The sequence below is a fragment of the Pseudomonas sp. Root401 genome, assembly GCF_001425105.1.
GTDB lineage: Bacteria > Pseudomonadota > Gammaproteobacteria > Pseudomonadales > Pseudomonadaceae > Aquipseudomonas > Aquipseudomonas brassicacearum.
Map to the genome: position 1 here is coordinate 1 of NZ_LMDO01000021.1, position 57,671 is coordinate 57,671.

Genomic DNA, 57,671 nt, shown 5'->3' on the forward strand with positions numbered 1-57,671 from the left:
TACGTTCGCGTGAATAGTACGTCACAACCTGTCTCTTTCCGCCCTCGGTGTGCTTTTGGGGGTAAATCCGGAGAGGCGACAACTATCCTGACACCGGGGGTGGTTTAACGATGCAAAGGGCTATGGCTTCATTACCTGCGGCAAAGGAGGCGAGGAATTGTTCGTTCATTATTCGGCGATAGCTGGCGAGGGTTATAAGACGTTGAAACAGAAGCAGACCGTTTCGTTTGAAATCGAGCAAGGTGATAAAGGCATGCAGGCCATGAGAGTGACGCCGGAATAATCATCGGTTCGCTCAGGTCCTTTCCCTAAGTCGTCGCATGAAAACCCGCAAGACTATTTCCTTTTGGTCTGACTTACTGTCATTTCTGACAGTAGGCTCAAGTACGACGCTCAGCGATCATCATTGTTCCGATCAACAAGCGAGTACGTGAAATGCGCGGTTTAATATTTTGCTTATTTTCCGTCGCTGGACTCATGGGCGTTACCCATGCTGCGTATGCAACAAGCTGTCCCACTGTAGAAGAAATAGAGTTTCGTTTAATGCCAGAGACCACTCCTGGCCAACCGGTCTTCGAGGAATATACGGTGAAGGACTCCTCTGGAAAAGTTATCTGGCGGGGCGAGGCCGTGGGCCCTAACTTTTTACAACCCATGTACCAAATGACCTTAACAACGCCCCCCCCTATAACAAACACCTGCTTATATAGTTATCGGGAGGAGTATGTGGATGAGGGCCCCCCTCCTCAGCAGGCCTGGAGAAAAAAACAGCTGACACTCAATAAACAGCCTTGAGGGCAAGTCAAATAAAAAGGGCGACATCACTGTCGCCCTTTTTCCGTCTTGCCTACCGCTTTACGCCGCACTGAACAACTTGTGCGGGTCAATCACAAACTTCTTCGGCACGCCCGCATCGAACTCGCCGTAGCCTTTCGGCGCGTCGTCCAGGCTGATGACCTGCACGCCGACGATTTCAGCAATGTTGATACGGTCCCACATGATCGCCTGCATCAGTTGGCGGTTGTACTTCATCACCGGGGTCTGGCCGGTGTGGAAGCTGTGGGATTTAGCCCAGCCCAAGCCGAAGCGAATGCTCAGGCTGCCCATTTTCGCCGCCGCATCGACAGCGCCCGGGTCTTCGGTGACGTAGAGGCCTGGGATGCCGATTTTGCCAGCTACACGGACCACGCCCATCAGCGAGTTGAGTACGGTGGCCGGGGCTTCGTGCTTGACGCCGTCATGGCCGTGACCACGGGCTTCGAAGCCTACGCAGTCGACGGCGCAGTCCACCTCTGGCTCGCCCAACAGTGCAGCGATTTGTTCGTGCAACGGAGTGTCGGTGGACAGGTCGACGATTTCAAAGCCCTGGGCCTTGGCGTGGGCCAAGCGGATGGAGTTGACGTCGCCAATGATCACCACCGCCGCGCCCAGCAGGCGAGCGGAAGCGGCAGCGGCCAGGCCAACCGGGCCGGCACCGGCAATGTAGACGGTGCTGCCAGGGCCAACACCGGCGGTGACAGCGCCGTGGTAGCCGGTCGGCAGGATGTCGGACAGGCAGGTCAGGTCGCGGATTTTCTCCATGGCCTTGTCGCGGTCCGGCAGTTTCAGCAGGTTGAAGTCGGCGTACGGCACCAGCACGTATTCAGCCTGGCCGCCAGTCCAGTCGCCCATGTCCACGTAACCATAGGCACCGCCGGCACGGGCCGGGTTGACGGTCAGGCAGACGCCAGTGTGTTGCTCTTTGCAGGAACGGCAGCGCCCGCAAGCCACGTTGAACGGCACCGACACCAGATCACCGATTTTCAGGTTTTCGACGTCGCTGCCCTTTTCGATCACTTCACCGGTGATTTCGTGACCCAGGACCAGGCCGGTCTGGGCAGTGGTACGGCCGCGCACCATGTGTTGGTCGGAGCCGCAGATGTTGGTGGAGACCACGCGCAGGATGACACCGTGCTCAATCTTCCTGCCGCGCGGGTCCTGCATTTTTGGATAGTCGATTTTCTGTACTTCGACCTTGCCGTTGCCGAGATACACGACACCACGATTACCAGACATGCTTTCACCTCGCTGTTGTTTTTGTGGAACTGCGTTGCCCAGGCAGGCAGCGCGTTGATTGCTCGGGTTAGTGCTTGTGTCTTGTTTCTGTGTTGTTTGGGAGGGCCTCATCGCGAGCAGGCTCGCTCCCACATTGGATCTTTGTGTGCTCCCGTATTTTGTGGGAGCGAGCTTGCTCGCGATGTCGGTCTAAAGAACGACAGTGCGATTGGCGTTCAAGAACACCCTTCGTTCGATGTGATACCCCACGGCCCGGGCCAGGGTCAGCCCTTCGATGTCCCGGCCCTTGGCGATCAGGTCTTCGGGATAGTGGCTGTGGTCTACCACTTCCACGCCCTGGGCGATGATCGGACCTTCATCCAGGTCGTTGTTGATGTAGTGCGCCGTGGCGCCCACCAGTTTCACGCCTTTGTTGTAGGCCTGGTGATACGGCTTGGCGCCCTTGAAGCCCGGCAGCAGCGAGTGGTGGATGTTGATCGCCTTGCCGTCGAGCTTGCGGCACAACTCCGGCGACAGCACTTGCATGTAGCGCGCAAGGATCACCAGCTCGGCGCCGGTGTCTTCGATCACCTGCCACACCTGCCGCTCTTGGGAAGGCTTGTCGTTCGGGTCCAGGGGGAAATGGTAGTAGGGAATCTGGTGCCAGTCGGCCAGCGGCTTGAGGTCGGGGTGGTTGGAGACCACGGCCACCACGTCCATGGACAACTGGCCGATGCGCTGGCGGTAGAGCAAGTCGTTGAGGCAGTGATCGGCCTTGGAGACCATGATCACCACTTTGGGCCGGTAGTTGGGCGGCGTCAGTTCGAAAACCATGCCGAAGGCTTCGGCACGCTCGGCCAGGCCGGAACGGAAATTCTGCTCGTCAAAACCTTCCGGTTGGCGAAACTCCACGCGAATGAAGAAGCGCCCCGAGAGCCGGTCGTCGAAGGAGTGGTGCTCGGTGACGTAGCAGCCCTGCTCGAACAGAAAGCGGGTCACCGCGTCCACCGTGCCGAGCACGCTGGGGCAGTCGGCAGTCAAGATCCATGTGTCTGGGGCGCGGCTCATTCGTGATACTCCTCTGATCGTTCCCATGCTCTGCGTGGGAATGCCGCCATGGACGCTCTGCGTCCGCCTTTTGGGACGCCGAGCGTCCCGGGATGCATTCCCACGCAGAGCGTGGGAACGATCAAACTCAGGCCTGCACGCTCAAGCCATACTCAGCCGCGGCATCCTGCAACCACAGCCACCAGTAATCGGAGAAGCTGCGGCGGATCACCAGTTCCCAGGTGTCTTCGCCCGTGTGGCGGATCACCAGTTGCGACTTGGCGAACACCGTGCCCACGGCCTTGCCCACCGGGAAGTTGCTTGGGTGAACGTCGTAGCTGGTGGATTTCATCAGCACGTCGCGCACGTTCGGGCCGGACAGTTCGAGGATCTGCTGGCCGCCGCTGACGTTGACGATCTGGATGTGCAGGTCGCCCAGGGCTTCACGCAATTTCTGCTCGGCAGCGAATTCTTCGCCAGTGGGCACCACCAACAGCCATTCATCCGGGCCAAGCCATTGCAGGCTGGTTTCACCCTTGACGATGACGGTCAGCGCACCTGGCAATTCCAGGCCCAGGGCCTTGTGCACGCCGGCGGCGAACGCCGGGTCGTGACCGTCGCCACGAAGGGTCAGGTGGCCCAGGAGTTTTTTCTCGCGCACGGTCACACCGGCGTTCTTGCGGCCCTTGCCCACCAGGCTGGCGAGGTCGGCATGGTGCAGCGACGACTCGGCCTTGGCCCCGGTGGTTGGGCGTTGTTGGTACACGTTGACTGCGGTCATGTGGAGCACCTGTCTGAATGCTTGCTCGACCTGCCGGTGCGTGGCGCTGTGGGAGCAAGGCTTGCCCGCGATGAACGATAACTCGGTCTGATGGCTACCGTGTCGCCTGTATCGCGAGCAAGCTTTGCTCCCACACGCCCCTCACCACAGGGCTCAAGTGTTAAATGTTCTGCCGATCCCCCTTCGGATCGAAGAACACCGAAGAAACGATCTCTGCCTCGATCACGCTACCGTCGGCCAATGGCGCGAACACCCGCTCGCCCATCCGCTTGAGGCCGCCCCTGACCACACCCATGGCAAATGAATAACCCAGGGAGTTGTGGGCATAGCTGGAGGTCACATGGCCAACCATGGTCATCGGGATCGCCTGCTTGGTGTTGAACACCAGTTGCGCGCCTTCCGGCAGCCAGACATTCGGGTCGATCGGCTTGAGGCCCACCAGTTGCTTGCGGTCTTCACGCACGCAATCTTCGCGATTCATGCCGCGCCAGCCAATCCACGAGAACGGCTTGGTCCGCCCTACGCACCAGCCCATGTTCAGGTCATCCGGGGTCATCGAGCTGTCAGTGTCCTGACCGACGATGATGAAGCCCTTCTCGGCCCGCAATACGTGCATGGTCTCGGTGCCATACGGGGTCAGGTTGTACTTCTTGCCGGCCTCGATGATCTGCTCGAGCACGCCCATGGCGTAGTCGGCCTGCACGTTGATTTCGTACGACAGCTCACCGGTAAACGAGATCCGGAACACCCGCGCCGGCACGCCGCCCACCAGGCCTTCCTTCCAGGTCATGAACGGGAAAGCGTCCTTGTCCAGGTCGATGTCGGTGACGTCGCTCAGCAGCTTGCGGCTGTTGGGGCCCGACAGGGTCATCGTCGCCCAGTGGTCGGTGACCGAGGTGAAGTACACCTTCAGGTCCGGCCATTCGGTCTGGTGATAGATCTCCAGCCATTGCAGCACGCGCGCCGCGCCGCCCGTGGTGGTGGTCATCAGGAAGTGGTTGTCCGCCAGACAGGCTGTTACGCCGTCGTCGAAGACCATGCCGTCTTCCTTGCACATCAGGCCGTAGCGAGCCTTGCCCACGTCAAGCTTGGTCCAGGCGTTGGTGTAGACGCGGTTGAGGAACTCACGGGCGTCCGGGCCCTGGATGTCGATCTTGCCCAGGGTCGAGGCGTCCAGCAGGCCAACGCTGTCGCGCACGGCCTTGCATTCGCGCTTGACCGCGGCATGCAGGTCTTCACCGTTCTTCGGGAAGTACCAAGGGCGCTTCCACTGGCCGACGTCTTCGAACTCGGCGCCGTTCTTCACATGCCAGGCATGCAGCGCGGTGAAGCGCACCGGCTCGAAAATGTGCCCACAGTGCCGGCCAGCCACCGCGCCGAAGGTTACCGGCGTGTAGTTCGGACGGAACATGGTGGTGCCCATCTGCGGGATGCTCACGTTCAGCGAGCGGGCCGCGATGGCCAGGCCGTTGACGTTACCCAGCTTGCCCTGGTCGGTACCGAAGCCCAGTGCGGTGTAGCGCTTGACGTGTTCCACCGACTCGAAGCCTTCGCGGGTGGCGAGTTCGATGGCGGCGGCGGTGACGTCGTTCTGCAGGTCGACGAATTGCTTCGGCGCCCGTGCAGTGGATTTTTCGTGGGGCACCTGGAACAGCGCCAGGGTTGGCTCTTCGTGACGGCTCAGGGCTTTGGGCAACACGCCCTCCACGGCCTTGAAGCCGGCTTCGTTGGCCGCGCGCACGCCGCCTTCGAAACCGTCGGCCAAGCTATCGCCGAGGCTATAGACGCCGTTCACACCACCGACGCACACGCGCTTTTGCGGTGCTTCGCCCGGTACGAAACCGAGGATGTCTTCACGCCAGATCGGCTTGCCGCCCAGGTGCGAAGCCAGGTGAACCACCGGGCTGTAGCCGCCGGAACTGGCCACCAGGTCGCAGTCCAGCCATTCGCCGGGGCTGGTGACTTTGTGGGCACGGACGTCGATCGCTGCAACACGTGCCCCGGTGACGCGCTTGCTGCCACGGGCCTCGATCACGGCGCTGCCGGTGAGGATGCGAATGCCCTTGGCGCGGGCTTCTTCCACCAGCGCACCACGCGGGTTGCTGCGCGCATCGGCGACAGCCACCACTTGCAGGCCGGCGTCGAACCAGTCCAGGGCCACGCGATAGGCATGGTCGTTGTTGGTGCTCAGCACCAGTTTTTTGCCAGGAGCCACGCCGTAGCGACGCACGTAAGTGGACACCGCACCGGCCAGCATGTTGCCCGGCACGTCGTTGTTGCCGTAGACCAGCGGACGCTCGCAGGCACCGGTCGCCAGGACCACGCGCTTGGCGCGGACGCGGTTGATGCGCTGGCGGACCTGGCCGATGGGCGCGCGGTCACCGAGGTGGTCGGTGAGGCGCTCGTGGATGGTCAGGAAGTTATGGTCGTGGTAACCGTTCACCGTGGCGCGAGGCAGCAACACCACTTCTGGCATCGAGCGCAGTTCAGCCACCGCCGCAGCGACCCATTCGATCGCTGGCTTGCCGTCCAGGCTCTCGCGGGAGTCGAGCAGGCTGCCGCCGAACTCTTCCTGCTCATCGGCCAGGATAACGCGCGCACCGCTGCGGGCCGCGGCCAATGCGGCGGCCAGGCCAGCAGGGCCAGCACCGACGATCAGCACGTCGCAGTGACGGTTCATGTAGTCGTAGGTGTCCGGATCGTTCTCGGTCGGCGAGCGACCCAGCCCTGCAGCCTTGCGGATGTACTTCTCGTAGGTCATCCAGAACGATTGCGGGTACATGAAGGTTTTGTAGTAGAAGCCCGGCGGCATCAGCTTGCCGCCGACCTTGCCGAGAATGCCCATCATGTCGTTGTTCACGTTCGGCCAGCCGTTGGTGCTGGTGGCGACCAGCCCCTGGTACAGCGCCTGTTGCGTGGCGCGCACGTTAGGGATTTGCGTGGCTTCGGTGGCACCGATCTGCAGCACGGCGTTCGGCTCTTCGGCGCCGGCGGCGAAGATGCCGCGAGGACGCGAATACTTGAAGCTGCGGCCAATGATGTCGACACCGTTGGCCAGCAGTGCGGCGGCCAGGGAATCGCCCTCGAAGCCTTTGTAGGTCTGGCCGTTGAAGGTGAAGCTCAGCGCTTTGTTGCGGTCGATCCGTCCGCCGTTGGACAGGCGATTGATCTGGCTCATACCTTCTCTCCCAGAGCCTGTGCAGCCGCTTTCGGACTGTCAGCCTTGTCGGTGAACTGCGGCTTTTGGCCGATCTTGTAGGTTTCGAGAATCTCGTAGGTCACGGTGTCGCGGGTCACGTTGAAGTACTGGCGGCAACCGGCGACGTGGTCCCACAGTTCATGGTGCAACCCGCGCGGGTTATCACGGAAGAACATGTAGTCGCCCCACTGTTCGTCGGTGCAGGCGTTCGGATCCAGTGGACGCGGGATATGCGCCTGGCCGGATGCATGGAATTCCTCTTCGGAGCGCAGTTCGCCGCAGTGAGGACAGAAGATGTGCAACATGGGGATTTCTCCTGTTAGTGGGCAACCGCAGCAGCGCCGTGTTCATCGATCAACGCACCGTTGTGGAAACGGTCGATGGAGAAAGGTGCGGCCAAGGGGTGCATTTCACCCTTGGCCAGGCTCGCGGCAAATACGTTGCCCGAGCCAGGTGTCGCCTTGAAGCCGCCGGTGCCCCAACCGCAGTTGAAGAACATGTTCGGCACCGGGGTCTTGGAGATGATCGGGCAGGCGTCCGGCGTGGTGTCGACGATGCCGCCCCACTGACGGTTCATGCGCACCCGCGAGAGCACCGGGAACATTTCGACGATGGCCTGGATGGTGTGTTCGATCACCGGGTACGAACCACGCTGGCCGTAGCCGTTGTAGCCGTCGATACCGGCACCGATCACCAGGTCGCCCTTGTCGGACTGGCTGATGTAGCCGTGCACGGCGTTGGACATGATCACGCTGTCGATGATCGGCTTGATCGGCTCGGACACCAGCGCTTGCAGCGGGTGGGATTCGATCGGCAGGCGGAAGCCCGCAAGCTTGGCCATGTGTCCGGAGTTACCAGCGGTCACCACGCCGACGCGCTTGGCGCCGATGAAGCCCTTGTTGGTTTCCACGCCGATGCACACGCCGTTTTCCTTGCGGAAACCGATCACTTCGGTCTGCTGGATCAGGTCCACACCCAACGCGTCCGCCGCCCGGGCAAAGCCCCAGGCCACGGCATCGTGACGGGCCACGCCGCCGCGACGCTGGACGGTGGCGCCCATCACCGGGTAGCGGGTGTTTTTCGAGCAATCCAGGTACGGGATCTCGTCGGCCACTTGCTTGGCGTTGAGCAGCTCGCCGTCCACGCCGTTGAGGCGGTTGGCGCTGACGCGACGCTCGGAATCACGGATGTCCTGCAGGGTGTGGCACAGGTTGTAGACGCCACGCTGGGAGAACATCACGTTGTAGTTCAGGTCCTGGGACAGGCCTTCCCAGAGTTTCATCGCGTGTTCGTACAGGTGGGCCGATTCGTCCCACAGGTAGTTGGAGCGCACGATGGTGGTGTTGCGCGCGGTGTTGCCGCCGCCCAACCAGCCCTTCTCGACCACGGCCACGTTGGTGATGCCGTGTTCCTTGGCCAGGTAGTAGGCGGTCGCCAGGCCATGCCCGCCACCGCCGACGATGACCACGTCATAGACCTTTTTCGGGGTCGGCGTGCGCCACATCCGCTGCCAGTTTTCGTGATGGCTGAGAGAGTGTTTGAAGAGGCCGAAGCCCGAATAGCGTTGCATAGTCATTACTCCAAAACCGACTCAGCGATAAACCGGGAAGTCCGCGCACAGGGCCGCCACTTGCTGCGCCACATTGGCCTCGACATCGGCATCGCCGAGGTTGTCGAGAATGTCGCAGATCCAGCCGGCCAGCGTGACGCACTGGGTCACCTTGAAACCACGCGTGGTCACCGCCGGGGTGCCAATGCGCAAGCCCGAGGTCACGAACGGCGATTGCGGGTCGTTCGGTACGGCGTTCTTGTTGACGGTGATGTGGGCACGGCCCAGGGCAGCATCGGCGTCCTTGCCGGTCAGGCCCTGACGGATCAGGCTGACCAGGAACAGGTGGTTATCGGTGCCACCGGACACTACATCGTAGCCGCGCTTGATGAACACGCCAGCCATGGCCTGGGCGTTATCGATCACTTGCTGCTGGTAAGCCTTGAAGCCAGGTTCCGCCGCTTCCTTGAAGCACACCGCCTTGCCGGCGATCACGTGCATCAGCGGGCCGCCCTGGGCGCCCGGGAATACCGCGGCGTTGAGCTTTTTCTCGATCTCTTCGTTGGCCTTGGCCAGGATCAGGCCGCCACGTGGACCGCGCAGCGTCTTGTGGGTGGTGGTGGTGACCACGTCGGCGTAAGGCAGTGGATTAGGGTACAGACCGGCGGCGACCAGACCGGCAACGTGGGCCATGTCGACGAACAGCAGGGCACCGACCTTATCGGCGATCTGGCGGAAACGTGGGAAATCCAGGGTCTTGGAGTAAGCGGAGAAACCGGCAACGATCATCTTCGGCTTGTGCTCGACCGCCAGGCGCTCGACTTCGTCGTAGTCGATCAGGCCGGTGGTGGTGTCGATGCCGTATTGCACCGCGTTATAGAGCTTGCCCGAGGACGACACCTTGGCACCGTGGGTCAAGTGACCGCCGTGGGCCAGGCTCATGCCCAGGATGGTGTCGCCGGCCTGCAGCAGGGCCAGGTATACGGCGCTGTTGGCCGAAGAACCGGAGTGCGGCTGGACGTTGGCGTAATCGGCACCGAACAACTGCTTGGCGCGCTCGATGGCCAGGGCTTCGACTTTGTCGACGTGCTCGCAGCCACCGTAGTAGCGCTTGCCCGGATAGCCTTCGGCGTACTTGTTGGTCAGGCCGCTGCCCTGGGCCTCCATCACGCGCTTGCTGGTGTAGTTCTCTGACGCGATCAGTTCGATGTGATCTTCCTGGCGTTGTTCTTCGGCGTTCATCGCCGCCAGCAGTGCATCATCGTAGCCTTGGATTTGGTCTTGCTTGCTGAACATCGCGTCTCTCCCAGCGGCGGCGGTGCGCCTTTCGTCTCGGTGAGGCACGGACCGTTCGGTCGTGCCCTTTGGATGCGATGGTATGGCTGGCGCAGGCATGTCAAATGCCTATGGACGCCACGCAAAGGTGCGTTTACGACATGGGATCAAAGAGTCGGAGAACAAGGCCTGCGCGATAGCACTGTGGGAACTGAGATTTGTGGGAGCAAAGCTTGCTCGCGATCCAGGCACCTCGGTCCGCGGGAGACCGCGGCGTTTTCATCGCGGGCAAGCCTTGCTCCCACAGGCCTTGCTCCCACAGGTATTGTTCCCACAGCTTGGCTCCAAAAATGCTGCTCCCACAGGGCTATGCGGCGATCTGGCGAACCGCGAGCAACAGTAGGAAATGCGCGGGATAAAGGCCATACGCCCAGCGCCGCATCGCCGGTGGCTGAAAACGACCCGCCTGTCGCAAAAGCATCAGCCCAAGCCATGGCGCGATCAGGCAAGCCACCAGCCCCCACAACGCCACCCCATCCCCCAGCCATGCCGCGCCATACAACACCCGCCATTGATTGGCTGCCACGCAGACCAACCCCGGCAACAAGGCGAAATACCAGGGCCGACGAAACACCAGCAGCATCGCCAGCGGCAGCAGCACACCGAAGAACCCGAACATCAGTTGCGATGACAACAGCGCCGCCAACAACAACGCCACCGCGGCCAGACATCGCGCCTCCAGTGTCGGTACCCGCCAACTGCGCGCCACCAGCAGGCCCAGGACCAGGGTTGGCATCACATTCAGGGTGGCGGGGACGGGAATGAACAAGCGGTAGGGGATTTCGCTGACGGCGCTGAATAGCAGCAGCCAGCCCAGGTAGCGCCAGAGGGAGGTGCTGGCGTCGTTGCGCGACAGGTTCGCCGCCATCGCCAGGCAGAACCAGGGGAATGCCAACCGCCCCGGCACGTAGAGCCAATCGACGGTAAAACCGACATATCGCAGATGATCGAGGACCATCGACAAAAGAGCCAACCACTTGAGCAGGTCCAGGGCCCCGTCACGCCGGCTCACGTATAAAGCCGCGCGACGAGATTGATACTTTCCGACAGAAACATCCGGTGTGTTCCCCCGCTAATCTTGGGTAAAGTGCGCACCAACATAGATCACGGCGTTGCACACTCAAGCGCGCCGAACCATGATCGACCACGGCGCTGTGGACCCAAACACGCCGAACCATGGAACGCCCCACCCGGGCATTCCGCCAGGGATCTCTTTACCCAGGACTCTCTATTCAAGGAGCAAGGCCATGACCGACAAGAGTCAACAGTTTGCCAGCGACAACTATTCCGGTATTTGCCCCGAAGCCTGGGCGGCCATGGAAGAAGCCAACCAGGGTCACCAACGCGCCTACGGCGACGACGAGTGGACCCACCGCGCGGCGGACGATTTCCGGGCCTTGTTCGAAACCGACTGCGAAGTGTTCTTCGCGTTCAACGGCACGGCGGCCAACTCTTTGGCGTTGTCCTCACTGTGCCAGAGTTACCACAGTGTGATCTGCTCGGAAACCGCCCACGTCGAAACCGACGAATGCGGCGCACCGGAGTTCTTCTCCAATGGTTCCAAGCTGCTGGTGGCGCGCACTGAAAACGGCAAGCTGACCCCCGAGTCGATCCGTGAGATCGCCCTCAAGCGCCAGGACATCCACTACCCCAAGCCCCGGGTCGTGACCCTGACCCAGGCCACGGAAGTCGGCAGTGTCTACACCCCGGAAGAAATCCGCGCCATCAGCGTCACCTGCAAGGAACTGGGGCTGAACCTGCACATGGACGGCGCGCGTTTTTCCAACGCCTGCGCCTTCCTCGGCTGCTCCCCGGCCGACCTGACCTGGAAGGCCGGCGTGGACGTGTTGTGCTTCGGCGGCACGAAAAACGGCATGGCGGTGGGTGAAGCGATCCTGTTCTTCAACCATGACCTGGCCGAAGACTTCGACTATCGCTGCAAACAGGCCGGGCAACTGGCGTCGAAGATGCGCTTCCTCTCCGCGCCCTGGGTCGGCTTGCTGCAGAACCAGGCCTGGCTCAAGCACGCCCGCCACGCCAACCACTGCGCCCAATTGCTGGCGGAACTGGTCAGCGACATTCCCGGCGTGGAACTGATGTTCCCGGTCCAGGCCAACGGCGTATTCCTGCAACTCTCGGAACCGGCCATCGCCGCGCTGACCGCCAAGGGCTGGCGTTTCTACACGTTCATTGGCAAAGGCGGCGCACGCTTCATGTGCTCGTGGGATACCGAAGAAGCGCGAGTGCGGGAATTGGCGGCGGATATTCGGGAAGTGATGAGCGCCTGAGGCAACGACCGATATCTTGTAGGAGCTGTCGAGCGGAGCGAGGCTGCGATCTTTCCAAGCCAGATTGAATCTCAAGCGAAAGATCAAAAGATCGCAGCCTCGCTTTGCTCGACAGCTCCTACAGATGGGCAGATCAGAAATCGATCCGCACATCCCCCTTCGGCACGCTGCAGCACGACAGGATGTAGCCCTCGGCTTCGTCGTCCTCGGTGATCCCGCCGTTGTGATCCATTTCCACTTCCCCGCCCAGCTTCAGCACCTTGCAGGTGCCGCAGATGCCCATGCCGCAGGCCTTGGGGATCATCATGCCGAGCTTGGCAGCGGCGGCGTGTACGGTTTCTCCCGGTCCCACGCGGATGCTCTTGCCCGAGGAAGTGAACTCCACCAGGTGCAGGTCCGCCGCGTCGACTTCAGGGGCGTCGGCAGCCTGTTCGGCCTGTTCCACGGCGTCGGCGCGGGCTTCCGGTGGCGTAGCGCCGAAGGATTCCTCGTGATAACGCTTCATGTCGTAGCCGGCCGCTTCCAGCAGGCGCTTGACTGCGGTCATGTACGGGGTCGGGCCGCAACAGAACACCTCGCGATCGAGGAAGTCGGGCACCATCAATTCCAGCATCTTGTGGTTCAGATAACCGCGATAGCCGGCCCAGGGCTCGCCCAGGCCATGTTTTTCGCAGATCAGGTGCAAGCTGAAGTTGTCGATCCGCGACGCCATGTGTTCCAGCTCGCGGTGATAGATGATGTCCTTGGGCGAGCGGGCGCTGTGGATAAAGGTCATGTCGACATTGGCGTTGGTGTCGTAGAACCAGCGCGCCATGGACATGCACGGCGTGATCCCCACGCCACCGCTCAGGTACAGGACTTTCGGGCTAGGGAAATCGATGGCGTTGAACAATCCCACCGGCCCGTGCACCGCCAGCTCCTGGCCCTCGTGCAGGGTGTCGTGCAGCCAGTTGGAAACCTTGCCCCCCGGCACGCGCTTGATGGTCACCGAAAAACTGTAGGGCACCGACGGCGAGCTGGAGATGGTATAGGAGCGCATGATCGGCTGACCTTCGATTTCCAGCTCCAGGGTGACGAATTGCCCAGGCTTGAAAAAGAACATGATTGGCTGGTCGGCCATGAAGCAGAAGGTGCGCACATCCCAGGTTTCCTGGATGACTTTGACGCAACGTACGATATGTCGGCCATTGGCCCAGGTCTGGGTCGTGACCGGGTTCAGGAAGTTATTGGACATGCTGATCTCCACGGCCGACTGTCGGCCTTCATGATGGCGATTGTGCGCAGGCGCCTGGGTGACCATTTACCTATCTGCGACATTCACATACTTATCGCGACCAGCCCTTAACTACCGGGGCTTGCGCGTCGGGAACAGATTGGGCCATGTCGCCCATGGATAAGGTTCGGCCCCTGCGCGGCCCCACACTCGCCCCAACAGATAAACAAAGTTTTCTGCCTTGCGTAGCACAACCGATTAGCCATTTTCACCGGCTCCGCTTAGAGGGCCACGAGGATAAAACGATGGACACCACTACCCTGAGCCTGGGCGATCCGCTGGAACCCGCACGCAAGGCCACCGCGCAAATGTTGCAAGAGCGTGAGCGCACCTTTTCGCTGCCGCAGCCGTTCTACTCCGATGAGCGCCTGTTTGATATCGATATGCAGGAAATCTTCCAGAAAGAATGGTTGATCGCCGGCATGACCTGCGAAATCCCGGCCAAGGGCAACTACCTGACCCTGCAAGTCGGCAAGAACCCGATCATCGTGATTCGTGGTGCCGAGGGCGTGGTGCATGCGTTCCATAACGTCTGCCGCCACCGCGGTTCGCGGCTGTGCACCAGCGACAAGGGCAAGGTTGCCAAACTGGTCTGCCACTACCACCAGTGGACCTACGAGCTGGACGGTCGCCTGCTGTTCGCTGGCACCGAGATGGGCGCCGACTTCGACATGAAGCAGTACGGCCTCAAGCCTGTGAACGTGAAGACCGCGGGCGGCTACATCTTCATCAGCCTGGCCGAGAACCCGCCGGCCATCGATGACTTCCTGTCGACACTGAACCATTACATGGAACCGTACGACATGGAGAACACCAAGGTGGCGGTGCAAACCACCTTGATGGAAAAAGCCAACTGGAAACTGGTGCTGGAAAACAACCGTGAGTGCTACCACTGCGGCGGCGCGCACCCGGAACTGCTCAAGACCCTGCTGGAATGGGACGACGTCACCGACCCGCGGGCCGACCAGGCGTTCAAGGACCACGTGGCCGCCTCTGCCGCTGCCTGGGAAGCCGAGAAGATCCCTTACGCCCACGCCAGTTTCGGCCTGCGCAACCGCATCGTGCGCATGCCGCTGCTCAAGGGCACCGTGTCGATGACCATGGACGGCAAGCAAGGCTGCGCCAAGCTGATGGGCCGCATCAAGAACCCGGACCTGGGCTCGATGCGCATCCTGCACTTGCCGCACTCGTGGAACCACTGCATGGGCGACCACATCATCGTGTTCACCGTGTGGCCGATCAGCGCCCAGGAAACCATGGTCACCACCAAGTGGCTGGTGCACAAGGACGCGGTCGAAGGTGTGGACTACGACGTCGCGCGCATGCGCCAGGTCTGGGACGCCACCAACGACCAGGACCGTCGCCTGGCAGAAGAAAATCAGCGCGGCATCAACTCCACCGCCTACCAGCCAGGCCCGTACTCCAAGACCTATGAGTTCGGCGTGGTGAACTTCGTGGATTGGTACAGCGAGCGCATGCTCAACAACCTGGGGGCCGAACCGGCGCCGTACCTCAAAGGTGTTCCAGTCCAGGGCTAAACCCCAAAGCTTCGGTTGATGATCGTCCCCACGCTCTGCGTGGGGATGCAGCCCGGGACGCTCTGCGTCCCAAAAGCCGAACGCGGAGCGTCCGTAGAGGCATTCCCACGCGGAGCGTGGGAACGATCATCAGTGGGAAGACCACCGCACACTGCCATCCTCCCCATAAAACGTCTCGACAATCTCCTCCCCCTTCAGCCGCACCTTCACATACCCGTTCAACACTCGCTGCGGATACGCCTCGTCACCCGCCAACTGCGTTTCCGACCACAGCACCCGGGCATGCCCATTCAACTCGCTGGTCGTACCGTAGGGAATCGCCCCGTGCCCGGCGCAGCGCGCATGCAGCCCGCCTTGCGGCGCGTAGCAGATACCGTTGTGCAAATGCCCCCAATACCAGTAGTCCGGCTCGCGCCCCAGGGCATCGCATACCGGTTGGTAGAGGGCGGTCTTGTTGTGCCCGGAAATATCGAAGCCCTGGTGATGACTGAGCACCATGAGTTTCTTGCGCTTGGGCAGGGTCTTCATCCACTCGATCTGCTGGGTGTTGAGGGTGCCGTCCATGTACAGGTTCATGGCGTCCGAGGCGTAGGCGCTGTCGAGGCCAACCACCAGCCAGTCGTCGTTGTACAAGGCAAAGTAACTGGTGCCCTGCTGCACCGGGAAACGCTTGGACAGTTCCTTGAAATAGCCGTGGGCACCGCTGTACATCTCGTGGTTGGAATTGAGGGTAAACGCGCCATGCTTGCCCTGGGGCCAGCCGACCATGTCGACGTCTTCCTGGGAATGGGTGCCGGCGTAATACACGTCGCCCAGATGGATGGTGAAATCGGCCAGGGCCAGTTGCATCTGGTTGGCCACCGCCACCGCCGGGGCATGACTGTCGAACGGCCCGGTGCCCCAGTCGCCAGCGATGGCCAGCACCACGTCGCTGTCCATTTTCACCAGCGCCGGGTTGGTGGCGAACGGCGCGTGATGGCGCAGGTTCTCGATCCACTTGAGCAGCGCCTCGCTCCACAACAGGTCCAGCAGTTCCCATTTGCGGCAGCCGAGCAAGGTGCCGTCCTTGAGTACCCGGGTCGGTAGCTCGTCCTCGCTTTGCGGCAGCGGCGTGGCGTTGCCAATCTTCAGGATCGACAAGCCGTGGGCCAGCTCCCATGGCACGGCCGGTTCGTCGTCCGGCAGGTCGCCATGCTCGATGACGTGCCGGGCCTGGTCGTGGCCTCGCTGCAGCAGCTTGACGATGGCCTGGAACTCCTCGGGCTCAAGGTCGTTGACGAGTTTTTTCCAGGACATTTCCAGCCGCGTGACCAACCCGTGCAGGCGGACCTTGACCTTGTCGAACTCATGTTCCCAATGGTGCAGTAATGACATGTGAACGCTCCTTCGCAATGCCCTGGGCTACAGGGTCTTCATGAATTCGATCAGGGCCCGTTTGTCGACGTCCGACAGCTGCGTGCCATACAGGTGACCGCCGTTGTGATTGCCTTCCAGGCGGGTGTCGTATTTGAAATCCGCCGACGCCTTCATCTGCGCGCCGCTGGTGATGAAGCCGACCTTCTCCTGGTCGTAGATGTCGGAGCCGGTGTAGAACACCTGCGGACGCTGCTCTGGCGCTTGCAGCAAATCCCACAGGGTCGGCACCGAACCGTTGTGCAGGTACGGCGCGCGCAGCCAGATACCGTCGGTGGGCGTGTTGCTGTAGCTCTGGGTCTTGCGGTAGGCGCCAAAGTCGAACGGCGGTTTCTTAAAACCGTGGAACGCCGTCACCAGGCCGGAGGTGAAGGAATTCAGGCGATGGGGATCAGTGCCCAACTGGTCGATGTTGGTGGTGACCTGGCCGGTGTCGCTGCGACCAAAATCGTGACAACTGGCGCAGTTTTTCTCCCAGATCGGTTTGCCCTGGGCGACTTTCGCCTGGTCCAGGGCGAACGGCCACGCCGGCGCCTTGTGGCCCAGCAGCCAGTTCGTCACGCGATTGAAACTCGGCGGCAGCACCGATTGCGGCGTCGCGCCCACGGCCATGGCCGCTGCGTAATTGCGTTCGTGGATCTTGTTGTTATTGCCGTCCCAATGCAGGTACATGGACTCGCGCGGTTTCTGGTTCCAGACCTGCGGCAGATCCACGGTGCCGATGGTGGAGTCATCCGGGAAGCCGAACACCACCATTTTGGTCGGGTTGAAGGTGTCGGTCCGCCCTGGCCCCTGGGCCGGACGCAGCTTCTGCCAGGCGTAGGCCTGTTTCTGTTTGAGCAGCGCGCTCTTGGCCATGGGGATGATCAGGTAGCGGTTGTACAGCTTCTCGAAAAAGCCCAGTTGGAACTTGCCATTGATCGCCGCCATCACCGCATCGGGGGTGAATTTCGGGTCGCTGGCACACTCGTAGGCGAACCACTGGAAGGCCTGCAGCTGCAGGGTATTGGCCGGCGCGCTGGCGACCGGAATCGCTACGTCACTGGCATTGGCCCGGTAGGAGCCGGTGTGGCACAGGGCGCAGTTGGGCTCGACAGTGGGGTAACCCAGTTGCCGCTTGGCCATGCCGATGGGCAGGTCGTTGCCGTTTTCATAGAGAAAACCGAACACCTCGTAACCGCCCGGTTTGGGCAGCTTTTCCGGGCACATCTGCGGCAGCACGGCGAACAGGTAGTAGGGAATCCGCGCCTCGATGCCCAGGCCGATGGCGGCGTATTTGTAGTGGTCTTCGTCGGAGGCGAAGTCCGGTTGCGGCACTTCCCGGATCATCTGGTACCAGGTCTGGTAGCCGATAAAGCCCAGCACCAGCAGCACCACCAGCGCGCCGACCTTGAAACCGTGGCTCTGCCAGCGCCGCGCCCAACCGGCGCGCCATTCCCGCCAGCCGGCGCAAAGCAAGGCCAGCGGACGATTGGCCGCTGGACAGCCGAGGTACAGCAGCACGCCCAGGATCAGGAACATGCTCAGGTCGCCCATCAGCATCGGCACGAACAGCTGGCCCTGGTTGTTGGTGTTGATCAGGTAGATCCAGAACACCACCGCCACCAGCCGCGACAGCACGCACAACCACGAATGCACGACGAAACGCGGCGCGTTGAACCCCGAGGGCATGTAGAACAGGCTGATCCCCACCAGCAACATGCCGGCATTTTCCAGCCAGGGATCGGACAACACGGGCGGCAAGCCGAGCATGGACGTCAGCAACGCCGGCGCGAACAGCGCCGGGATCGCGAAGAACATGTTCATGACAATCCCGACCCAGATGATGCGTTGGAACCAGCGGATGTAAGTGTTCATGGCATTTCCCTTGATCGTTCCCACGCTCTGCGTGGGCATGCATCCCGTGACGCTCTGCGTCACAACAGCGGACGCAGAGCGTCCATGGCGGCATTCCCACGCGGAGCGTGGGAACGATCAGCTAACCCAACGCCGTCTTCTCCAGGTGTTCAAGGATGATCGGATACACATCCACCACCGCATCCTTGCCGAACATGCAGTCGATGTGGCCGTACCCCGGCACTTCGTGGCGGCTGAACAACTGCGGGCCGTGCATCTCGCACAGTCGCTCGTAGGTCTTGAGGGTGCTTTGTGGCAGGTAGCACTGGTTGTCGGCGCCGCTGATGAAGCAGATCGGCAACTTCAACCGATCGAAATGCGGCATGTAGACGTCGTTGCCCTTGAAGTCCACCAGATGCCCCTTGCGTACGATCAGCGCCAGGTGCTCGAAGGTCTGAATGTTCGACTCGCCGAACAACTCGTGCAGGTTGTCGTGCAGGGTTTCGTTGAGAGTGTCGTGGCGGTACAGCGACGCATACATGAACGTGATGCGATGGCAGACCGGGTTGGTGCAGTAGCCCTGGGCCTCGATCCGGGCATAGCCGTTGAGGGCCTTGTCGTAGAGTTTGTTGAACCAGCTTTCCTTGGTGTCGGCGTAGGCCGTGAGGGACTTGATGCCGATGGCATCGAGCATACCCGGCAAGTGCAAACCGGCCTTCAGACCGGTGGCGGTGGCAACCACCGTGTCGGCGGCGATCTGCGAGCAGACCACCGAACGCACGCCCTGCAAGCCCGCCAGCATCGACATGAAGAAGGTCGTCGCGCCGTAGCAATGCACCACGCACTGCACGTCACGGGCCAGGGTCGCCTGCTGGATCTGCTCGATGGCGGCCTTGAAATCGTACAGGGCAACCTGGTCGCCGTTCCATTCGTTTTTGCTGGCCGGCAGCAGGATACTCACCCGCAAATCCAACAGCCAGACGTCGTATTCGTGCTTGCAGAGGTATTCCAGCAGGTTGGTGTGGATGGTGTCGGTGGAGAAAATATTCGAGCCCACGCCCAGGCCATGGACCAACATCACCGGGCCTTTGCTGCCGGCCTGGTAACGGGTCAGGCGCAGTTCGACGTTGTCTTCGGTCGGGAAGAAATGCACCACCGGTGGCGGCGCATCCAGTGGACGTTTCAACCGGGGCGGCGCGTCCGGGTTGAAGTAGACGTCGCCGGCGAAGACCCCGCCGTAGCTCTCCCACAAGATGCCGGCAAAGAACTTGCCGAACCGCGCCAGCGCCTCCACGCGCTCACGTTCATTGCGGGCGTTGAGCACTTTCATGGTGGTCATCTGCTTGGCGAAGTCGGCCGGCAGAATGTGCATCACCCCCGAACCGATCACCGCGCCAGTCTTGTCCGGTCCGCGATAGAGCGTGACATAGAGCGTGCTGGTGTCGTGCCAGATGTTCAGCACACCGTTGTCCTCGGGCACGGTCTTGAAGGCGCTGAAGTAATAGTCGCTGCCGTCTTCGGCGGTCAGCTTCATGTCGTAGTTCATGTGCCGCACGCCAACCTGTTCCTGGTACTGCTCGAACAGGTTGAACACCCCATTGCTGGCGACCAGCGGCTGCGCGGAGAGCGACGGTGCGTCGAGGGTGCCTACCAGGGTCGCGGCGTGTTCCGGTTCCTTGATCAGCCGGTTGAGGTCGGCGGCGGTGATCGTCAGGGTGAACTCGATGGGCGAGTTGTCGGCCTTGCCACGCTTGGCCGCCGCTTCGTACAGGCTGAGGTCGGTGCCCTGGGGTTGGGTGAAGGCTGTGGAAAAGTAGCCCTTCATGGTTTCGGTGAACTGCACGCCGAGGGTCGGCGCCGCCACGGTTTTGCGCGGGGCCGAGGGCAGCGTGTAGTCGATGATCCAGCCGCGGTCGGCCGCCAGCAGGCCCATGTTGCGCTCGCTCACCGCCGAAATGGTCAGCAACGGGTTGACCGCCAATGACGTCGGGATCACCGCACCGTCGGTCACGTACAGGCCCGGGTAGACATCGGTGCCGCTGGCGCCACTGAACACCTGGCCCTTGTGGTTGACCACGCCTTGGGTCGCATCCTCACCCATCACGCAACCGCCCAGGGGATGGACCGAGACGATGCTGTGCTTGAGCAACTTGGTCCAGATCGGGTTTTCGACCCAGATCCCGCCCAGGGCCTTGGTGCTCTGGTGCAGCCGCTCGTTGCCGAGGGTGACGTTCTCCTGTTCGCCGACGCCGGGCCAGTCGATGCGCAACTGATCCTTGCTGTCGAGCAGCATGCGCCCCTTGGCGTTGTCATGGCTCATGATCAGGTAGGTCTGCATGTTGTGCAGCGCGCCGTGATACGGCCCGCGCAGGAAGCTCTCGGCTTCGCGCCCCTTGTACTTGAGGCTGGCGCCGAAGCCGGTGTCGGTGGGCACGCCAATCATCCCGGCGAACGCCGCCATGCTCGGCACCATGGCCTGGCCGAGGGCGCCGGGAATCGATCCCTCCTCGATGACCATGCGGCTGCGCCAGTCGCCCTCGGTACGCATGTCGATGATCGAGGTGATGCACGGCCCCACCGGTTCCAGTTCCTTGGCCGAATGGGCGCCGAAGCCGATGCCGTTGATGACCTGGTCGCAGTTGTGTCCGAAGCCGAGGATGTCGCCGTTGCCGCTCATGTTCTCGCCCAACTGGCTGGACATCGACAGGCCCTTGTCCCGCGAGCGCAACATGATTTCGGTGGAGCCCAAGGTGCCGGCAGACACCACCACGATGTCGGCGCGCACGAACAGGGTCGGCGCCGAGAACATCTCGCGGCCGCTGTCCAGGTATTGGAAGTGCACGATCCAGCCATCACCGTCGCGCTCCAGGTGCCGCACCTCGGCCTGGCAGAAAATCTCCGCGCCGTGGTTCCAGGCATCCGGCAGGTAGTTCATCAGCGTGGTGTTCTTGGCCTTGTTGTTACAGCCCGAAACGCAATCGCCACAACCATTGCACGGCAGCTGCTCGACGCCGACGTGGTTGAGGTTGTTGGGCAGCTTGTCGAAAGTCACGTTGATCGGTGGTTTGTAGAAATGCGCGCCTTGCTTGAGGTAATCGGCCGACTTCTTGTGCGCGTCGAGCTTGGGCAGGTTCGGTTCCGACGCGGGGTAAGGGTTGGGCTTGAGCATCTCCCGGGCCCGGGCGTAGCCGTCCTTGAGCAGCGTGTCCTGGTGATCACGGACCGCCTGGGGCCAGCGCGGGTCCTCGAACACGCCAGGCTCCGGCTCCAGCGCAACGTTGGCATTGATCAGCGACGTACCGCCCAGGCCACAACCGACTACCACGTTCTGCTGGGCGTTGACGTGCAGGTCGAACAGCCCGGTGCGCGAACCGATGTGGCCATCCGGGTCATGGACCTGCAGTTCCTCGGTGGCCGCGAGCAGGGTATTGGGGTATTCGCCGGGCTGGATTTCCCGGCCACGCTCCAGCAGGCACACCTTGCGCCCTGCCCGGGACAGGCGCGAGGCAGCAATGCCGCCACCGTAGCCGGAACCGATGACGATCACGTCGTAGTGTTCCTGGATGTCACTGATGGGGGTCGAGATCCGTGTCATGTTCAAGTCCTCTCAGGCAGATGGGGCAACTCTGCGGTTGCCTGCAAATCGACAGACGCACGAACGCCTGGCCACCGTCCCTTGCAGGGTCCGGTGACAGTCAGCGGTGCTACAGGGGAAAAACCCGGGCGCTATAGACGCGCACGCTGATTGACGGCGCGACGATGAATACGTTTGTGCAACGAGGTGGGAGGTGTCGGAACGCAGGTCACCGATGAGAGCGGATGTGAGCGGGGGTCCTTGCTATCCATCATGTGTTCTCCCTGAACCTGATGTGGATAAAGGTGCGATGTCCTTGTGCCATGGAGTGAAGACAGCCCACAGACCCTCGTCAAGGGTGTGACTTAGAACTGTATGAAATTTGATCTATCGCGATTTGCGCTATGCCGGCCGTGGCTTGCAGCGTTTGGCGAACAAGTTATCCACATGACCACCCACAGCAAATGGGGACAAGTGTGCGTATGTCCGGCATTTTTCCACCGGCAAAGTGAATAAAAACCGTGACTTATGAACAATGACGGTTTTTCCGGCCTGTCGGTTGTTTTTTGATCAAAAGTCTGCAAGCCATGCCTGACAAGGCCTGTGGCGGTAAGCGAACACCTTATCCACAGAAGCGCCAACAGCGTTTGGGGGTAATTTTGACGATTCTGTGGAAAACCCTTTGGACGGCTTGTAAATCGAGCTTTCCCGAAGGTTTTCCTGATAAAAATGGCTGATTGATCATTTTATGATCAACTCACTGAACGCCCCGGTTCGTATGGCTTGCAGCGTAGAGCGAACATCTTATCCACAGAAGCGCCAACAGAGATTGGGGGCAAGTTTTGGCTGGAGCGAATAACTACTCACAGGCAAAAGCCAATAAAAACCGTGGGTTAGGCTGACTATTTTTTGAACGCAGGCCTGGAGGGCCTGGTTTGCATAGGGTGCAGAGAGGGGCGAACAGGTTATCCACAGAAGCGCGCACAGGGATTGTGGGTAACCCACCATGCCTTATTCTTTGTGGGAGCTAGCCCTGTGGGAGCAAAGCTTGCTCGCGATGAAAACGCCTCGATCTCTTAAGTGCCGAGGCGCCTGGATCGCGAGCAAGCTTTGCTCCCACAAGGGGCTAGGGGGTACTTGAGGTCAGCGAACCACCCCTTCCTCCACCAACAGCTTGAGAATCGCCTCGGCCCCCGCCTCCGCGCTCACGCCCTTGAGCACTTGCCCGCCTCCGCCGCTGGCCTTGGCCGTGGCGGCTTTCATGCGGTCGGCGCCGCTCTTGGCCTTGATCACTTTCAAGCGTTTGGGGCGCGGCTTGGCCGGTTGCAGGGTTGCCACCGCCAGCAAGGTGTCGTCGATCACTTCGACCTCCTCGCCATGCAATGCCCCCCGCCGGGCCGGGCCGTAGGCGCTTTGCCGAGGTTTTGGCGCGGCGTTATCCACAGTGGCCAGGAACGGCAGGCGTACTTTGAGGCGTCGCCGTTGGCCGCGGGGCAAGGCTTGCAGCACCAGGGCCACACCATTGTCGATGGACTCGACCTGGGCCAGCCCCACCACCAACGGCCAACCAAGATTCTCGGCCAGCAGGAACGGCAGCATGCCCGAGCCTTCACCGGTTTCCGCCTGGCTGCCGGTGAGCACCACTTGGGCGCCGGCGTCACGCAGGTAATCGGTCAGGGCCGGCAGGGCATCGGCGCCGACAGGGTTTTCCAGCACGTGCAGTTCGTCCAGGCCCATGCCCAGGTAGGCGCGCAGGGCCGGTTCGGCCACGTCGCCGGCGTGCAGCACTTGCAGGTCGCTGCCGGCCAGTTGCAGGCCCAGTTCCACGGCCCGGGCGTCCTGTTCGGCGCGCCGGGGTCGCCCGGAAGTGGGGTGGGCGCCGATGGACACGAGGCTGATCACTTGGGTACTCATCAACTTATCCTTCTTAAGCCGCATCGCGCTTGGCTTCGTTGCGGTAAGCCTCTACCGCCGCGATCAAGGCCTGGAGAATCGCTGCGCTGTCACCGATCACCGACAGGTCTGCCCGTTTGATCATGTCGCAGCCCGGATCAAGGTTGATCGCCACCACCTTGTCGCAGGCGCCAATGCCCTGCAGGTGCTGGATCGCCCCGGAAATCCCCACGGCCACGTAGACCCGCGCCGTAACCCAGGTGCCGGACGCACCGACCTGGCGATCGCGGGCCATGAAGCCGTCGTCCACCGCCACCCGCGAAGCGCCTTCGGTGGCGCCCAGGGCCGCAGCGGTCTGGTGGAACAGCGCCCAGTCCTTGACCCCGTTGCCGCCGGAGAAAATGAATTCGGCTTCGGCCATCGGGATCGCACCCGGGTCCACCGCCACCGCGCCGAGGTCTTCGATACGCGACAAGCTGCGAGCCACGCTTGTGGATAACTCCACCGGCAAGGCTTCGTGGCGAGTTTCGCTGACCGGTTCAGCACATTCGGCCGCCGCCAGGATCAAGCGCGCCAATGGCCGGGCCAGGTCTTGCAGGCCGGCACCGGCGCGGCCGATACACTCTTCACCCTTGACCTGCCAGACCCGCGTGGCTGGGCGTTCGCCCAGGGCCGCAGCCAAACGCCGGCCCAGTTCGCCGCCACCGGTGCGGCTGTCAGGCAATAGCCAATGACGCGGGCTGAACTGGTTATCCACAGCCCGCAGGCCTTGCACCCGTTGTTCCGGTGCATAACCGCTGAATTCCTCGCCATCGAGCACCAGCAAGCGGTCGACACCGGCCGTGGCGAAGGCGTTTTCCTTATGCTCACCGAAAACCACCGCCAACACCGCACCTTCGCTGCCGGCAAGCTGGTGGGCCAGGCCCAGCAGATCGCGGTCGTGGCTGCTCAAGCGGCCACCGACCATGTCCGGCACCACACTGATGTAGAACGCCGGTTGCGGCACCTGATGCAGCGGCAATTGCACTTCAGCGGCGGCGGTACGCTTGGTCGCGCCACCCTGCTGGGCGCCGCTGCGGTCGATGCGCTTGATGCCATTGGGGCCGATGAAACCGACACCATGAACGTTCTTGCGAATGACGCCGTTGGGCCCCATCCAGCTGTGCTGCACCGGTTGCATGGCCGCGTGAAGCGGGTGCAGGCGGTTGCGGGCGATCCACTCGGCGCGAGGGTCGCGGCGGATGATGTCGCTCATTAATGCACCTCCGCAGGTTCACGTTTGGCCGGGGCTACAGGCTTGCTTGGGGCCGCGTCTTCCAGCAGCGCGTCGGCCACCAGTTCGGCAATGTCCTTGATCATCGGCCGCGGCTCGACCACGCCTTCCAGCATCGCGGTGCACTGTGGACAACCCACGGCCACCAGTTCGGCGCCGGTTTCGCGGATGTCTTCCATGCGCATATCAGGGATCCGCTGCTTGCCCGGGATGTCGGTGATCGGCGCGCCGCCGCCACCGCCGCAGCAACGCGAACGGAAACCGGAACGCTGCATCTCCTTGACCTCGATACCCAGCGCACGCAGCACCTGGCGCGGCGCCTCGTATTCGCCGTTGTAGCGGCCCAGGTAGCACGGGTCGTGATAAGTCACGCTGTCGCCCTTGTGCTGGCCGAGGTTCAGCGCGCCAGCGTCGATGATTTCCGCCATATAGGTGCTGTGGTGCTGTACCAGGTAGTTGCCATCGAAGGCACCGTATTCGTTTTTCAGTACGTGGAAACTGTGGGGGTCGCAGGTGACGATGCGGTTGAAGCTGTATTTGGCCAGGGTCTGGATATTGCGCTTGGCCAACAGCTGGAACGTCGCCTCATCACCCAGGCGCCGGGCCACGTCGCCGCTGTCGCGTTCTTCGAGGCCGAGCACGGCGAAGTCGATTTTCGCCGCCTTGAGCACTTTGACGAAGGCACGCAAGGTGCGCTGGTTGCGCATGTCGAAGGCACCATCGCCGACCCAGAACAGGACGTCGGTGGATTTCTTCTCGCTGAGCAGATTGAGGTTCAAGTCCGCCGCCCAGTTCATCCGCCCGCCCGGGGCGAAGCCGCCAGGGTTGTCGGTGGCGATGAGGTTTTCCAGCACTTCGGCGCCTTTGTTCGGCGTGGCGCCTTTTTCCAGGGTCAGGTGGCGGCGCATGTCGACGATGGCGTCAACGTGCTCGATCATCATCGGGCATTCCTCGACGCACGCCCGGCAGGTGGTGCAGGACCACAGGGTCTCGGCGTCCACCAGGCCGTTGACGATCGGCTGATGTGGGTTGCCGCTGTGCTCGCCTACCGGTTTACCCGGATAGGGGCTGCCGGCGAATTTCGCATCGGTGCCGCCGGCCAGGCCGACGACCATGTCCTGGATGAGTTTTTTCGGGTTCAGCGGCTGGCCGGCAGCGAACGCCGGGCAGGCGGCTTCACACTTGCCGCACTGCACGCAGGCATCGAAGCCCAGCAGTTGGTTCCAGGTGAAATCCTTGGGTTTTTCCACACCCAGCGGCGCGCTAGGGTCGTTCAAGTCCAACGGCTTCAGACCGGTGGAACGACCGCCACCAAAGCGCTCGGCACGGCGGTGCCAGGCCAGGTGCAGGGCACCGGCGAAGGCGTGTTTCATCGGCCCGCCCCAGGTCATGCCGAAAAACAACTCCGACACACCCCACAGCACGCCGACACCCAGGATCGCCGCCACCAGCCAACCGCCGAAGTTTTCCGGGAGGATGCCCGCCACCGGCAGGGTCACCAGGAAGAACGACGCCGAGAAGGCCAGCAGGCTTTTCGGCAGGCGCATCCAGGGGCCCTTGGACAAACGGGCCGGCGGATTGCGCCGACGCAGGTAGACGAAGATCGCACCGACGAACATCACGGCCGACATCAACAGCAACGCATAGCCGAGCAAGCGATTGTGCAGGCCAAACCCGTGGACCAGGATCGCCAGCACCACCGACGCCACCGCACCACCGGCCGTGGCGACGTGGGTATTGGCAATGTATTTGTCCCGCGCCACCACATGGTGCAAATCCACCATATAGCGCTTGGGCATGGCGAAGAGACCGCCGATCAGGTCGACCTTGGCCGGTCGTCCACGGCGCCACATGTTCACCCGCCGCAAGGCGCCAAGGACCGCGAGGCCCAGGGCAGCAAACAGCAGGATGGGAAGAAGGGTGTTCAACATAGGTGTTGCTCCCAAAGACCACAGGTCTTGCAGGCCAAACTAGCTGGATGCCTTGCCCGATTCCTGTGGGAGCAAGGCTTGCCCGCGATGCGATCGACTCGGTCAGTCAGATCCTCCGTGTCGCATTTATCGCGGGCAAGCCTTGCTCCCACAGGGTTATCCACAAGCCGTTAGAAATCCTTGCACAACCGCAGGGCGTCGTAGATGGCCGCGTGGGTATTACGCTGGGCCACACAGTCGCCGATGCGGAACAGCAGGTAGCCGTCGCCACTCTGCTCCAGGCACGGCTGGGGCTTGATCGCGAACAGGGCTTCAACGTCGATCTGGCCCTTGTTGCGCGAGCCTTCCTTGAGCGCGTAGTAGATTTCCTCGTCCGGCCGCACGCCGTTTTCCACCACCACCTGGTCCACCACGCGTTCTTCCTTGGCGCCGGTGTATTCGTTCTCCAGCACCGCCACCAGCTTGTCGCCTTCGCGGTAGACCTTCTCCAGCATCATGTCCCCGGTCATGATCACTTCCTTGGGGTACATGCTGCGGTAGTAGGTGGGGAACGACGTCCCGCCAATGGCCACGCCCGGCTTGATGTCGTCGGTGACGATCTCGACCTGGCTGCCCTTGTCGGCAAGGAAGTCGGCCACCGACATGCCGGTGAACTCGCAAATGGTGTCGTAGACCAGTACGTTCTTGCCCGGTGCAACCTTGCCGTCGAGCACGTCCCAGCTACTGACCACCAGCCCTTCGGCGGCGCCCCAGTGCTCGTTCTGCTCCAGGTACGGATGGCCGCCGACGGCCAGCACCACCACGTCCGGACGCAAGTCCATGATGGTTGCCGCATCAGCCGCCACGCCCAGGCGCAGGTCGACTTTCAACCGCGCCAGCTCCAGTTGGAACCAGCGGGTGATACCGGCGATCTGGTCCCGTTGCGGCGCTTTCGAGGCGGTGGTGATCTGCCCGCCGATGAATTCCTTTTTCTCGAACAGGGTCACATCATGCCCCCGTTCGGCGGCCACACGCGCCGCTTCCATCCCCGCTGGGCCGGCACCCACGACGACCACCTTGCGTTTCGGCCCGGTGGACTTCTCGATGATGTGCGGCACGCCCATGTATTCACGGGACGTCGCGGCGTTCTGGATGCACAGCACGTCCAGGCCCTGGTACTGGCGGTCGATGCAGTAGTTGGCGCCGACGCACTGCTTGATCTGGTCGATCTGGCCCATCTTGATCTTGGCGATCAGGTGCGGGTCGGCGATGTGGGCGCGGGTCATGCCGACCATGTCGACGTAACCGCCCTCCAGGATCCGCGTGGCCTGGTTCGGGTCCTTGATGTTCTGCGCGTGCAACACCGGAACCTTGACCACTTCCTTGATACCGGCGGCCAGGTGCAGGAACGGCTCCGGTGGATAACTCATGTTCGGGATGACGTTGGCCAGGGTGTTGTGAGTGTCGCAACCCGAGCCCACCACACCGATGAAATCCAGCATGCCGGTGTCATCGTAGTACTTGGCGATCTGCTTCATGTCCTCGTGGGACAAGCCATCCGGGTGGAATTCGTCACCGCACAGGCGCATGCCTACACAGAAATCGTCGCCTACTTCGGCGCGCACGGCTTTCAACACTTCCAGGCCGAACTTCATGCGGCCTTCGAAGGTGCCGCCCCATTCGTCGGTACGCTTGTTGACCCGCGGGCTCCAGAACTGGTCGATCATGTGCTGGTGCACGGCGGACAGCTCGACGCCGTCCAGGCCACCGGCCTTGGCGCGCCGTGCGGCCTGGGCGTAGTTGCCGATCACCCGCCAGATCTCTTCCGGCTCGATGGTCTTGCAGGTGGCGCGGTGCACCGGCTCACGCACACCGGACGGCGACATCAGGGTCGGCCAGTTGAAACCGTCCCAACGCGAGCGCCGGCCCATGTGGGTAATCTGAATCATGATCTTAGCGCCATGCTTGTGCATGGCGTCGGCCAGGTTCTGGAAGTGCGGAATGATGCGGTCGGTGGACAGGTTCACCGAACTCCACCACTCCTGCGGGCTGTCGATGGCGACCACGGACGAGCCACCGCAGATTGCCAGGCCGATGCCGCCCTTGGCCTTCTCTTCGTAATACTTCACGTACCGGTCGGTGGTCATGCCGCCGTCGGTGGCGTAGACCTCGGCGTGCGCGGTGCTGAGCACGCGGTTGCGGATGGTCAGCTTGCCGATCTGGATCGGCTGGAACATTGCTTCAAAAGCCATGGTGCGATCCTCGACTTACAACGGCTTGACGATGAACAGGCCGTCGTCGTGGCCTTCTTCGGAACCGCCGTAGACCTGCTCGGCCACGGTGCGGATCTTGCTGCCGCGCGCGGCGAGGATCTGGTCCATGGCACCGGCGAACCAGCCGGTGAACATGTAGTCGACCTTGCGCCCGACCTTGCCGTACACATAGACGAATGCCGAGTGTTCGAGCTTGACGCTGGCGGTGCCTTTGTCCAGGTCGATGTCCTGGATCTTGAACAGGCCCCAGCCACGCTGCGACAGGCGCTTCATGTAGTGTTCGAACACCGCGACGCCTTCCAGGCCATGGCATTCGGCTTCTTTTTCACACCAGTGCCAGGCGGATTTGTAGCCGGCCTTGTAGAGAATCTCGGCGTAGGCGTCGGCGCCCAGCACTTCTTCGATGCCCATGTGGTTGTTGACGAAAAAGTGCCGTGGCACGTACAGCATCGGCAGGGCGTCGGAGGTCCAGACACCGGTTTCGCTGTCGACTTCGATAGGCAGTTGCGGGGCGATCTTGGCCATGAAAACTTGACTCCGGAAATTCGTGATGTGCCTGCGGCGCGAGTGGCCGCAGGTAAAGGATTCAGTGATGCAACGGGGTTTATTCGCCCCAGACGTCCTTGAGGACGTTCACCCAGTTCTCACCCATGATCTTGCGCACTACCCGCTCAGGATGGCCGCGCTTGAGCAGCGTCTCGGTGAGGTTCGGGAACTCGCCCACGGTGCGGATGCCCAGGGGGTTGATGATCTTGCCGAAGCTGGTCAGACGACGGGCGTAGCCCTTGTCGTGGGTCAGCATTTCAAAGAAGTCCTGGCCGTGGCCCTGGGTGAAGTCGGTGCCGATACCGATGGCGTCTTCACCGACGATGTTCATGGTGTATTCGATGGCTTCGGCGTAGTCGTCGATGGTCGAATCGATGCCCTTGGCCAGGAACGGCGCGAACATGGTCACACCGACGAAACCGCCGTGGTCGGCAATGAACTTCAGCTCTTCATCGGACTTGTTGCGCGGGTGTTCTTTCAGGCCGGACGGCAGGCAGTGGGAGTAGCACACCGGCTTCTTCGATTCGAGGATGACCTCTTCGGAGGTCTTGGAACCGACGTGGGATAGGTCGCACATGATGCCGACCCGGTTCATCTCGGCGACGATTTCGCGACCGAAGCCCGACAGGCCGCCGTCACGCTCGTAGCAACCGGTGCCGACCAGGTTCTGGGTGTTGTAGCACATCTGCACCACACCCACGCCCAACTGCTTGAAGATCTCGACGTAGCCGAGTTGGTCTTCGAAGGCGTGGGCGTTCTGGAAACCGAAGATGATGCCGGTCTTGCCCTGTTCCTTGGCGCGACGGATGTCGGCGGTGGTTTTCACCGGGATCACCAGGTCGCTGTTCTCGCGGATCAGTTTCTGGCTGGCGGCGATGTTGTTGATGGTGGCCTGGAAACCTTCCCACACCGACACGGTGCAGTTGGCTGCGGTCAGGCCGCCCTTGCGCATGTCTTCGAACAGGTCGCGGTTCCACTTGGCAATGATCAGCCCGTCGATAACGATGCTGTCGGCGTGCAATTCGGCTGGGCTCATCAGGCAGTCCCCTTTTGTCAGCGATTCATGCGCCGAATCGTGTGCCGGCGCTTTGGGGCCAGCATATGCCTGAGGGCCGTGGCGACCCGGTGCAAAAACGACAGGGGAATTGCCGAAAGCGTCAATCCACGACAATGGACTACAACAGGCCCACCCTGCCCGTCTGTTCTTTAGCCGACGCTTGCGCCAGAATCCGCCGCATCACTGGTTTTCACTGGACTCGAGCGGCAACGCGATGAAATCACTCTTCCTGGCTTTGGCACTGATCAGCACCCTGGCACACGCAACCGAAGACACCGGGCCCAACCCCTGCGACGAAGTTGAAAACGACGTCCAGACCCTGGCCTGCTCGGTCTACGGCAAAACCGCCGCCGAACAATTGCTGGGCGAAAACCTGCAAAGCCTCTTAGAGCGCCTGCAAACCCGCTACGCCAGCGACAAGGCCCAGCTCAACGACATCACCACCAAGGTCAAGGCCGCCCAGCAACTGTGGCAAAAACAGCGCGAGGCCGACTGCGCCATCGCCGCCTTCCCGGCCAAACCCGGCAGCGAAACCTACAAAATCGCCGAAAACGACTGCATGGCCCAGGTGAGCGATGATCGGTCGGAGTTTTTGGAGTCGATTGGGCAGGAGTGATGCTTCAGAAGCCGTTTAGCGCGGTAAGCTGCTTGCATCATTGGTAAAGGGATTCACATGAAAACGTGCGGCATCGAAATCAAAGGCAGCGAAGCAATCATCGCCGTTGCCTCGCTGGATCAACAGGCGCTGAGCCACGTCCCGCTGAACACCAAGAAAATCGCCCTGGACGACGATGACGAAGCCGCCAACGTCAAGGCGTTTGCTGCTCAGGTCCGGGCGTTCGTGACGGATAACGGTATCGAACGCATCGCCATCAAGAAGCGCAGCAAGAAAGGTGAGTTCGCCGGTGGGCCGACGACGTTCAAGATCGAAGGGGTTTTCCAGTTGCTCGACGGTTGCGAGGTGACGCTGCTGTCGCCGCAGACCATCAATGCGCAGAGCAAGAAACATGACTTCGCCCTGCCGGCAACGCTGAACAAGTATCAGCATGAGGCGTACAAGGCGGCGTGTTCGGCGCTGGTGAAGAAATAGACCTTTTCCAGCCGAACACAATACCTGTTGCGAGGGAGCTTGCTCCCGCTCGGCTCTGTAGGAGCTGGCGAAGCCTGCGATCTTTTGATCTTTCACTTGGGACTCAAGTGTCTGGGGAAAGATCGCAGCCTCGCTTCGCTCGACAGCTCCTACAAGACGCCACCCAGCGGGAGCAAGCTCCCTCGCCACGGGATATATTCAAAATTCAATGTTGCTGGCGATACCCCTTCAACCAATCGGCAAACGCCTTGTCCTCCAGCGCATAACCACCACGGTTGGACTTCCACACCAATTCCTTTTCACGCAGCGCATCAATACAGGATTGGATGGTCTGGGTACCGGGCACGACTTCGCTTCCCATGGTCCTCAGTGCCTTGCCCACCGCCTCCAGCGTTGAATCGGTGAAAGATGCGAAGGGTTCGTTGTTTTGCGAGCGCTCGGCCATGACCTGCAACACGGCGCGCTGGGGCACCGTCAGGGCGTTCCAGGCGCTCTCGAACTCGGTCCAGACGCCGGCGCGCAGCATTTCAGCGCTATTGCGCAGCAAGTCACCCAACTGGCTCGCCTCACCCAGCTCCAGGGCAATTTCGCCGATGACGCTGCGCAACATCTCGGGACGGTGCCCAACCAACTCAAAAGCCTGGTCGAGGTCATCGGCGTTGAACTGGTTGGTCTGGGCCAGGTGTGCGTTCAAGTGGGCGGTGTAGGCTTGGGTGAAGGCCCTTTTCATAAGGCACCAGTGCCCCGGCGATGGCCGAGGCGATCAGGTCGGCAGGGTCGTTCTCCTTGTTGGCCCAAAGGTCGACGTAGACCGCGAGCCAACCTCGCGTCTCGCATTCCGGAATCAAGTCTTCGGCAGGAATGTACTTTTCCGGTACGCCTTGGCGCGGCCAGGAACAGGTCTGAGGTGTAATCCTGGATCCCGGCGCCGGCCAGCCCATCGACAATATTGCGGGCCAGATCGGGGCGCTGGAAGACAAAACCGGGGTGCTTGGAGATGGTTTTATACTCAATTATGGCGGCAGGTATAATTTACAGTCGCGAGCATAATTGAGTATAAAAGCCCGTCAAACCAGCTCCCGCCCATCCCCCTGCCGCCGCCGATCCTCTCGCGGGCAGCGCTCGAACCGTGCCCGATAGCTGCGGGTGAAGTACGACGGTGACTCAAAGCCGCAGGCGATGCTCACTTCCAACACACTCATGTCGGTCTGGCGCAGCAGCTGCCGGGCCTTCTCCAGGCGCAGACGCAAGTAGAAGTTGCTCGGGGTGTCGTTCAGGTGCAGGCGGAACAGGCGTTCGAGCTGGCGACGGGTGACGTTGATAGACTCGGCCAGCGCCAAGGTGCTCAGGGGCGGTTCGCTGTGGGTTTCCATCTCGCCGATGACATGCACCAGCTTCTTGTTGCGAATGCCATAGCGGTTGGCGATTTCCATGCGCTGGTGGTCTTTGCGCGGGCGGATGCGGCCGAGCACGAACTGCTCACTGACCTGGATCGCCAGTTCCGAACCGTGGGCCTGGCCGATCAAGTCCAGCATCAGGTCGATGGACGCAGTGCCGCCCGCACAGGTGATGCGGCGACGGTCGATTTCGAACAGTTCCTGGGTCACGCTGAGTTGCGGATAGGACTCCTTGAACGCCTCGATCGCTTCCCAATGCAAGGTCACGCGGTGCCCTTCCAACAGCCCCGCCTCGGCCAGCACCACACTGCCGGTGTCGATACCGCCCAGGGTCACGCCTTCGTTGTCCAGCCGATGCAGCCAGCGCTCCAGTGCCGGGGTGGCGAATTTCAGCGGCTCGAACCCGGCCACCACCCAAAGGGTCGCGCCTTTCTTCAAGGGCTCCAGTGCGGCATCGGCGTTGACCGACATGCCATTGCTCGCCAGCACCGGCCCGCCATCGACACTCAGCACATGCCAGCGGTACAGCTCGCCGCGAAAACGATTGGCAACCCGCAACGGCTCGATGGCCGAAATGAAACCGATGGCCGAAAAACCCGGCATCAACAAAAAGTAGAAATCCTGGGACATGGAGCGCACTCGGTTGGCGGGTAGCGTGCGGACCTTGATACGCCAGTTGCAACGCCCGTTCAAGAGTCGCTGCAGTGCAAGAGCACGTCGCCGCTGTGCGTTTTGCCAGGCGCCGGGCTGCGTAACTTGGCATCACCGGTGCGCAGATGCCGGAACCCATAACAATAAGCTGCCGAGGAACCCGACATGAAACGACTGATCAGCTCCTGTGTACTTGCACTTTGCGGTACCACTTTGCTCAATGGCGCCGCCATGGCTGCCGAGCCCGCCGCGTGCCAGAACGTGCGCCTGGGCGTGGTCAACTGGACCGACGTCATCGCCACCAGCGCCCTGACCCAAGTGATGCTCGACGGCCTCGGCTACAAGACCAAGCAAACCAGCGCCTCCCAGCAAATCATCTTCGCCGGCATCCGTGACCAGCGCCTGGACCTGTTCCTGGGCTACTGGAACCCGTTGATGACCCAGACCATCACCCCGTTCGTCGAGGCCAAGCAGGTCAAGGTGCTGGAGCAGCCAAGCCTCAAGGACGCCCGCGCGACCCTGGCCGTGCCGACCTACTTGGCCGACAAGGGCCTGAAGACCTTCGCCGACATCGCCAAATTCGAAAAAGAGTTGGGCGGCAAGATCTACGGCATCGAGCCCGGCTCCGGCGCCAATACCCAGATCAAGGCAATGATCGCCAAGAACCAGTTCGGTCTGGGCAAATTCCAGCTGGTGGAGTCCAGCGAAGCCGGCATGCTCGCCGCCGTGGACCGTGCCGTGCGCCGCAAGGAAGCCGTGGTGTTCTTCGGCTGGGCGCCGCACCCGATGAACGTCAACGTGCAAATGACCTACCTCACCGGCAGCGACGACGCCCTCGGCCCGAACGAAGGCATGGCCACCGTCTGGACCGTCACCGCGCCGGACTACGCCCAACAATGCCCGAACGTCGGCCGCTTGCTGAGCAACCTGACGTTCAGCGCCGAAGATGAAAGCCGGATGATGCAGCCGTTGCTCGATCACAAGGACCCGCTCGAATCGGCCCGGCAATGGCTCAAGGACCATCCGCAAGACAAGCAGCGCTGGCTCGAAGGCGTGACCACCTTCGACGGCAAGCCCGCCGCCGACAACCTGAAACTCACCAGTAACTGACTAAACGTTCTCCATCTGCGCAGCACCAAAGGGCTGCGCAGTGACTCACCACGCCTGAAGGAATCCGCACCATGAACCACGACGTCATCATCACCTGCGCACTCACCGGTGCTGGCGACACGACCGCCAAGAGCCCTCACGTACCGGTCACCCCGAAACAGATCGCCGCCGCTGCCGTCGAGGCGGCGAAGGCCGGGGCCACGGTGGTCCACTGCCACGTCCGCGACCCGCAGACCGGCAAGTTCAGCCGCGACGTGGCGCTGTACCGCGAAGTGATGGAACGCATCCGTGAGGCGGACGTGGACATCATCGTCAATCTCACCGCCGGCATGGGCGGCGACCTGGAGATCGGTGCGGGCGAACGGCCGATGGAGTTCGGCCCCAACACCGACCTGGTGGGGCCGCTGACCCGCCTGGCCCACGTCGAAGAGCTGTTGCCGGAAATCTGCACGCTGGATTGCGGCACCCTGAACTTCGGCGACGGCGACACCATTTACGTCTCCACCCCGGCGCAACTGCGGGCCGGCGCCAAGCGCATCACTGAGCTGGGGGTCAAGGCCGAGCTGGAAATCTTCGACACCGGTCACCTGTGGTTCGCCAAGCAACTGATCAAGGAAGGCCTGCTGGACAACCCGCTGTTCCAACTCTGCCTGGGCATCCCATGGGGCGCACCGGCCGACACCACCACCATGAAAGCCATGGTCGACAACCTGCCGGCGGACGCGGTGTGGGCCGGCTTCGGTATCGGCCGCATGCAAATGCCAATGGCCGCCCAGGCGGTGCTGCTGGGGGGCAACGTGCGGGTCGGTCTGGAGGACAACCTCTGGCTGGACAAAGGCGTACTCGCTACCAACGGCCAACTGGTGGAACGTGCTGGCGAGATCCTCAGCCGCCTCGGCGCCCGCGTGCTGACCCCGGCTGAAGGTCGCAAGAAAATGGGGCTGACCCAGCGCGGCTGAGCCGACACCAACTTCCCCTATTGGGGGCACAACCTGTGGGAGCAAGGCTTGCCCGCGATAACGGTATGTCAGTCGACATCCCCGTTGAACCTATTGCCGCCATCGCGGGCAAGCCGTGCTCCCACAGGAGATCACCGAACTATTTTTCAGGAAATCACCATGAGTTTTATCACCGACATCAAGACCTTCGCCGCCCTGGGCAGCGGTGTGATCGGCAGCGGCTGGGTCAGCCGGGCCCTGGCCCATGGCCTGGACGTCGTCGCCTGGGACCCGGCGCCGGGTGCCGAAGCAGCCTTGCGCAAGCGCGTCGCCAATGCCTGGGGCGCCCTGGAGAAACAAGGCCTGGCACCCGGTGCTTCGCAAGATCGGCTGCGCTTTGTCGCGACCATCGAGGAGTGTGTGCGCGACGCCGACTTCATCCAGGAAAGCGCCCCCGAGCGCCTGGAACTGAAACTCGAACTGCACGGCCAGATCAGCGCCGCCGCCAAGCCGAACGCGTTGATCGGTTCCAGCACCTCGGGGCTGCTGCCGAGCGAATTCTACGAAGGCGCCACCCATCCGGAGCGCTGCGTGGTCGGGCACCCGTTCAACCCGGTCTACCTGTTGCCGCTGGTGGAAGTGGTCGGCGGCAAAAACACCGCGCCCGAAGCCGTGCAGGCGGCGATGCAGGTGTATGAATCCCTCGGCATGCGGCCACTGCACGTGCGCAAGGAAGTGCCCGGTTTCATTGCCGACCGCCTGCTCGAAGCGCTCTGGCGCGAGGCGCTGCATCTGGTCAACGACGGGGTGGCGACCACCGGGGAAATCGACGATGCGATCCGCTTTGGCGCTGGCTTGCGCTGGTCGTTCATGGGCACGTTCCTGACCTACACCCTGGCCGGCGGCGATGCCGGGATGCGGCACTTCATGGCCCAGTTCGGCCCGGCGCTGCAACTGCCGTGGACCTACCTGCCAGCGCCAGAGCTGACCGAGAAGCTGATCGACGACGTGGTGGACGGCACGAGCGCGCAATTGGGCAGCCACAGCATCCCGGCCCTGGAACGCTATCGTGATGATTGCCTGCTGGCGGTGCTGGAGGCGGTGAAGGCCACCAAAGAAAAGCATGGGATGGCCTTTGCCGAGTAACTGATCGTTCCCATGCTCTGCGTGGGAATGCAGCCCGGGACGCTCCGCGTTCCGAATGAAGCGTGACGCAGAGCGTCACAAGAGGCGTTCCCACGCAGAGCGTGGGAACGATCATGCTCGGAGACAGCCATGCCCACCCTCACCACCTACCAAACCCGCATCCTCCCCGAATGGGTCGATTACAACGGCCACCTGCGCGATGCCTTCTACCTGCTGATCTTCAGCTACGCCACCGACGCGCTGATGGACCGGCTCGGCCTGGACAGCCAGAACCGCGAAGCCAGCGGCCACTCGTTGTTCACCCTCGAACTGCACCTGAACTACCTGCACGAAGTGAAGCTCGACGCTCATGTCGAGGTGCATACGCACATCATCGGCCACGACGCCAAACGCCTGCACCTCTACCACAGCCTGCATCTGGTCGGCGGTGATAAAGAGCTGGCCGGCAATGAACAGATGCTGCTGCACGTCGACCTGGCCGGCCCGAGCTCGGCGCCCTTCACGGAACAGACCCTGGGCCGGCTCGACGCTTTGCTCGAAGAACAAACCGACCTGCCGCCGCCGACCTACATCGGCCGGGTCATCGCCCTGCCTCCCGCCCGATAAGCCTTGCACAGGAGATCGTCATGAACACCGCCGCCGCTTTTGCCGACTTCCGCCGTTACCCCTTGATCTTCCCATTGACCGCCGCCACACCGTTGGCCGACCGGGTGCAAGTGACGTGGGCCGATGGCCGGGCCAGCCCCTTTCATCACCCGTGGCTGCGGGACAACTGCCCTTGCCCTCAATGCGTCTACAGCGTCACCCGCGAACAGGTGCTGGAGATCGTCGACGTCCCTGAAAACATTGCCCCCGGCGCAACCTACCTCGATGACGAAGGCTGTCTGTGCGTGGACTGGCAGGACGGTCACCAGAGCCGTTTCGACCCCGGCTGGTTGCGCGCCCACGCCTACGATGACCAATCCCGAGCCGAGCGCCTGGCGAACAAGCCCCGGCGCCAACTGTGGCGGCACGACCTGCAATTGCCAGTGTTCGACTACCCGGCGCTGATGGACGACACCGAGGCGTTGTTGCAATGGTTGCTGGCGGTGCGCGACATCGGCCTGACCCAAGTGCGCGGCGTACCCACCGAACCCGGCTCGCTGAAACGGATTGCCCAGCGCATTTCCTTTATTCGCGAGAGCAACTTCGGTGTGCTGTTCAATGTGCAGTCGAAGGCCGATGCCGACAGCAACGCCTACACCGCTTTCAACCTGCCGCTGCACAGTGATTTGCCGACCCGGGAATTGCAGCCGGGGCTGCAATTCTTGCATTGTCTGGTGAATGACGCCGACGGCGGCGAGAGCATTTTTGTCGACGGGTTTTCCATTGCTGAAGCGCTGCGCCAGGAAGACCCCGAGGCCTTCGACGCGCTGTGCCGGATCCCGGTGGAGTTTCGCAACAAGGACCGTCGCAGCGACTACCGCTGCCTGGCGCCCATCATCGCGCTGGACGCCCTCGGCCAGGTTTCGGAAATCCGCATGGCGAACTTCCTGCGCGGGCCGTTCGACACCTCGGTCGAGCAGATGCCCAAGCTTTACCGCGCCTACCGCCGCTTCATCGCCCTGACCCGCGAGCCACAATTTCGCCTGATACAGCGTCTCGAGCCCGGCCAACTCTGGTGCTTCGACAACCGCCGCACGCTCCACGCCCGCAATGCCTTCGACCCGGCTTCCGGGGCCCGGCATTTCCAGGGGTGCTATGTGGATCGGGATGAGTTGTTGTCGCGGATTCTGGTGTTGCAGCGCTAGACCGCGTCATCGTTCATCGCGAGCAGGCTCGCTCCCACAGTGGTTCTGTGTCGCTCACAAAACCTGTGGGAGCGAGCCTGCTCGCGATAGCGGTCTGTCCTACAACCCATCTCTCCCAGATTCACACAGGCAAAAAAATCCCCGATCAAGCCGTGACAGGATCGGGGCAGGTTGCGTTACTGGAGGAGCTGTCGCGCGAGGGTGACCAAACCATCGTGATTCAGCTTGAGGCCAGTGTGCCCAGTCCAAGTCCGTGCAAGTTAGCCGAAAACGACGCCTCCATAGTCATTCATGACATTGCGACCATTTGCCCTTGCCGCCGCTTCGGGTGGCTACCAGAATCGAGACACGACCCCAATCCCTGAACAAGGAAAAGCGTCATGATGTACGCCGATTTGATCGACCAGGAAGACCTGCTGGGCCATCTCAAGGCCCTGGGCCTGCAAATACCCAGTGGCTCCACTGCCGAGCAGGCGTGCGAGTGCGCCGTGCGGGGGCTGGACACTGTCCGTGCCAATGAATTGCGGCGGATGGTCAAGGAGATGTACACCAGCAGCGCCACCATCCTGCCGGCGGTGCGCCAGGCGATCGATAAGCAGCTGTTGCCGGCTCTGACGGATTACCAGCAAAACCATAGCGCCTGACAGAACCCAATTGCTCCCACAGGATCTGTGTCGTTCACAAAACCTGTGAGAGCGAGCTTGCTCGCGATGGCGGCCTGACTGAGTACATATCCGTTGCTGCGGTAACGGCCACTTATGGTTCCGCTTTTACAGCGGGTCACTTTCGAAAAGCCCGGAAGCCGGCCCAGTCGAAAGTAACCAAAGCGCTTCTGCCCCACCACTCGGTGCCTCGCTTTGGCTCGGCATGCCCGAACGAAGGCATTGCTCCGTGGGCCCGCCGCGAGGCAGCCTAGTAGCCGACCTGGCTCTCCCGGTCGTACACCCATCAGACTTGTTTGAGCAGGTTCTGTGGGAGCAAAGCTTGCTCGCGAGGCGGCCTTACAGCCGACCTGTCTCTCCAGCCAAACCCCAATCCAACTGTGGGAGCGAGCTTGCTCGCGATGAAGGCGCTACGGTCTCAGAGCCTCACACTGGCAAACGTCGACTCATTACGCGCCTGGCTCAGCGCCGACAGCGGCCCGGACAATGGCGACAGCACCAGCGCTTGCGGCAGCGGCATCATCGCCACCTGTTGCGTGGTGTTGGAACCGACGCGCTCGTCCCGTGGTGGAATGCCGAAGTATTCGCGGTAGCACTTGGAGAAGTGCGGGGTGGAGACGAAGCCGCACACCGAGGCCACTTCGATGATCGACATCGGCGTCTGCTTGAGCAGTTGCCGTGCACGAATCAGCCGCAGCTTGAGGTAATAGCGCGACGGCGAGCAGTGCAGGTATTTCTGGAACAACCGCTCCAGCTGACGCCGGGACACGGCGACGTACACCGCCAGCTCGTCCAGGTCGATCGGCTCTTCGAGGTTGGCTTCCATCAGCGCGACGATTTCCTGCAACTTCGGCTGGTTGGTGCCGAGCATGTGCTTGAGCGGCACACGCTGGTGATCCTGTTCGTTGCGGATACGCTCGTAGACAAACATTTCCGAGATCGCTGCCGACAGTTCACGACCGTGATCGCGGCTGATCAGGTGCAGCATCATGTCCAGCGGCGCGGTGCCACCGGAGCTGGTGAAGCGGTTGCGGTCAAGGGTGAACAAACGGGTGCTCATCGACACCCGTGGGAAAGCTTCCTGCATTGCCGCCAGGCATTCCCAGTGCACGCTGCAATCGAAGCCGTCCAGCAGGCCGGCGCAGGCCAGGGCCCAACTGCCGGTACAAACCGCGCCGAGGCGACGGGATTGGCGGGCCTGGCTCTGCAGCCACGACACGTGTTCGCGGGTCACGGTGCGCTGGATGCCGATGCCGCCACAGACGATGACAGTATCCAGGGCCGGCGCCTTGTGCATCGAGGCGTCGGGGGTGATCTGCAAGCCGTCGCTGGCCCAGACCTGGCCGCCATCGACCGTAAGGGTCGTCCAGCGATACAGCTCGCGACCGGACAGTTGGTTGGCCATGCGTAGCGGTTCTACCGCGGACGCCAGGGAAATCAGCGTGAAATTGTCCAGCAGCAAAAAGCCGATGGATTGAGGCGCACGGTTCTGGGGTTGGGCCCCGGAGTTGGACGTCGTCATCGCGGTATCTCCTCACACAAAGCGGGTGATGGCCTCAGGCGGAGGCTCTTTTTATTGGTTATTGCCCTCGTTCTCACAAAGGAGCTGGGCTTTACAGCAATAGAGCAATTGCCATGCCTAAAATTGAATACGCGTTCAATAAATCCTGAAAACGACATCACGACCTGTCTATATAAGGCGTGCATCGACTACGGGTTATGAGCGCCATCAAGGGCGGCAGACACCTGTCACAGCGGGCCGTGAGCAGTTCGGTAGCACTTGTGGGAACTGGGCTGCGCCGCTTGCGCAACGAGTATCACCACAGGTGCGGATGACGGACAGTCGAGCGCGATTCAGTGGTTGGCTCGACAACTGGGGGCTTGTCTGTTTGCGACGCGCTAAAAGGTGGCGCGTTTGCAGATTGGTGTTCATTTTGTGAGCGATTTTTACATTCATCTGTATTGAAGGAGCTTGCTCCCGCTCGGCCCTGTAGGAGCTGGCGAAGCCTGCGATCTTTTGATCTTTCGCTTGAGATTCAAGTGTCTGGGGAAAGATCGCAGCCTCGTTGCACTCGACAGCTCCTACCGCACTGACCGCCAAGCCGCCGCGCGAGGTCTCTTTGTATTTGTCATGCATGTCGGCACCGGTATCACGCATGGTGCGGATCACCCGGTCCAGGGAGATGAAATGCTGGCCGTCCCCGCGCAGGGCCATTTGGGCGGCGTTGATGGCCTTGACCGCGGCGATCGCGTTGCGCTCGATGCACGGCACCTGCACCAGGCCGCCCACTGGGTCGCACGTCAGGCCGAGGTTGTGCTCCAGGCCGATTTCCGCCGCGTTGCACAGTTGCTCCGGCGTGGCCCCGAGGATTTCCGCCAGGCCCGCCGCCGCCATGGCGCAGGCCGATCCCACTTCGCCCTGGCAACCGACCTCGGCGCCGGAAATCGATGCGTTCTTCTTGCACAGGATCCCGACCGCCGCCGCGCCTAGGAAGTAATCCACGACGTTGGCGTCGGTGACCGCTTCGCTGAACTTCATGAAGTAATGCAGCACCGCCGGAATGATCCCCGCCGCGCCATTGGTCGGCGCCGTGACCATGCGCCCGCCGGCGGCGTTCTCTTCGTTGACCGCCAGGGCGAACAGGTTGACCCACTCCATGGCGCTGAGGGTCGAGCCGATGACATTGGGTTTGTTCAATTCTTGCAGGCTGCGGTGCAACTTGGCCGCCCGCCGACGCACATTCAAACCGCCCGGCAGGATGCCTTCATGCTTGAGACCCTGCTCGACGCAATCCTGCATGGCCCGCCAGAGCTTCATCAGGCCGCTGCGGATCTCGTCTTCCGAACGCCAGACCTTTTCGTTGGCCATCATCAAGTCGGCCACCCGCAGGTTGTGGCTGCGGCACAACTGGAGCAACTCTTCGGCGCTGGAAAAATCGTAAGGCAGTTCGGTGCGATCCAGGTCCACTACACCGCTGGTGGCCTGGGCCTGATCAACGACGAAACCACCGCCGACCGAGTAATAGGTGTCACGGTGCAGCTCGCCGTTGGTGGCCTCGGCCACCAGCGTCATGGCGTTGGGATGGAATGGCAGGTTTTCGTCGATCAGGCGCATGTCCCGGGACCAGACGAAAGGCACCGGCAGGCGACTGTCCAGCAGCAGGGTCTGGGTTTCGCGCAGCTGCTCGATGCGCACACCAATCTGCGACGGATCGATCGCGTCCGGCCACTCGCCCATCAAGCCCATGATCACGGCGTTGTCGCTGCCGTGGCCGATGCCGGTGGCTGAAAGCGAACCGTAGAGCTGAACTTCCACCCGCGCTACTTGTTCCAAAAGTCCTCGCTCACGCAAACCTTGCACGAACAAGGCGGCGGCCCGCATCGGGCCCACGGTGTGTGAGCTGGACGGGCCGATACCGATTTTGAACAGGTCGAACACGCTGATTGCCATTGCCGAAAACCTCCAGAACAGGCACATCCGGGCGCAGGAGCGTCCGGTGACGGAGCTGCTACGCTCAACGCCGGGATGGCCGCATCATCCGGTTTTTGCCTTGGAGTCCGACGTCTGACACCGACGCAATCATGCCCAGCAACGCCGCCCCGTCCTGGCCCCGGTTTTGCGCCGTTTTTCTGCGTATCAGAGGCCCGCCAGGGGCGGAAAAAATCTGTAAACGACGTCACCGACACTGGATGCGACCCTCCCTGTACTGGATACGACCCACCCTGTAGGCGTCAGATTTGCACTGGTACATGATCGGTTACGGCTCGTTTGCAAGGCCGCGTGTCAGAGAGTGCCCACGCGCCACCAACCGCAACATCCAATAAGCGCGGTTGTCCTGACCGGACACCGCCGATAAAACACCAGGAGTCCACCCATGAAAGGTTCCACATCGTTGTTGTTGGCCGCCATGCTGAGTCTTCCGATGCTGGCCAACGCTGCTGAACCCGAACAGTGCAGCACCGTCAACTTCTCCGACGTCGGCTGGACCGACATCACCGTGACCACCGCCACCACCAGCGTGGTGCTCGACGCCCTCGGCTACAAGACCAAGACCACCATGATTTCCGTGCCGGTGACCTACAAGTCCCTGGCCGACGGCAAGAACATGGACGTGTTCCTCGGCAACTGGATGCCGACCATGGAAAACGACATCAAGGCCTACCGCGAAGCCGGCACCGTGGAAACCGTGCGCACCAACCTCAAGGGCGCCAAGTACACCCTCGCCGTGCCTCAGGCTTTGTATGACAAAGGCCTGCACGACTTCGCGGACATCCCCAAATTCAAGAAAGAGCTGGACGGCAAGATCTACGGGATCGAACCCGGCAACGACGGCAACCGCCTGATCCAGAGCATGATCGAAAAGAACGCCTTCGGCCTGAAGGACGCGGGCTTCAAAGTTGTCGAGTCGAGTGAAGCCGGCATGCTTTCGCAGGTCGACCGCGCCGCCAAGCGTGGCACCGACGTGGTGTTCCTCGGCTGGGCGCCACACCCGATGAACACCCGCTTCAAGATCCAGTACCTGACTGGCGGCGATGACTTCTTCGGCCCCGACTTCGGTGCCGCAACCGTGGCGACCAACACCCGCAAGGGCTACAGCCAGGAATGCAGCAACGTTGGCCAGTTGTTGAAAAACCTCGAGTTCACCGTCGACATGGAAAGCACGCTGATGGGCAACGTGCTCGACGACAAGATGAAGCCGGAGGCCGCCGCCAAGGCCTGGCTGAAGAAAAACCCACAGGTACTCGATACCTGGTTGGCTGGCGTGACCACCATTGACGGTAAACCTGGCCTGGACGCCGTGAAAGCCAAGCTTGCGCAGTAACTGCTTATGTTATGCCGGGCGGGTTCGCTCGCCCGGGCTGTTTATTCCCTTGCATGCGGACGTTCACTACCATGCTCATTGATCAGAAAATACCCTTAGGCCAGTACATTGCCGGCTTCGTCGAATGGTTGACGCAACACGGCGCCAGCACCTTCGACGCAATCGCACTGTTCCTGGAAACGATGATTCACGGCGTGACGTTTGCGCTGACCTGGTTCAATCCCCTGGCCCTGATCGGCCTCATTGCGCTATTGGCGCACTTCATCCAGCGCAAATGGGGCCTGACCGCATTCGTCATTGCATCCTTCCTGCTGATCCTCAACCTGGGTTACTGGCAAGAGACCATGGAAACCCTCGCCCAGGTGCTGTTCGCGACCCTGGTTTGCGTACTGATCGGCGTGCCGCTGGGCATTGTTGCCGCGCACAAGCCGATGTTCTACACCCTGATGCGTCCGGTGCTCGATCTGATGCAGACCGTACCGACCTTCGTTTACCTCATTCCTACCCTGACCCTCTTCGGGCTGGGTGTGGTCCCAGGCCTGATCTCCACGGTGGTGTTCGCGATTGCCGCGCCCATCCGCCTGACCTACCTGGGCATCCGCGACGTACCGGACGAACTGATGGACGCCGGCAAAGCCTTCGGCTGCTCCCGTCGCCAGCTCCTGTCGCGCATTGAACTGCCCCATGCGATGCCGAGCATCGCGGCCGGTATCACCCAGTGCATCATGCTGTCGTTGTCGATGGTGGTGATCGCCGCACTGGTGGGCGCCGATGGCCTGGGCAAACCCGTGGTCAACGCACTGAACACCGCCGATATCGCCCTGGGCTTCGAAGCCGGCCTGGCGATCGTCCTGCTGGCAATCATGCTCGACCGAATCTGCAAACAACCCGACGCCAAAGTAGGGGGTGACGCATGAGCATAATTCGTTTTGAAGACGTCGATGTGATCTTCGCCAGGGATCCACGCGAAGCGCTCAAGCTGCTCGACCAGGGCATGACCCGCAACGAAATCCTGAAGAAAACCGGGCAAATCGTCGGCGTGGAAAAAGCCAGCCTGGACATCGAGAAAGGCGAAATCTGTGTCTTGATGGGCCTGTCCGGCTCCGGCAAGTCCAGCCTGTTGCGCTGCATCAACGGCTTGAACACCGTCAGCCGCGGCAAGCTGTTCGTCGAACACGAAGGCCGGCAGATCGACATCGCCTCCTGCACCCCCGCTGAACTGAAGATGATGCGCACCAAGCGCATCGCCATGGTGTTCCAGAAGTTCGCCCTGATGCCTTGGCTGACGGTGCGCGAGAACATCAGCTTCGGTCTGGAAATGCAGGGTCGTCCTGAGAAAGAACGGCGCAAGCTGGTGGATGAGAAACTCGAGCTGGTGGGCCTGACCCAATGGCGCAACAAGAAGCCCGACGAATTGTCCGGCGGCATGCAGCAACGGGTCGGCCTGGCCCGCGCCCTGGCGATGGACGCCGACATCCTGCTGATGGACGAACCCTTCTCGGCCCTCGACCCGCTGATCCGCCAGGGTCTGCAGGACGAACTGCTGGAGCTGCAACGCAAGCTGAGCAAGACCATCGTGTTCGTCAGCCACGACCTCGACGAAGCCCTGAAGCTGGGCAGCCGTATCGCGATCATGAAAGACGGCCGGATCATCCAGTACAGCAAGCCGGAAGAAATCGTGCTGAACCCGGCGGACGACTATGTGCGCACCTTCGTCGCCCACACCAACCCGCTCAACGTCCTGTGCGGTCGCAGCCTGATGCGCACCCTGGACAACTGCAAGCGCATCAACGGTTCGGTGTGCCTGGACCCGGGCGGCGACTCCTGGCTCGACCTCGCCGAAGGCAACACCATCAAGGGCGCCCGGCAGAACGGCGCGGCGCTGGACCTGCAAAACTGGGTACCGGGCCAAGCCGTCGAAGAGCTGGGCCGGCGTCCGACCCTGGTGGACTCCAACATCGGCATGCGCGACGCGTTGCAGATTCGCTACCAGACCGGCAACAAACTGGTGCTCCACGATAACCAGCAAGTCGTCGGGATCCTGGGCGACAGCGAGCTGTACCACGCCCTGCTGGGCAAGAACCTGGGCTAAACCAACGCCAGCAAAAACGCCGCGAGATGAACGCGGCGTTTTTGTTTGGATGGTGCTAACTGCTGACTAGCTTGACCTGGAATGCAGATAACTGTGGCGAGGGGATAAATCCCGTTGGACTCTGTAGGAGCTGGCGAAGCCTGCGATCTTTCGCTTACGACTCAATTGTCCAGGACAAGATCGCAGCCTCGTTTCACTCGTCAGCTCCTACGGCCCCACGGGACGGTGCGACGTTTCGCCAAATCCCCTCGCCACAACAGCATTCCAGCGATCAAGCCCATTTGGCCTACATGCCAACCGACGAGTGTTATAAAGACATCCCCAAAAGTCCTCGCCCCGGCAAATAGCGACGACTTGTCATAGAACTTATTTTTTGTTGATTGAACGTTCAATCAAAACAAAATAGACTGGCTTTCGTTCCGGCAGACGACATTCGTGCGCCGGATGGCCTAAGGAGATGTGCTAGATGCCCAAGGTCGGTATGCAACCCATCCGCCGCCAACAACTGATCGAAGCCACGTTGCAAGCGGTCGATCAAGTCGGCATGGGGGACGCCAGCATTGCGCTGATCGCCCGTTTGGCCGGTGTCTCCAACGGCATCATCAGTCACTACTTTCAGGACAAGAATGGCCTGATCGCGGCCACGGCCCAGTACCTGATGACTGTCCTGAGCGAGAACGTCACCGCGCGCCGCCAGGCGCTGGAGGACACAAGCCCCCGGGCTCACCTCAAGGTGATCATCGAAGGCAACTTCGACGCCAGCCAGGTCAATGGCCCGGCAATGAAAACCTGGCTGGCCTTCTGGGCCACCAGCATGCACCACCCGTCTTTGCACAGGTTGCAGCGGATCAACGATCACCGTCTGTATTCCAACCTGTGTTGCCAGTTCCGCCGCGTGTTGCCCGTCGATCAGGCGCGCAGCGCAGCACGGGGCCTGGCCGCGCTGATTGACGGTTTGTGGCTGCGCGGAGCGCTGTCGGGAGACGCGTTCGATACCGCCCAGGCGCACCAGATCGCTTACGAATACATGGATTTCCAACTGGCCAAAGCAGGGGCACCAGAGCACACAGAACCGCTCGACTCCTGAACCGCCGCCGAACCGCGTAGTCAGCTATAAACGACACGCTCCGGTGGTCAGCCAACCACTTATGTACTTGCGAGGACTTTATGGCCCGTTTCGAACTGCAAAAACTCTACATCGATGGCGCGTACAGCGATGCCAGCGGCGACGCCACTTTCGAAGCCATCAACCCTGCCAACGGTGAAGTCCTTGCCCAAGTGCAGCGTGCGACGTTCGAGGACGTCGAGCGCGCCGTGGTCAGCGCCGAAAAGGGCCAGAAAGTCTGGGCCGCCATGACCGCCATGCAGCGTTCGCGCATCCTGCGTCGCGCCGTGGACATCCTGCGCGAGCGCAACGATGAACTGGCCGCCCTGGAAACCCTGGACACCGGCAAGGCCTACTCCGAAACCCGCTACGTCGACATCGTCACTGGCGCCGACGTGCTGGAATACTACGCCGGCCTGGTGCCGGCCATCGAAGGCGAACAGGTTCCGCTGCGCACCACTTCATTCGTCTACACCCGTCGCGAGCCCCTGGGCGTAGTGGCCGGTATCGGCGCGTGGAACTACCCGATCCAGATCGCCCTGTGGAAATCCGCCCCGGCCCTGGCGGCCGGTAACGCGATGATCTTCAAGCCGAGCGAAGTCACCTCGCTGACCACCCTGAAACTGGCCGAGATCTACACCGAGGCCGGCGTTCCAGCGGGTGTGTTCAACGTCCTGACCGGCAGCGGCCGTGAAGTCGGCACCTGGCTGACCGAGCACCCGCGCATCGAGAAAATCTCCTTCACCGGCGGCACCGACACCGGCAAGAAAGTCATGGCCAGCGCCTCGAGTTCTTCGCTCAAGGACGTGACCATGGAGCTGGGCGGCAAGTCGCCGCTGATCATCTTCGACGACGCCGACCTGGATCGCGCCGCCGACACCGCGATGATGGCCAACTTCTACAGCTCCGGCCAGGTCTGCACCAACGGCACTCGGGTGTTCGTGCCGAGCCACCTCAAGGCGGCCTTCGAAGCCAAGATCGCCGAGCGTGTGGCACGCATCCGCATCGGTAATCCAGAGGACGAAAACACCAACTTCGGCCCGCTGGTGAGCTTCGCCCACATGGAAAGCGTGCTGGGCTACATCGAGAAAGGCAAAGCCGAAGGCGCGCGCCTGTTGTGCGGCGGCAGTCGCCTGACCGACGGCGAATTGGCCAAGGGCGCGTTCGTCGCCCCGACCGTGTTCACCGATTGCACCGACGAGATGACCATCGTGCGTGAAGAAATCTTCGGCCCGGTGATGAGCATCCTCACCTACGACACCGAAGAAGAAGTGATCCGCCGCGCCAACGACACCGACTTCGGCCTGGCCGCCGGCGTCGTCACCCGCGACCTGAACCGCGCCCACCGCGTGATCCACCAGCTCGAAGCCGGCATCTGCTGGATCAACGCCTGGGGTGAGTCGGCGGCTGAAATGCCGGTCGGTGGCTACAAGCAATCAGGCGTGGGCCGTGAGAACGGTATCAGCTCGCTGAACAACTTCACCCGCATCAAATCGGTACAGGTCGAGTTGGGCGATTACAGCTCAGTGTTCTGAGCAGCGGTAAGCGGCGAGCTACAAGCTTCAAGTTAGAAGCAAGATCAAAAGCTGCTTGTGCTTGCCGTCCGCTTCAATCGCGCAGACACCGCTCGCTGCTTTTTCTTGCAGCTTGGAGCTTGCAGCTCCCCCGGAGAACCTATGACTACAGAATACGACTACATCATCATCGGCGCCGGTTCGGCCGGTAACACCCTGGCCACCCGCCTGACCGAAGACGAAGGCGTCACCGTCCTGCTGCTCGAAGCCGGCGGCCCGGACTATCGCCTGGATTTCCGTACGCAAATGCCCGCCGCCCTGGCATTCCCGCTGCAAGGCCGGCGCTACAACTGGGCCTACGAGACCGACCCGGAGCCACACATGGATGGCCGCCGCATGGAATGCGGTCGCGGCAAGGGCCTGGGTGGTTCTTCGCTGATCAACGGCATGTGCTACATCCGCGGCAACGCCCTGGACTATGACAACTGGGCCAAGCTGCCGGGCCTGGAAGACTGGACCTACCTCGATTGCCTGCCGTATTTCCGTAAAGCCGAAACCCGCGACATCGGCCCGAACGACTACCACGGCGGCGACGGCCCGGTCAGCGTGACCACGCCCAAGGCCGGCAACAACCCGCTGTTCCACGCCATGGTCGAGGCCGGCGTGCAGGCCGGTTACCCGCGTACCGAAGACCTCAACGGCTACCAGCAGGAAGGTTTCGGCCCGATGGACCGGACCGTCACGCCCAACGGCCGTCGCGCCAGCACCGCGCGCGGTTATCTGGACGTCGCCAAGAAGCGCTCGACCCTGACCATCGTCACCCACGCCCTGACCGACAAGATCATCTTCGAGGGCAAACGTGCAGTCGGCGTGCGTTACCTGGTGGGCGCCGCCGAAGAGCGCGTCGAAGCCCGGGCGCGCAAGGAAGTGCTGCTGTGCTCCGGCGCCATCGCCTCGCCGCAGATCCTCCAGCGTTCCGGTGTCGGCCCAGCCAAGCTGCTGGAAAGCCTCGACATCCCGGTGGTTCACGATCTGCCAGGCGTCGGTGAAAACCTGCAGGACCACTTGGAGCTGTACCTGCAATACGCCTGCACCCAACCGGTTTCCCTGTATCCGTCGCTGCTCTGGTACAACCAGCCGGCCATCGGTGCCGAGTGGCTGTTCAACGGCACCGGGATTGGCGCCAGCAACCAGTTCGAGGCCGGCGGCTTCATCCGCACCCGTCCGGAATTCGATTGGCCGAACATCCAGTATCACTTCCTGCCGGTGGCGATTAACTACAACGGCAGCAACGGGGTGAAGGAACATGGTTTCCAGGCGCACATGGGCTCCATGCGCTCGCCAAGCCGCGGCCGGATCCAGGCCAAGTCCAAGGACCCGCGCCAGCACCCGAGCATCCTGTTCAACTACATGGCGACCGAGCAGGACTGGCAGGAATTTCGCGATGGCATCCGCCTGACCCGCGAGATCATGCAACAACCGGCGCTCGATCCGTTCCGTGGCCGCGAGATCAGCCCGGGCATCGAGGTGCAGACGGACGAGCAGTTGGACCAGTTCATCCGCGAGCATGCCGAAACCGCGTTCCACCCGTCCTGCTCGTGCAAGATGGGCACCGATGACATGGCCGTGGTGGACGGCGAAGGCCGCGTGCATGGCATGCAGGGGTTGCGCGTAGTGGATGCCTCGATCATGCCGATCATCACCACCGGCAACCTGAACGCGCCGACGATCATGATCGCCGAAAAAATCGCCGACAAGATCCGCGGCCGCAAACCCCTGCCACGCAGCACCGCGCCGTACTTCGTGGCCGGCGATGCGCCAGTGCGTGGCAAGCCAATGCGTGAAGTGGGGCCTACCGCCCAGTAAGCCTCAGGGCCGCCATCGCGAGCAGGCTCGCTCCCACAAGCTTGCGCCACCTGATCGTTCCCACCGCTCTGCGTGGGAACGCTGCCTGGGACGCTCCGCGTTCCGCCTTTGGGATGCGACGCAGAGCGTCGCGAGATGCATTCCCACGCGGAGCGGTGGGAACGATCTCCAATGTGGGAGCGAGCCTGCTCGCGATGGCGCCCAACCTGACACCCCAAACTCCCATCTGCCTTGATCCCTCCCCCGCCCCAGGCCTACTCTAGAGCCACCGCATCAACACGCCGCACCTCGCAGCACCGCCACTCCAGACAAGGAGGTTCCATGTTCGACTTCCACCCCCAGCTCAAGCAGCGTTTTGCTGCCTTGCGCACGGGCGCTGAATTCTTTTCCCTGCGTTACGTGCGCGAGTCCGGCCAGCACCTGTCGGTGCGCAAGAATGTCGCCGAACCGCCTAGTTTGGGCCGTGATGAAGGGGCGATGCTTACCGTGAGGGTCAACGGGGTCGAGGCGTATGCCGCTACCAACGACCTGTCCCAGGCCGGCCTGCAAGCGGCACTGGAACGCGCCGAGCAACATGCCCGCGGGCTCAAGCCCCATGCCCTGCTGGACCTGCGTGAGCAAGCGGTGTCCAGCGACCGCGCCGATTACTTCTCGCCGAATTTCGACCAGGCCTTCCCGCCACTGAGCGATTGCTATCAGTTGCTCGGCGAAGAGTCAGCCGCAGTGCCTCAGGACGAGCGTCTGGTGAACTGGCAAGCCAGCATCGGCCTGACCCAGGTCGAGCAGATCTACCTCAACAGTGCCGGCGCTGAACTGCGCCAGGCTCAACGCTTCATCTACCCGGCCCTGGAAGTCACCGCCTTCGACGGCAACGACAGCCAGACCCGCACCCTGGGCCGGGAAAATTTCGGCCAGCAAGGCAGCTTCGATGTAATCAGCCGCAGCGGCCTGATCGGCGCCGGGCGGAAAATCGCTGACCAGGCCCTGCAACTGCTGTTGGCGCCAAACACCCCGCAAGGCCCCCGCGACCTGCTGCTGATGCCTGACCAGATGATGTTGCAGATCCACGAATCCATCGGTCACCCGCTGGAGCTGGACCGCATCCTCGGGGATGAGCGCAATTACGCCGGCACCAGCTTCGTCAAGGCCAGCGATTTCGGCCACCTGCAATATGGCTCCAGCCTGTTGAACGTGACCTTCGACCCGGACATTCCCGAAGAACTGGCAAGCTACAGCCATGACGACGACGGCAGCGCCGCCAGCAAGCAGTTCCTGATTCGTGAAGGCCTGTTGCTGCGTCCACTGGGCGGCGCGCTGTCACAGTTACGCGCCGGCCTGGACGGTGTCGCCAACAGCCGCGCCTGCGGCTGGAATCGTCCGCCCATCGACCGCATGGCGAACCTGAACATCGAACCCGGCGACCAGTCATTGGAGCAACTGATCCAGGGCACCGAGCGCGGCGTGCTGATGCGCACCAACCGCTCCTGGTCCATCGACGACGCCCGTAACAAATTCCAGTTCGGCTGCGAGTGGGGCCAGTTGATCGAGAACGGCGAACTCAAGGGCGTGGTGAAGAACCCCAACTACCGGGGTATTTCCGCGCAATTCTGGAAGAGCCTGCGCGCCGTGGGCGATGCCAGTACCTCCCGAGTCCTGGGTACGCCGAACTGTGGCAAGGGCGAACCGAACCAGGTCATCCGCGTCGGCCATGCGTCGCCGGCCTGTGTGTTCAGCAACGTTGATGTGTTTGGGGGGGATGCCTGATATGAGCACCGTCAATAATCAGGCCGAGGCATTCAAGGTTTTGGTCGACTGGCTGCGCGATGCCCTGCATGAGCAGGAACAGTTCACCTTGGGTTATGCCGCCGAGTCCTCGGCCTTCGTGCGTTTCAACCACGCCAAGGTGCGCCAGGCCGGGCAGGTGCAGCAGGCCAATGTCAGTTTCAAATTGATCGACGACGGGCGTCACGCCGACCTGCAGATCACCTTGTCCGGCGACCCCGAGACCGATCTGCAACGCCTGTCCGAAGGCCTGCAACAGCTGCGCGAAACCTTGCCGCTGCTACCCCGCGATCCATACCTGCTGCTCAACCACAACCACTGGCAAAGCCATAACGTGCAGGACCATCCACTGCCGGACACCGAGCAGGCCGTGGCTGAAATCAGCCGCGCCGCCGAGGGCCTGGACCTGGTGGGGTTCTATGCGGCCGGGCCCATCAGCCGCGGTTTCGCCAGTTCATCGGGAGCATTCGGCTGGCATCAGGCCAACAGCTTCAACTTCGATTTCAGCCTGTTCCATGAAAACGGCCAGGCGGTAAAAGCCAGCTACGCTGGGCATGCGTGGAGCAGCGAAGGATTTGCCCGGCGCTTCGAGCAGGCCCGCGAGCAACTGGCGTTTCTCGGCCTGCCGTTGCGCACGTTGCCGCCCGGCGAATACCGCGCCTACCTGGCACCGGCCGCCCTGGAAGAGATCATGGGCATGCTCAGTTGGGGCGGGTTCTCGGCCCGGGCGATTGCCAGCAAGCAGAGCCCGTTGCAGAAGTTCTACGCCAACGAAGCAAGCTTGAGCCCCAACGTGTGGCTGAGCGAGCAGGTCAGCGGCTCCTTGAGCCCGGCGTTTTCCGACGAGGGTTATCCCCGCGATGACCTGGCGCTGATCGCCAAAGGCACGGCCAATGCGCAGTTGGTCAACTCCCGCAGCGCCGCCGAATACGGCCTCGCCGCCAACGGCGCCAGCAGCTACGAATACCCCACGGCGCTGGACATGCAGGGCGGGCAACTGGAGCAAAAATACATCCTCGAACAACTTGGCACCGGGCTGTACATCAGCAACCTCTGGTACCTGAACTACTCGGACCAACCGGCCGCCCGCCTGACCGGCATGACCCGCTTCGCCACGTTCTGGGTCGAGAACGGCCAGATCGTGGCACCGGTCAGCACCATGCGTTTCGACGACAGCGTCTACAGCCTGCTCGGCTCGCAACTCGAAGCCCTGACCCGAGAGCGGGAACTCTTGCTCTCGGCCAGCACCTACAGCCAGCGGGCCACGGCCTCGATGCTGTTGCCGGGGGCGCTGGTCAAGCGGTTGACTTTGACGCTGTAAAAAAGCATCGCGGGCAAGCCTTGCTCCCACAGGATGTGCGCCGTACGTGTGGGAGCAAGGCTTGCCCGCGATGAAGCCAACAGACACCCGAACACAAACAAGAGGTCCCATGCCCAACCGTGCACCGCTCGACGCCGTCACCGCCCGCTGGCTTCCATGGGTGGTGGCGATCGCCTTCTTCATGCAGTCCCTGGACGGGACCATCCTCAACACGGCCCTGCCCGCCATGGCCAGCGACCTGGCGGAAAACCCGCTGCGCATGCAGGGCGTGATCATTGCCTACATGCTCACCGTGGCGTTGCTGATCCCGGCCTCGGGCTGGATCGCCGACCGCTTCGGCACCAAGAAGATTTTCTTCGGGGCGATCCTGCTGTTCAGCTTCGGCTCGTTGCTGTGCGCCTTGTCCAGTTCGTTGAGCATGCTGATCGGCGCCCGGGTCATCCAGGGCCTCGGTGGAGCGCTGATGCTGCCGGTGGGCAGGCTGGTGGTGCTGCGGGCGTATCCGCGCTCGGAACTGGTGCGGATCATGGGCTTCATCACCATCCCCGGCCTGCTCGGCCCGCTGATCGGGCCGACCATGGGCGGCTGGATGGTCGAGTACCTGACCTGGCACTGGATCTTCATCATCAACCTGCCGGTGGGCGTGATCGGCTGTTATGCCGTGTGGAAGTTCATCCCCGACCTGCGAGGCAGCGAGCGCACGCGGTTCGATGGGTTGGGGTTCCTGCTGTTCGGCGCGGCGATGGTGCTGATCACCATCGCCATGGAAGGCTTGGGTGAACTGCACCTGCCGCACCTGCGCGTGATGTTGCTGCTGTTCGGCGGCATGGCCTGCCTGGCGGCCTATTGGCTGCGGGCCGGGCACGTCGAGAACGCGCTGTTCCCGCCGTCGCTGTTCAAGACCCGGACCTTCGCCGTGGGCATTCTTGGCAACCTGTTCGCGCGCCTGGGCAGCGGTGCCCTGCCGTTCCTGGTGCCGTTGCTGCTGCAAGTCGCCCTGGGTTATTCACCGTCCCAGGCCGGGATGAGCATGCTGCCCCTGGCGGCGGCGGCCATGGTCGCCAAGTCCGTGGCCCGGCCGCTGATCGAGCGCTTTGGCTACCGCGCCGTGCTGACCAGCAACACCCTGGCCCTGGGCCTGATGCTGGCAAGCATGGGCCTGGTCAGTGAACAGACGCCGTACTGGCTGCTGCTGGCGCAACTGGCGGTGCTGGGGGCGATCAACTCGCTGCAATTCACCGCGATGAACACCGTGACCCTGATCGACCTGGACGATGCCAGCGCCAGCAGCGGCAACAGCCTGCTGTCGGTGGTGGCGCAACTCTCCCTGAGCCTCGGCGTGGCCTGCGCCGGCGCCCTGCTCGGCGGCTTTACCGCCCAGGTGGGTAACGATGGGGTGGAGACCGTACTGGGGGCGTTCCAGCTGACGTTCGTCACGGTGGGGATCATGGCGATGCTGGCGGCGACGATTTTTTCCCAGTTGTCACGCGAAGACGGGCGACGGGTGAAACGTCCGGATGAACACATCGAACATTAACTGGAGGAATCCCCCCGCTGGAGCGTAGGAGCCGCATAGGAGCTGTGTAGGAGCTGTGTAGGAGCTGTCGAGTGCAACGAGGCTGCGATCTTTCCCAATACACTTGAATCTCAAGCGAAAGATCAAAAGATCAAAAGATCRMAGGCTTCGCCAGCTCCTACAGAGCCCAGCGGGAGCAAGCTCCCTCGCCACAGGTTTTGCGGTTCGGCCCTCACAGCTCGTCCAGAACTTTCGAAGAAAGTGGCACGAGGCTGCTACACTGCGCGACATTTTGTTTTGCAGGCCAGTCCCGTGACCACCATTGCCACCGCTTTTAATACTTTGCCGCTGTCCGCCGCCATGCTGGCTAACCTCGAATCACTCGGTTATGCCCAGATGACGCCGATCCAGGCGCAAAGCTTGCCGGTGATCCTCAAGGGCATGGACCTGATCGCCCAGGCCAAGACCGGCAGCGGCAAGACCGCCGCCTTCGGCATCGGCCTGCTGAACCCGATCAACCCACGCTTCTTCGGCTGCCAGGCGCTGGTGATGTGCCCGACCCGCGAGCTGGCCGACCAGGTCGCCAAGGAAATCCGCCGCCTGGCCCGCGCCGAAGACAACATCAAGGTCCTGACCCTGTGCGGCGGCGTGTCCTTCGGCCCGCAGATCGCTTCCCTGGAACACGGCGCCCACATCATCGTCGGCACGCCGGGGCGCATCCAGCAGCACCTGCGCAAGGGTTCGCTGGTGCTCGACGGCCTCAACACGCTGATCCTCGACGAAGCCGACCGCATGCTCGACATGGGTTTCTACGACGCCATCGAAGACATCATCCAGCAGACCCCGGAACGCCGCCAGACGCTGCTGTTCTCCGCCACCTACCCGGTTGGCATCAAGCAACTGTCGTCCAAGTTCATGCGTAACCCGCAGCAAGTGAAGGCCGAGGCGTTCCACTCCGACGCGCAGATCGAGCAGCGCTTCTACGAGATCTCCCCCGAGGAGCGCATGGACGCAGTGGTCAAGGTGCTGGCGCATTTCCGCCCGGCCTCTTGCGTGGCGTTCTGCTTCACCAAGCAGCAGGTCCAGGAAACCGTCGATCACCTGACGTCCAAGGGCATCTCGGCCGTCGGCCTGCACGGTGACCTGGAACAGCGCGACCGTGACCAGGTGCTGGCGATGTTCGCCAACCGCAGCACCTCGGTGCTGGTCGCCACCGACGTCGCCGCCCGTGGCCTGGACATCGATGCCTTGGACATGGTGATCAACGTCGAACTGGCCCGGGACTCGGAAATCCACATCCACCGCGTCGGCCGCACTGGCCGCGCCGGTGAGAAAGGCATCGCCATCAGCCTTGTGGCGCCATCCGAAGCCCACCGCGCCCAAGCCATCGAGCAATTGCAGAAGTCGCCGCTGAGCTGGGACCAACTGGACAACCTCAAGTCCCAAGGCGGCGGCCCACTGTTGCCGGCCATGAGCACCCTGTGCATCGGTGCCGGGCGCAAGGACAAGGTCCGCCCCGGCGACATCCTCGGCGCCCTGACCGGCGAGGCCGGCATCCCCGGCGCCCAGGTTGGCAAGATCGCGATCTTCGATTTCCAGGCCTACGTGGCCGTGGAACGCGGCATCGCCAAACAGGCCCTGCAACGCCTGAACGATGGCAAGATCAAGGGCCGCTCGTTGCGGGTGCGGATCCTGTAACCGATCGCCTGACGAACAGAGATCAAACTGTGGGAGCGAGCTGTGTGGGAGCAAGGCTTGCCCGCGATGAAAACGCCGCGGTCTCTTGAGGACCGCAGCGCCTGGATCGCGAGCAAGCTTTGCTCCGAGGACACCGTTTTGCGCTCTACCGAAGTCGTGATCATTGGCGCTGGCGCCGCGGGGTTGATGTGCGCGCTGACCGCGGCCGCGCGCGGGCGGCAGGTGATGTTGCTGGACCACGCCAACAAGGCCGGCAAGAAGATCCTCATGTCGGGCGGTGGGCGCTGCAATTTCACCAACATGTACACCGAGCCGGGCAATTTCCTCTCGCAGAACCCGCACTTCTGCAAG

Annotated in this window: 41 protein-coding genes and 3 pseudogenes (1 of these 44 running past the window's edge); 22 read left to right on the forward strand and 22 right to left on the reverse strand. The window is 62.1% G+C overall.

What is annotated here, in order from left to right:
- Positions 1-100: 100 nt before the first annotated feature.
- A pseudogene (locus tag ASC85_RS16375) lies at positions 101-283 on the forward strand (cold-shock protein); the annotation flags it as partial.
- Between the two features lie 572 nt (positions 284-855).
- Here the strand turns inward: ASC85_RS16375 and fdhA are convergent.
- The 8 genes from fdhA to ASC85_RS16415 form a co-directional block, all read right to left on the reverse strand.
- The gene (gene fdhA / locus ASC85_RS16380; RefSeq protein ID WP_003177608.1) at positions 856-2,055 is read right to left on the reverse strand and encodes a formaldehyde dehydrogenase, glutathione-independent; all 1,200 of its coding nucleotides are present in this window, start codon (positions 2,053-2,055) and stop codon (positions 856-858) included.
- 189 nt (positions 2,056-2,244) lie between these two features.
- A complete protein-coding gene (gene purU, locus ASC85_RS16385; protein ID WP_003206299.1) occupies positions 2,245-3,102 on the reverse strand; it encodes a formyltetrahydrofolate deformylase in 858 nt (285 codons plus the stop codon).
- 127 nt (positions 3,103-3,229) lie between these two features.
- Complete coding sequence (locus ASC85_RS16390; RefSeq protein WP_057450497.1) at positions 3,230-3,862, reverse strand: sarcosine oxidase subunit gamma; 633 nt, start codon at positions 3,860-3,862, stop codon at positions 3,230-3,232.
- Positions 3,863-4,022: 160 nt separating this feature from the next.
- Entirely contained in the window at positions 4,023-7,040 is a 3,018-nt protein-coding gene (locus ASC85_RS16395) for a sarcosine oxidase subunit alpha (RefSeq protein ID WP_057450498.1), read from the reverse strand.
- Entirely contained in the window at positions 7,037-7,366 is a 330-nt protein-coding gene (locus tag ASC85_RS16400) for a sarcosine oxidase subunit delta (protein WP_003206305.1), read from the reverse strand. Before ASC85_RS16400 ends, ASC85_RS16395 begins: the two co-directional genes overlap by 4 nt.
- Before the next feature lie 14 nt (positions 7,367-7,380).
- Entirely contained in the window at positions 7,381-8,631 is a 1,251-nt protein-coding gene (locus ASC85_RS16405; protein WP_003206307.1) for a sarcosine oxidase subunit beta, read from the reverse strand.
- Between the two features lie 21 nt (positions 8,632-8,652).
- Positions 8,653-9,906 (reverse strand): serine hydroxymethyltransferase, encoded by a 1,254-nt coding sequence (gene glyA, locus ASC85_RS16410; protein ID WP_003206308.1) that lies wholly within the window; start codon positions 9,904-9,906, stop codon positions 8,653-8,655.
- A 346-nt stretch (positions 9,907-10,252) separates the two neighbouring features.
- On the reverse strand, positions 10,253-10,957 hold the full coding sequence (locus ASC85_RS16415) for a TraX family protein (RefSeq protein WP_082534400.1): 705 nt from the start codon (positions 10,955-10,957) through the stop codon (positions 10,253-10,255).
- Positions 10,958-11,192: 235 nt separating this feature from the next.
- On the opposite strand from ASC85_RS16415, the gene ASC85_RS16420 reads away from it, so the two are divergent.
- On the forward strand, positions 11,193-12,233 hold the full coding sequence (locus ASC85_RS16420) for a threonine aldolase family protein (RefSeq protein ID WP_057450499.1): 1,041 nt from the start codon (positions 11,193-11,195) through the stop codon (positions 12,231-12,233).
- Positions 12,234-12,366: 133 nt separating this feature from the next.
- On the opposite strand, the gene gbcB is transcribed toward ASC85_RS16420, so the two are convergent.
- Positions 12,367-13,467: a glycine-betaine demethylase subunit GbcB gene (gene gbcB, locus ASC85_RS16425; RefSeq protein WP_057450529.1), complete on the reverse strand. Its 1,101-nt coding sequence runs from the start codon at positions 13,465-13,467 to the stop codon at positions 12,367-12,369.
- 284 nt (positions 13,468-13,751) lie between these two features.
- Between gbcB and gbcA the strand changes: the two genes are divergently transcribed.
- A complete protein-coding gene (gbcA, locus tag ASC85_RS16430; RefSeq protein WP_057450500.1) occupies positions 13,752-15,044 on the forward strand; it encodes a glycine-betaine demethylase subunit GbcA in 1,293 nt (430 codons plus the stop codon).
- Positions 15,045-15,173: 129 nt separating this feature from the next.
- On the opposite strand, the gene ASC85_RS16435 is transcribed toward gbcA, so the two are convergent.
- The 9 genes from ASC85_RS16435 to ASC85_RS16475 form a co-directional block, all read right to left on the reverse strand.
- Positions 15,174-16,418, reverse strand: a complete 1,245-nt coding sequence (locus ASC85_RS16435) for a metallophosphoesterase (RefSeq protein WP_057450501.1) — start codon at positions 16,416-16,418, stop codon at positions 15,174-15,176.
- Positions 16,419-16,445: 27 nt separating this feature from the next.
- The gene (locus tag ASC85_RS16440) at positions 16,446-18,314 is read right to left on the reverse strand and encodes a hypothetical protein (protein ID WP_057450502.1); all 1,869 of its coding nucleotides are present in this window, start codon (positions 18,312-18,314) and stop codon (positions 16,446-16,448) included.
- A gap of 121 nt (positions 18,315-18,435) precedes the next feature.
- Complete coding sequence (locus ASC85_RS16445) at positions 18,436-21,888, reverse strand: GMC oxidoreductase (RefSeq protein ID WP_057450503.1); 3,453 nt, start codon at positions 21,886-21,888, stop codon at positions 18,436-18,438.
- Between the two features lie 1,122 nt (positions 21,889-23,010).
- Positions 23,011-23,781, reverse strand: coding sequence for an electron transfer flavoprotein subunit beta (gene etfB, locus ASC85_RS16450; RefSeq protein WP_057450504.1), 771 nt, complete (start codon positions 23,779-23,781; stop codon positions 23,011-23,013).
- A 13-nt stretch (positions 23,782-23,794) separates the two neighbouring features.
- Positions 23,795-25,015 carry an electron transfer flavoprotein subunit alpha gene (gene etfA, locus ASC85_RS16455; RefSeq protein ID WP_057450505.1) on the reverse strand — a complete coding sequence of 407 codons (1,221 nt, stop codon included), beginning with the start codon at positions 25,013-25,015 and terminating at the stop codon, positions 23,795-23,797.
- A complete protein-coding gene (gene dgcB, locus ASC85_RS16460; RefSeq protein ID WP_057450506.1) occupies positions 25,015-26,964 on the reverse strand; it encodes a dimethylglycine demethylation protein DgcB in 1,950 nt (649 codons plus the stop codon). The genes etfA and dgcB overlap by 1 nt, the downstream gene beginning before the upstream one ends.
- 170 nt (positions 26,965-27,134) lie before the next feature.
- Positions 27,135-29,195: a dimethylglycine demethylation protein DgcA gene (dgcA, locus tag ASC85_RS16465; RefSeq protein WP_057450507.1), complete on the reverse strand. Its 2,061-nt coding sequence runs from the start codon at positions 29,193-29,195 to the stop codon at positions 27,135-27,137.
- A 15-nt stretch (positions 29,196-29,210) separates the two neighbouring features.
- Entirely contained in the window at positions 29,211-29,741 is a 531-nt protein-coding gene (locus ASC85_RS16470) for a 4-vinyl reductase (protein WP_003177589.1), read from the reverse strand.
- Between the two features lie 79 nt (positions 29,742-29,820).
- A complete protein-coding gene (locus tag ASC85_RS16475; RefSeq protein WP_014340593.1) occupies positions 29,821-30,798 on the reverse strand; it encodes a dipeptidase in 978 nt (325 codons plus the stop codon).
- Positions 30,799-31,033: 235 nt separating this feature from the next.
- Between ASC85_RS16475 and ASC85_RS16480 the strand changes: the two genes are divergently transcribed.
- Together ASC85_RS16480 and ASC85_RS16485 are read left to right on the forward strand one after the other, a co-directional pair.
- Entirely contained in the window at positions 31,034-31,435 is a 402-nt protein-coding gene (locus ASC85_RS16480; protein WP_057450508.1) for a lysozyme inhibitor LprI family protein, read from the forward strand.
- 57 nt (positions 31,436-31,492) lie between these two features.
- Complete coding sequence (locus ASC85_RS16485) at positions 31,493-31,909, forward strand: DUF3010 family protein (protein ID WP_057450509.1); 417 nt, start codon at positions 31,493-31,495, stop codon at positions 31,907-31,909.
- A gap of 205 nt (positions 31,910-32,114) precedes the next feature.
- Here ASC85_RS16485 and ASC85_RS16490 read toward each other — a convergent pair.
- Positions 32,115-32,908, reverse strand: a pseudogene (locus ASC85_RS16490) (hypothetical protein).
- A gap of 68 nt (positions 32,909-32,976) precedes the next feature.
- Positions 32,977-33,936, reverse strand: coding sequence for a GlxA family transcriptional regulator (locus tag ASC85_RS16495; RefSeq protein WP_046063292.1), 960 nt, complete (start codon positions 33,934-33,936; stop codon positions 32,977-32,979).
- Positions 33,937-34,122: 186 nt separating this feature from the next.
- Between ASC85_RS16495 and ASC85_RS16500 the strand changes: the two genes are divergently transcribed.
- The 6 genes from ASC85_RS16500 to ASC85_RS16525 all read left to right on the forward strand — a co-directional run bounded on the left by ASC85_RS16500 (position 34,123) and on the right by ASC85_RS16525 (position 39,585).
- Entirely contained in the window at positions 34,123-35,067 is a 945-nt protein-coding gene (locus tag ASC85_RS16500; protein ID WP_013694418.1) for a choline ABC transporter substrate-binding protein, read from the forward strand.
- 71 nt (positions 35,068-35,138) lie between these two features.
- Complete coding sequence (locus tag ASC85_RS16505; protein ID WP_014340599.1) at positions 35,139-36,026, forward strand: 3-keto-5-aminohexanoate cleavage protein; 888 nt, start codon at positions 35,139-35,141, stop codon at positions 36,024-36,026.
- A gap of 159 nt (positions 36,027-36,185) precedes the next feature.
- Positions 36,186-37,151 (forward strand): L-carnitine dehydrogenase, encoded by a 966-nt coding sequence (locus tag ASC85_RS16510; protein WP_057450510.1) that lies wholly within the window; start codon positions 36,186-36,188, stop codon positions 37,149-37,151.
- 129 nt (positions 37,152-37,280) lie between these two features.
- The gene (locus tag ASC85_RS16515; protein WP_057450511.1) at positions 37,281-37,757 is read left to right on the forward strand and encodes a thioesterase family protein; all 477 of its coding nucleotides are present in this window, start codon (positions 37,281-37,283) and stop codon (positions 37,755-37,757) included.
- Between the two features lie 20 nt (positions 37,758-37,777).
- Positions 37,778-38,941, forward strand: a complete 1,164-nt coding sequence (locus ASC85_RS16520) for a gamma-butyrobetaine dioxygenase (RefSeq protein ID WP_057450512.1) — start codon at positions 37,778-37,780, stop codon at positions 38,939-38,941.
- Between the two features lie 380 nt (positions 38,942-39,321).
- Positions 39,322-39,585, forward strand: coding sequence for a hypothetical protein (locus ASC85_RS16525; protein WP_003206350.1), 264 nt, complete (start codon positions 39,322-39,324; stop codon positions 39,583-39,585).
- Between the two features lie 436 nt (positions 39,586-40,021).
- Here the strand turns inward: ASC85_RS16525 and ASC85_RS16530 are convergent, their stop codons facing one another.
- Positions 40,022-41,125, reverse strand: coding sequence for a GlxA family transcriptional regulator (locus ASC85_RS16530; protein WP_003177576.1), 1,104 nt, complete (start codon positions 41,123-41,125; stop codon positions 40,022-40,024).
- Between the two features lie 561 nt (positions 41,126-41,686).
- Positions 41,687-43,054 (reverse strand): annotated as a pseudogene (locus ASC85_RS16535) (L-serine ammonia-lyase); the annotation flags it as partial.
- A gap of 424 nt (positions 43,055-43,478) precedes the next feature.
- Here ASC85_RS16535 and ASC85_RS16540 point away from each other — a divergent pair.
- The 11 genes from ASC85_RS16540 to ASC85_RS16595 all read left to right on the forward strand — a co-directional run.
- The gene (locus ASC85_RS16540) at positions 43,479-44,426 is read left to right on the forward strand and encodes a choline ABC transporter substrate-binding protein (protein ID WP_057450513.1); all 948 of its coding nucleotides are present in this window, start codon (positions 43,479-43,481) and stop codon (positions 44,424-44,426) included.
- Between the two features lie 71 nt (positions 44,427-44,497).
- Positions 44,498-45,343 carry a choline ABC transporter permease subunit gene (choW, locus tag ASC85_RS16545; RefSeq protein WP_057450514.1) on the forward strand — a complete coding sequence of 282 codons (846 nt, stop codon included), beginning with the start codon at positions 44,498-44,500 and terminating at the stop codon, positions 45,341-45,343.
- Complete coding sequence (choV, locus tag ASC85_RS16550) at positions 45,340-46,518, forward strand: choline ABC transporter ATP-binding protein (RefSeq protein ID WP_046063286.1); 1,179 nt, start codon at positions 45,340-45,342, stop codon at positions 46,516-46,518. The genes choW and choV overlap by 4 nt, the downstream gene beginning before the upstream one ends.
- Before the next feature lie 466 nt (positions 46,519-46,984).
- The gene (gene betI, locus ASC85_RS16555) at positions 46,985-47,605 is read left to right on the forward strand and encodes a transcriptional regulator BetI (RefSeq protein ID WP_014340607.1); all 621 of its coding nucleotides are present in this window, start codon (positions 46,985-46,987) and stop codon (positions 47,603-47,605) included.
- Between the two features lie 80 nt (positions 47,606-47,685).
- Positions 47,686-49,158, forward strand: coding sequence for a betaine-aldehyde dehydrogenase (gene betB / locus ASC85_RS16560; protein ID WP_057450515.1), 1,473 nt, complete (start codon positions 47,686-47,688; stop codon positions 49,156-49,158).
- Between the two features lie 141 nt (positions 49,159-49,299).
- Complete coding sequence (gene betA / locus ASC85_RS16565) at positions 49,300-51,003, forward strand: choline dehydrogenase (protein ID WP_057450516.1); 1,704 nt, start codon at positions 49,300-49,302, stop codon at positions 51,001-51,003.
- 321 nt (positions 51,004-51,324) lie between these two features.
- Positions 51,325-52,767, forward strand: coding sequence for a TldD/PmbA family protein (locus ASC85_RS16575; RefSeq protein ID WP_057450518.1), 1,443 nt, complete (start codon positions 51,325-51,327; stop codon positions 52,765-52,767).
- 1 nt (position 52,768) lies between these two features.
- Positions 52,769-54,106 carry a TldD/PmbA family protein gene (locus ASC85_RS16580; protein WP_057450519.1) on the forward strand — a complete coding sequence of 446 codons (1,338 nt, stop codon included), beginning with the start codon at positions 52,769-52,771 and terminating at the stop codon, positions 54,104-54,106.
- Positions 54,107-54,176: 70 nt separating this feature from the next.
- Entirely contained in the window at positions 54,177-55,643 is a 1,467-nt protein-coding gene (mdtD, locus tag ASC85_RS16585) for a multidrug transporter subunit MdtD (RefSeq protein ID WP_156395651.1), read from the forward strand.
- 339 nt (positions 55,644-55,982) lie between these two features.
- The gene (dbpA, locus tag ASC85_RS16590; RefSeq protein ID WP_232199893.1) at positions 55,983-57,320 is read left to right on the forward strand and encodes an ATP-dependent RNA helicase DbpA; all 1,338 of its coding nucleotides are present in this window, start codon (positions 55,983-55,985) and stop codon (positions 57,318-57,320) included.
- A gap of 138 nt (positions 57,321-57,458) precedes the next feature.
- A protein-coding gene (locus tag ASC85_RS16595; RefSeq protein WP_057450530.1) for an NAD(P)/FAD-dependent oxidoreductase crosses the window boundary here: on the forward strand, positions 57,459-57,671 show its start. The gene runs 966 nt beyond the window's last position; only the first 213 of its 1,179 coding nucleotides appear in the window; the start codon lies at positions 57,459-57,461; its stop codon lies beyond the right edge, outside the window.

What these genes read in the sequence shown, in the direction of transcription:
- fdhA (WP_003177608.1), bottom strand. Translation starts at nt 2,055, where the DNA reads ATGTCTGGTAATCGTGGTGTCGTGTATCTCGGCAACGGCAAGGTCGAA.
- purU (WP_003206299.1), bottom strand. Translation starts at nt 3,102, where the DNA reads ATGAGCCGCGCCCCAGACACATGGATCTTGACTGCCGACTGCCCCAGC.
- ASC85_RS16390 (WP_057450497.1), bottom strand. Translation starts at nt 3,862, where the DNA reads ATGACCGCAGTCAACGTGTACCAACAACGCCCAACCACCGGGGCCAAG.
- ASC85_RS16395 (WP_057450498.1), bottom strand. Translation starts at nt 7,040, where the DNA reads ATGAGCCAGATCAATCGCCTGTCCAACGGCGGACGGATCGACCGCAAC.
- ASC85_RS16400 (WP_003206305.1), bottom strand. Translation starts at nt 7,366, where the DNA reads ATGTTGCACATCTTCTGTCCTCACTGCGGCGAACTGCGCTCCGAAGAG.
- ASC85_RS16405 (WP_003206307.1), bottom strand. Translation starts at nt 8,631, where the DNA reads ATGCAACGCTATTCGGGCTTCGGCCTCTTCAAACACTCTCTCAGCCAT.
- glyA (WP_003206308.1), bottom strand. Translation starts at nt 9,906, where the DNA reads ATGTTCAGCAAGCAAGACCAAATCCAAGGCTACGATGATGCACTGCTG.
- ASC85_RS16420 (WP_057450499.1), top strand. Translation starts at nt 11,193, where the DNA reads ATGACCGACAAGAGTCAACAGTTTGCCAGCGACAACTATTCCGGTATT.
- gbcB (WP_057450529.1), bottom strand. Translation starts at nt 13,467, where the DNA reads ATGTCCAATAACTTCCTGAACCCGGTCACGACCCAGACCTGGGCCAAT.
- gbcA (WP_057450500.1), top strand. Translation starts at nt 13,752, where the DNA reads ATGGACACCACTACCCTGAGCCTGGGCGATCCGCTGGAACCCGCACGC.
- ASC85_RS16435 (WP_057450501.1), bottom strand. Translation starts at nt 16,418, where the DNA reads ATGTCATTACTGCACCATTGGGAACATGAGTTCGACAAGGTCAAGGTC.
- ASC85_RS16440 (WP_057450502.1), bottom strand. Translation starts at nt 18,314, where the DNA reads ATGAACACTTACATCCGCTGGTTCCAACGCATCATCTGGGTCGGGATT.
- ASC85_RS16445 (WP_057450503.1), bottom strand. Translation starts at nt 21,888, where the DNA reads ATGACACGGATCTCGACCCCCATCAGTGACATCCAGGAACACTACGAC.
- etfB (WP_057450504.1), bottom strand. Translation starts at nt 23,781, where the DNA reads ATGAGTACCCAAGTGATCAGCCTCGTGTCCATCGGCGCCCACCCCACT.
- etfA (WP_057450505.1), bottom strand. Translation starts at nt 25,015, where the DNA reads ATGAGCGACATCATCCGCCGCGACCCTCGCGCCGAGTGGATCGCCCGC.
- dgcB (WP_057450506.1), bottom strand. Translation starts at nt 26,964, where the DNA reads ATGTTGAACACCCTTCTTCCCATCCTGCTGTTTGCTGCCCTGGGCCTC.
- dgcA (WP_057450507.1), bottom strand. Translation starts at nt 29,195, where the DNA reads ATGGCTTTTGAAGCAATGTTCCAGCCGATCCAGATCGGCAAGCTGACC.
- ASC85_RS16470 (WP_003177589.1), bottom strand. Translation starts at nt 29,741, where the DNA reads ATGGCCAAGATCGCCCCGCAACTGCCTATCGAAGTCGACAGCGAAACC.
- ASC85_RS16475 (WP_014340593.1), bottom strand. Translation starts at nt 30,798, where the DNA reads ATGAGCCCAGCCGAATTGCACGCCGACAGCATCGTTATCGACGGGCTG.
- ASC85_RS16480 (WP_057450508.1), top strand. Translation starts at nt 31,034, where the DNA reads ATGAAATCACTCTTCCTGGCTTTGGCACTGATCAGCACCCTGGCACAC.
- ASC85_RS16485 (WP_057450509.1), top strand. Translation starts at nt 31,493, where the DNA reads ATGAAAACGTGCGGCATCGAAATCAAAGGCAGCGAAGCAATCATCGCC.
- ASC85_RS16495 (WP_046063292.1), bottom strand. Translation starts at nt 33,936, where the DNA reads ATGTCCCAGGATTTCTACTTTTTGTTGATGCCGGGTTTTTCGGCCATC.
- ASC85_RS16500 (WP_013694418.1), top strand. Translation starts at nt 34,123, where the DNA reads ATGAAACGACTGATCAGCTCCTGTGTACTTGCACTTTGCGGTACCACT.
- ASC85_RS16505 (WP_014340599.1), top strand. Translation starts at nt 35,139, where the DNA reads ATGAACCACGACGTCATCATCACCTGCGCACTCACCGGTGCTGGCGAC.
- ASC85_RS16510 (WP_057450510.1), top strand. Translation starts at nt 36,186, where the DNA reads ATGAGTTTTATCACCGACATCAAGACCTTCGCCGCCCTGGGCAGCGGT.
- ASC85_RS16515 (WP_057450511.1), top strand. Translation starts at nt 37,281, where the DNA reads ATGCCCACCCTCACCACCTACCAAACCCGCATCCTCCCCGAATGGGTC.
- ASC85_RS16520 (WP_057450512.1), top strand. Translation starts at nt 37,778, where the DNA reads ATGAACACCGCCGCCGCTTTTGCCGACTTCCGCCGTTACCCCTTGATC.
- ASC85_RS16525 (WP_003206350.1), top strand. Translation starts at nt 39,322, where the DNA reads ATGATGTACGCCGATTTGATCGACCAGGAAGACCTGCTGGGCCATCTC.
- ASC85_RS16530 (WP_003177576.1), bottom strand. Translation starts at nt 41,125, where the DNA reads ATGACGACGTCCAACTCCGGGGCCCAACCCCAGAACCGTGCGCCTCAA.
- ASC85_RS16540 (WP_057450513.1), top strand. Translation starts at nt 43,479, where the DNA reads ATGAAAGGTTCCACATCGTTGTTGTTGGCCGCCATGCTGAGTCTTCCG.
- choW (WP_057450514.1), top strand. Translation starts at nt 44,498, where the DNA reads ATGCTCATTGATCAGAAAATACCCTTAGGCCAGTACATTGCCGGCTTC.
- choV (WP_046063286.1), top strand. Translation starts at nt 45,340, where the DNA reads ATGAGCATAATTCGTTTTGAAGACGTCGATGTGATCTTCGCCAGGGAT.
- betI (WP_014340607.1), top strand. Translation starts at nt 46,985, where the DNA reads ATGCCCAAGGTCGGTATGCAACCCATCCGCCGCCAACAACTGATCGAA.
- betB (WP_057450515.1), top strand. Translation starts at nt 47,686, where the DNA reads ATGGCCCGTTTCGAACTGCAAAAACTCTACATCGATGGCGCGTACAGC.
- betA (WP_057450516.1), top strand. Translation starts at nt 49,300, where the DNA reads ATGACTACAGAATACGACTACATCATCATCGGCGCCGGTTCGGCCGGT.
- ASC85_RS16575 (WP_057450518.1), top strand. Translation starts at nt 51,325, where the DNA reads ATGTTCGACTTCCACCCCCAGCTCAAGCAGCGTTTTGCTGCCTTGCGC.
- ASC85_RS16580 (WP_057450519.1), top strand. Translation starts at nt 52,769, where the DNA reads ATGAGCACCGTCAATAATCAGGCCGAGGCATTCAAGGTTTTGGTCGAC.
- mdtD (WP_156395651.1), top strand. Translation starts at nt 54,177, where the DNA reads ATGAAGCCAACAGACACCCGAACACAAACAAGAGGTCCCATGCCCAAC.
- dbpA (WP_232199893.1), top strand. Translation starts at nt 55,983, where the DNA reads ATGCTGGCTAACCTCGAATCACTCGGTTATGCCCAGATGACGCCGATC.